Source organism: Caulobacter vibrioides OR37 (assembly GCF_000372645.1).
GTDB lineage: Bacteria > Pseudomonadota > Alphaproteobacteria > Caulobacterales > Caulobacteraceae > Caulobacter > Caulobacter vibrioides_E.
The window spans coordinates 1-56,947 of sequence record NZ_APMP01000008.1 but is presented as its reverse complement, the minus strand read 5'-3'; the positions used below and the strand labels follow the sequence as shown (position 1 = coordinate 56,947).

Below are 56,947 nucleotides of genomic sequence, written 5' to 3'. Positions count from 1 at the left end.
TAACCCGCGAAGGCCCCGGCTCCCGCTGGCGAAAGCAGGCCGGCGAGTTCCCCCTCAGCATGGCCGGTCTCTCGGCCGAGGCGATGGCCGAGCTGTCGCCGCGGGTCGAGGCCATGGCGGGCCTGGGCAACAAGGCCATCGCCCTGAAGCGCGTCAAGCGCGCGCGGATCGAGGGGCTGACGATTTCTCGCGGCGGTCACTTCGCGGTGCTGGCGACGGGCTGCGAAGACCTGATCCTGCGCGACCTCGTGGTCGACACCAACCGCGACGGCCTGGACATTGACGCCTGCCGCGACGTGCTGGTCGCGGGCTGCCGGGTGAACACGCCCAACGACGACGCCATCGTGCTCAAGAGCTCCCTGGCGCTGGGCGAGCCGATCGCGACGGAGAACGTCATCATCGAGCACTGCGAGGTCAGCGGCTTCGATCTCGGCACGATGCTGGACGGGACCTTTGGCCGGACCCAGCAGGTCTCGCCCGACCAGGATCGCGTCACCGGCCGCATCAAGCTGGGCACGGAGTCCAACGGCGGCTTCAAGGACATCACCATCCGCGACTGCCGTTTCGTGCGCTCGCGGGGCCTGGCCCTGGAGGTTGTGGACGGCGGCACGATGGAGAACGTGGTCTGTGAGCGGCTGCATCTGCGGGAGGTGACCACCGCCCCGATCTTCCTGCGCGTCGGCGACCGGCGGCGCGGCCCGGAAGGCACGCCGCTGGGGGCGATGCGCAACATCGTGCTGCGCGACATCGACGCTTTCGACGTCCTGCCCGACTACGCGGCCACGCTGGCGGGTTTGCCGGCCTCGCCGATCCAGGACGTGACGCTCTCCAACATCCGCCTGTCCTATCGCGGCGGCGGCGCCGCGGAATGGAGCGAGCGCCGGCCGGGCGACCTGCCCGACGCCTATCCAGAACCCAGCATGTTCGGCCCCTCCCCGGTCTGCGGCCTGTGGGCGCGGCATGTCGACGGGCTGAGGATCGACAACCTGACCATCGAGACCGCGACGCCCGACCCGCGTCCCGAGCGCCTGTTCGAGAATGTCCGCGAGGTCGCCGCGTGATGCTCGACCGCCGCGCTCTGCTGGCGGGCCTCGCCGGCACGCCGTTCGCGGGCCAGGGCAAGCGCCTCTTCTCGGACGACTTCCGCCACGGCCTGAAGCGCTGGGCGGTCGAGGCCGAGAAACCCGCGATGGTCTCGGCAAGGGACGGCGTTCTGGACATCGTGGCGCCGGCCGGCTTCACGGCCTGGTTCAAGCCGGAACTGGTCGGTCCCATCGCCATCACCTACAAGGCCCAGGCCGTCTCGGCCGGCGGCGCGTTCGACCGGGTCAGCGACCTCAACTGTTTCTGGATGGCCCGCGAGGTCGACGGCGGATCGCCGCTGGACCACCCGCGCTCGGGGGCGTTCGCCGACTACGACACGCTGAAGACCTACTATGTGGGCCAGGGCGGCAACGCCAACACCTCGACGCGCTTTCGCCGCTATGTCGGGCGCGCGGGCGAGCGGCCGCTCCTGCCGCGCCACGACCATTCGGCCGCCGACGAGATGCTGACCCCCAATCGCTGGGCCACGGTGCGTCTGGTCGCCGACGGCGAGCGCATCGAATACTGGAGCGACGGCCGGCGCTTGTTCGAGCACCACGATCCCTCGCCCTATACGCGCGGCTGGTTCGCGCTCCGGACCACGCAGAGCCATCTGCGGATCCGGAACTTCCAAGTTTACGGCCTACTCCCAACCGGGCGGTAGGGCATCCGGCGCGGCGTCGCCGACCAGGGCCAAGAGCTCGAACAGGTTCAGCGCCCACTGCGACGACTGGTTTGTCGAGACATTGGCCATCTCGTCGATCGGCTTGAGCACCATGGGTCCTTCCACCCGACTGATCGGCGCGGGGCTGCCCTCCTGACCGCTCTTGGTCTTGGCCAGGAACTCCTTCCAGGCGCGCTGGGCCAGGGCCGGGTCGTTCAGCTTCTTCGAGGCCCAAGCCGTCAGGCGCGCGTGCCAGACGGGGAACTCGAAAATCCGATCGACCGCCTTGGGCCCCAGCGCCGCCCGCCGCTCGGCCAGAGGCGCGTTATAGAAGACGCAGAAGCGGGTCCAGGCCTTGGTCCAGGCCGGATCGTCGATCAGCCCGTCCAGCTCGAACACCAGCTCGGCCCCGCCCATGATCGTGACCAGGTGATAGCTGGTCGTGAACGCGGTCTTGGGGTCGTAGAGCGTGGCGGTGGCCGGGTCGTAGCCGAACGGCGGCCCCGAGAACATGCCGTTGGACGAGGCGGCGATGGCGTTCAGCCCCCTGACGATCTTGTCGCGCCATTTCGTGTCGCCGGTCCGCTCCCAGGCCGTCAGCCAGTTGCTGGCGAAGGCGAACCAATCCGGACCGGTGCGAGCCTGGGTCGGATAGTCGGTCTTTTCGGCCACCTTGCGGACCGGATTGACCGCCAGCAGCGCGTGGTCGGCGTCGACCAGACTGGCCATCAGGTCGCCGGTCCGCTCATCGGCGGTCAGGTAGTAGTAGTGGCGGCGCAGCAGCGACTGGCTGATCCGCGCCTCCTTGGCCCCGTCGCCCCAGTGGCTGACATTGTGCCGCGAGCCCAGACCCTTGAATGGGCCGAGATGATAGACGTCGACTTCGCCGGTGTGGCGGGTCATGGCCTCGGCCATGCGGAAGATGTCGGCGCGGCCCGTGCGCAGGAACGCGGTCCAGAGCCAGAGGTCGGGCACGAGCTCGCTGTTGTCCCAAGCATAGCCTCCGACGTCGTAGCGCCAGACGTGCCGGTCCTGGTCGTAGGTGTGCATCACGTCGCCGTGGTCCCAGAACCCGTACCAGCGTCGCTGCTCGATCTCATGCTGGTAGAAGCCCAGCAGACGCTCGTGGGCGGCCTCCAGCTTGGCTTTCACCGGGGTGGAGCGATCGATCGGCGCCCAGACGCCGAACACGCCGCAGGTGTGGTAGTAGGCCGGCGCGCCGACCGGCAGGGGCGGCTCGGCGGTGGTTCGCGCCATGCCCGACAGCGCCTCGCGCGTGGGCGTGGCGGCCACCGGCCACAAGAAGACCTGGTTGGTGCGCGCGACGCCCAGCGGCGTCGAATGGCCGGCCTCGACGTCCTCGTACTGGATCTCCAGCCCGTGGGCGAGGTCGCTATAGTGGCGCAGGTCCATGGCCTGGGCCTGGGGCGACCATAGCCAGAGCGTCACGGTGGCGGCGTCGGTCGTGGCGCCCTCGATCTCGAGCCCCGTCGGATGGCGCTGCCAGAAGTGGCGCAAGCCGAAGGCGACCCCGCCCGAGACGCCGCCGACATAGCCGAAGCCAGGCGAACGGCCGCCATGATCGGCGCGCAGCCAGCTGCTCTTGGCGTTCGTGCGCTTGTCGATCGCGAAGGCGTCGGCGTCGCCCTGGAACAGGCGGTAGCCATCCCAGGCGGGCACGGTGGCCAGCTGGTCGCGGGTCTTGGCGTCCATCGACGCCAGGTTAGGCGCGCGTTCGCCGCGTAGCTGGTCCTGGAACTTGCTGGCCAGGGCGAACTTGACCGGCTGCCAGCCAGGGATGTTGCGAACGGCCTCGCCCCACATCCCCTCGCCTTCCCCGGCGAAGCGCACATGCCGGTTGTGGGGCTCGTCGGTCAGCGGGACGTCGAAGCGGATCCCCAGGCCGGCGATGAAGTCCTTGTTCCCGTCGCCGTCGAACACGAAGCTGTGGGTCAGGGTCAGCCGTCCCTCGACGTCGATCGCGACGCGGACGGTGAACGGCAGCCAATCCCGCCCCGCGCCGCGATGCTTGCCCTCGAAACGCACCACCGCCCGCACCGGACCCCGCTGCTCGACGGCGACCGTATCGATCACGCCCTCGAAGACCTGGGTCTCGCGCGGCGCGAGATCGCCCGGCGGCAAGGTCTGGTTCAGGCAGACGAGCCGTCCGCGGCTCAAGGTCTCGCGGCCCGCCAGGCTGACGCTCTCGATCAGATGACCGCCGGCGCGAGCGAAACGGCAGACCAGATCGCCGGCGGCGACCTCGATGCGCTCCGGCGTCTCGCGAACCTGGACGGGTTTGGCGGGCGCGATCGGCTTGCCGGGCTTGACCTGGAAACCTTTAGCCGGCGCGCCCGAGATCGCGTGGCCGGTCCATTTCAGCGACCCGTCGGGCCAGTAGGCCAGCGGCCAGCTTTGCAGCGGCAGCGCCTGTCCATCCGGTCCCGCCGCCGTCAGCGGCGTCTTCGCCTTGACCGTCCCGCGCGGCCAAGGCGTTCCCCAGACGGCCGCGCCCGGCGCCCGGGGCGGGGCGTCGCCCAGCCAGTGCAGGTCGGCCAGGACCGGCGGGGGCTTGGCGGCCCGCGCGGCCTCCGGAGCGACGACCGTGAGCGCGAGGCTCGACACCAGCACGCCGCGACGCGTCGCTCCCTTGATCACGCGAACGCTCCTTAGCACCTCGGGCCGCCCAGCTCGCGCACGCGCCCATTATGAACACAGACACTCTAGTGTCACATGTTGAGAGATCAATGCATTTTATGGGAAGACACCATGTGGGTTTCGTGATGTAACCTTCAGCGATCCTGAGCGGGCTCCGATGCTGGCCCGCCATAGAGAAGCCGAACGGCGCAACCCGGGATCGCTTAGGGCTTTCGAGGGAGGACGCGCTCATGACTCCAACGGCAACAACACTCACGGCCGCCGCCTGCGCGATCGCGCTGCTGGCGACCGGCGCAACCCAGGCCGCCCCGCGCTGGATGGAATCGCTGGATCGCGGCGTGGTCGCCGCGCCCGCCGCGGGCGGTGGCGTCCTGGTCAGTTGGCGGCTGCTGGGCGACGACCCGGCGGGCGCGGCCTTCAACCTCTACAAGGGCGGCAAGAAGCTGAACGCCAAGCTCCTGACGGGCGCCACGAACTTCGTCGACAAGACGTCGGGCGCGGGCGGCTACACCGTGCGCCTGGTCAGCAAGGGTGAGGAAGGCCCAGACAGCAAGCCGGCCCAGGTCTGGACCGACGGCTACCTGACGATCCCGATCGAGCCGCCGCCCGGCGGGGTCACGCCGACGGGACAGGCCTATACCTACACCGCCAACGACGCCAGCGTCGGCGATCTGGACGGCGATGGCCGCTACGAGATCATCCTGAAATGGGACCCGACCAACTCTAAGGACAACGCCTTCGGCGGCTACACCGGCGACGTCTATCTCGACGCCTATACCTTGGAAGGCAAGCGCCTGTGGCGCATCGACCTGGGCCGCAACATCCGGGCCGGGGCGCATTACACCCAGTTCCAGGTCTATGACTACGACGGCGACGGCAAGGCCGAGGTCGCCATGCGCACCAGCGACGGCACGATCGACGGGACCGGCAAGGTGCTGGGCGATCCCAACGCCGACTGGCGCGAGACCGGCGGCGAGCGTCCTCAGGCCGACCGCACCGGCGCCGAGGTCAAGGCCGATGGGACCAAGGTCGCCAAGATCCAGGGCCGGATTCTCAAGGGTCCCGAGTTCCTGACCATCTTCGAAGGCGCGACCGGCAAGGCCCTGGTCAGCGCCCCCTATGCGCCGCCGCGCGATCCGCGCACCGATGCGCCCACCGTGGCGCAGATGACGGAGATCTGGGGCGACGGCTACGGCAACCGCTCCGACCGCTTTCTGGCCGGCACGGCCTATCTCGACGGCCAACGGCCCAGCATCATCATGGCCCGCGGCTACTACGGCCGCTCGACCATCGCCGCCTGGGATTTCCGGGACGGCAAGCTGACCCAGCGCTGGCTGTTCGATAGCGCCGCGCCGGGCAACGAGGCCTATGGCGGCCAGGGCAACCACCAGCTCAGCGTCGCCGATGTCGACGGCGACGGTCGTGACGAGATCATCTACGGCTCGATGGCGATCGACGACAACGGCAAGGGCCTGTGGAGCGCCCGCCTCTTCCACGGTGACGCCATGCATGTCGGCGACCTGGATCCCACCCGCCCGGGCCTGGAGAAGTTCGGCGTCCACGAGGAGATGAAGAACAACGGCGGCATCGGCGCGGCCATGCTGGACGCCCGCACAGGGAAGGTGCTGTGGAGCACGCCGTCGGACCATGACGCCGGGCGAGGCCTGACCGCCGACATCGACCCGCGCTTCCCGGGCGAGGAGGCTTGGGGGGCGAACCAGGACGCGCTCTATACCGCCCAAGGCAAGGTCATCGAGGGCGTCAAGCACCCCCGCCAGACCAACTTCGCCATCTGGTGGGACGGCGACGACCTGCGCGAGCTTCTCGACAAGAACCAGATCAGCAAGTGGGACTGGAAGACCGGCCAGTCCGTGCCTCTGCTGACCGCCGAGGGCGTGCTGTCGAACAACGGCACCAAGGCCACGCCAGCCCTGTCGGCCGACATCCTGGGCGACTGGCGCGAGGAGGTGATCTGGCGGGCCGAGGACAACAAATCCCTGCGGATCTACGAGACGCCCTACCCCACCGAGCGCCGCCTCGTGACCCTGATGCACGATCCGCAGTACCGCGTCTCGATCGCCTGGCAGAACACCGCCTACAACCAACCGCCGCACACCAGCTTCTATCTCGGCCAGGGCATGAACACCCCAACGCCCGCGGCCATCGTCACCCGGAAAGCGTCCCAATGAAATCGTTTCTGATCGGCGGCGCGGCCGCCCTGCTGCTGGCGAGCGTCGCCAGCGCCCCCGCGATCGCGCAAGACATGCAGACGGCCGCCAAGCCCGGCGCGCCCGAAGCGCCCCTGGAGTGGATCGATAAGACGACCGGCCACCGCATCGTGCGCCTGTCGCGCGAGGGCGGCAGCTCCAGCCTCTATTTCAACTACAACGCCTATACGCCCAAGGGCGACCGCCTGGTCTTCTCGTCGCCGACCGGCATCACGGCCATGGACCTGAAGACCCGGGCGTTGACCAAGATCGTCGAGGGCAAGGTCCGGCTGCTGTTCGTGGGTCGCAAGACCGGCGCGGTCTATTACGAGCAGAACCTCACCGCCGACCCGATGGGTCCCAAGGCGGTGATGGCCACCGATCCCTACACCAAGGCCACGCGCCAGGTGGCCAAGATGGATCGCGGCAGCTTGCAGACGATCAATGCCGACGAGACCCTGCTGGCCGGGGTCGCGGTGCGCACCGACGTGCCGATCCCGCCGAACCTGGCCGACGCCCTGCCCAAGAACCCCGACGACGTGAAGAGCGCCGATGGCAAGGAGCTTTCCTACGCCGAGGGGCGCGAGGTGCAGCTGAACGCGCGTCTCGACAGCCGTATCCCGATGGAGATCTTCACGATCAACACCGTGACCGGCGAGCGTAAGGTCGTGCACCAGGCCACGGACTGGCTGAACCACCTGCAGTTCTCTCCAACCGATCCCGGCCTGCTGATGTTCTGCCACGAGGGGCCTTGGCACAAGGTCGACCGCCTGTGGCTGGTCCGGACGGACAAGGCGGGCGACACGCCGGTCAAGATCCACACGCGCACCATGAACATGGAGATCGCCGGCCACGAATGGTTCAGCGCCGACGGCAAGACCGTCTGGTACGACCTGCAGACCCCGCGCGGCGAGGATTTCTGGGTCGCCGGCTACGAGATCGCCACGGGCAAGCGCACCTGGATGCACCTGGAGCGCAATTCGTGGTCCGTCCACTTCAACAGCTCGCCGGACGGCAAGCTGTTCGCCGGCGACGGCGGCGACAGCGAGATGGTCGCCCATGCGCCGGACGGCAAGTGGATCGTGCTGCTGAAGCCGCGCGCCATCCCGGACGTCGCGGGCATCCACGCCCCCGGCGCGGAGGCCCTGATCCATCCGGGGGTTCTGGACGCCGAGCGCCTGGTCGACATGCGAGGCCACGACTATCGGCTGGAGCCGAACGTCAACTTCACGCCGGACGGCAAGTGGCTGGTGTTCCGCTCCAACATGTGGGGCGCGAACCAGGTCTATGCGGTGGAGATCGCCAAGGCGCGGTAACCTAAATCGCCCTTCCCCTTTATGGGGGAAGGGTTGGGATGGGGGTGGCCGCTGAGCCGATCACCTGCCGACGGCGCTCGTCATCTGGCGCGGCTCCCCTCCCCTTAGCCCTCCCCATCAAGGCGGAGGGAATGGTTCAGGGACAGGTCGGTCCGCCCAGCTTGGCCTGGTTGTCCAATGGCGCCGGATGGACGTGGCGCGAGATCGGCAGCTTCAGCTTCGAAAGGCTGGTCGCGACCAAGGCGGCGCCCAAACGCGCGCCTTGCTCGTTGATGTGGGTGTCGTCATGTACGCCCTCGGGATAGCGGGCGATGTGGTCGTAGGGTTCGTATTGCAGATAGAGCTGGCGCGACGCCAACCGCCCCCTCGCCTTGAGCGCCGCCATCATGTCGCCGTCGAGATCGACAAGCGGGACCTTCAGGTCGGCCGCGACCCGGCGGATCGTCGCGGCGTAAGGACCATGCGCGTCCTTGGGCTCGCCGTTCTCCCACACCCAGCGCGCGATCGGGGTGACCAGGACGGGCGTCGCCTGCTTGGCGCGCGCATCGGCCACGAAACGTCGTAGATTGACCTCATAGGCGCCGTTCGGATCCGTGAAGCGGACGATCTTCTTGGTGTCGGCGTCGTTGTGGCCGAACTGGATCAGCACGGTGTCGCCGGGACGCAGCTGGGCGACTAGCTGGTCCCAAAGGCCTTCCTCGATGAAGGTCTTGGTCGAACGGCCGCCGCGCGCCAGGTTCACGACCTCGACGGTCGGATCCAGGGAACACTTCAGCACCATGCCCCAGCCCATCTGCGGATACTGCGACGGGCTATAGTTGGCGGCGGTCGAGTCGCTGGCGATGACGATCCGCGGCGAGGTCGAGGCGATGGCGGCGGCCAGAGCGAGGGCGGCGATCATGACTTCAGCTCCGCGAGGATAGAGCGGTTGACGCCGCGACGTCCTTTCGCGCCCGTTGGCCCGCCGCCTCGCGGCGATCCGTCGTGGACGACGCGATCATGGTCAGCCCGCTACTGCAGGTTCACGAAGGCGCCGCCGTCGACCAGCAAAGCCGCGCCGGTGACGTACTTGGCCAGGTCCGAGGCCAGGAACACGATCGGGCCGGCCAGGTCGTCGGGCTCGCCCAGACGGCCCAGCGGTATGCGGCCGGCCATGTATTCGCGCTTGGCGACATCGGCCAGGTCTTCCTTGTTGATCGCCGTCTCGATGGTGCCAGGCAGCACGGAGTTGCAGCGGATGCCGTATTTGCCGAGCGCGATCGCCGTCGACTGCATCAAGCTGTGCACCCCGGCCTTGGTCGGGGTGTAGTGGGTCTGCATACCGCCGCCGACCAGGGCGCTGATCGACGAGACGGCGATGATCGCGCCGCCATGGCCTTGGCGGACCATCTGATTGGCCGCCGCCTGGACCATGTAGTAGGCGCCGAACAGGTTCACCTTCATCGTCCGCTCCATGACCTCGGGCGGCATGTCGAGGAACGCGTGGAACGGGCAGATGCCGGCGTTGTTGACGAACACGTCGATCTTGCCGAACGCGTCGACGGAGGCTTGAACGAAGGCGCTGGCCGTCTCGACTTGGGCGACGTCGCCCTTCACGGCGATGGCGCGGCGGCCCAGAGCCTCGATCTGGGCGACAGCGTCCGCGGCCCCGGCCTCGTCGGCGTGGTAATTGATGGCCACGTCCGCGCCATGCTGGGCGCAACCGATCGCCGCGGCCTTGCCGATCCCCTGCGAGGCGCCGGTCACCAGCACCACCTTGTCCTTCAGCAGCATCACTAACCCTTTTTGTTACGCATTCAGCGGGCGACCCGCTTTCCGTTCCAGCCGAGATCGCGGCCGATGGCGTTGGCCGTGTCGCGCACGTCGTCGACCAGGGATTTCATCCGGTCGTCGTCCATGTACTGAGCCGCGCCGGAGACGCTGATCGCGCCGACGATCTGGCCCGAGGCGCCGCGGATCGGCGCGGCGACGCAGCGGATGCGGTCCTCGTTCTCTTCCAGGTCGAAGGCGACCCCGCGCTGGGCGTAGTCGCGCATCCAGTCGATCCACTGGGCCTCGTCGGGCGCGCCGGGGGCCGGCGGCCCTTCAGAGCGGTAGAGCGCGCGCCAGCGGTCCTCGACCTCGTCCAGCACCAGCGCCTTGCCCAGACCCGTCGAGCGGATCGGCTGGCGATCGCCCACGCGGGAGCTGATATTGATCCGGCGGCGGCCGGTCAGCTTGTCGAGATAGAGAGCGCGGTCGTTGTCGAGAACACCCAGATGCACGGTGTCCTCGGTGTTCTCCCAAAGCTTTTCCAGATGCGGACGAGCCATCCGTGGCAGATCCATCTGCTGGCTGGCCAGATAGCCCAGTTCGAGGAGCTTTGAGCCCAGGCTATAACCTTCGCGCGGGGCCTGCGACAGGAACCGACGCTCCACCAGGGCCGTGGCCAGACGGTGAGTCGTGCTGCGGGTCAGGCCTAGCTGCTTGGCGAGCGCCGGCAGGGCTATCGTGCCGGACTCGGCCACGACGTCCAGAAGATCCAGACCCCGGAAGAGGGTCTGGCTGCCGCTGGGGGCCTTGGGCGCCGTGTTTTCGTCATCCGCCACCGGCTCCGCTCCCCTTGACGCTGGTTTCATTTTGTAGCACTACCTCTCACATTGTGGAACGCAAGGCAAGCGGAACGACGGCGACTCTTCTTGAGCCAGCCGGCCTCGCGCACCGATAGCGTGTCACAGCTTATGTTGGGGAGGTAGGCGGGGCCTAAAAGCTCTGTCACGGGCTTACCGGAAGGTTCCGGCGGGCGCGACCTTCCTTGTTCCGGGCGGCGCGGCCGCCGAAAGCTTGGAGCCTCGTCGTCCATGGCGTTTCCGAAGATCAAGCACGTCCGCGCGTTCGTGGTCCGCGGCGGCGGCGCCGACTATCACGACCAGGGCGACGGCCACTGGATCGACGACCACATCGCCACGCCGATGTCGCGCTATCCGGAATATCGCCAGAGCCGCCAGAGCTTCGGCATCAACGTGCTGGGCACGCTGGTCGTCGAGATCGAGGCCGCGGACGGCACGATCGGCTTCGCGGTGACCACCGGCGGCGAGCCGGCCGCCTACGTCGTCGAAAAGCACCTCTCGCGCTTCCTCGAAGGCCGCGATCCCAGCGAGGTCGAGAAGATCTGGGACCAGATGTACTTCTCGACCCAGTACTACGGCCGCAAGGGCCTGGTGGTGAACGCCATCTCGGGCGTCGACCTGGCGCTCTACGACCTGCTGGGCAAGCTGCGCCAGGAGCCGGTCTATGCCCTGTTGGGCGGCAAGGTGCGCGACGAGCTGACCTTCTACGCCACCGGCGCGCGCCCGGACCTGGCCAAACAGATGGGCTTCATCGGCGGCAAGATGCCCCTACATCACGGCCCTGCCGAGGGCGAGGAAGGCCTGCGCAAGAACATCGAGGAACTGGCCACGATGCGCGAGCGCTGCGGCGAGGACTTCTGGCTGATGTTCGACTGCTGGATGGCGCTGGACCTCAACTACGCCGTCAAGCTGGCCCACAAGGCGCACGAGTACGGCCTCAAATGGATCGAGGAGGCGCTGAGCCCCGACGACTACTGGGGCTATCGCGACCTGAAGAAGAAGGCCCCCGCCGGCATGCTGGTCACCACCGGCGAGCACGAAGCCACCCGCTGGGGCTTCCGCATGCTGCTGGAGATGGAGTGCTGCGACATCATCCAGCCGGACGTGGGCTGGTGCGGCGGCGTCACCGAACTGATCAAGATCGCCAACCTGGCCGACAGCAAGGGCGTGATGATGATCCCGCACGGCTCGTCCGTGTACAGCTATCACTTCGTCATCACGCGCCATAACAGCCCGTTCGCCGAGTTCCTGATGATGGCTCCCAAGGCCGACGAGGTGGTGCCGATGTTCCACCCGCAGCTGATCGGCGAGCCCGTGCCCGTGAACGGCAAGCTGAAGCTTTCCGACGCCCCGGGCTTTGGCGTCGAACTCAATCGCGAGGTCGGTCTGCACCGGCCTTACGCCCGCTAGTCCTCCCTGAAGGCTCCTCCCCAATGAAACTGCTCCGCTACGGCCCCAAGGGCTCCGAAAAGCCCGGCCTCCTCGACGCCGACGGCAAGATCCGCGACCTGTCGGGCCACGTCGCCGACATCACCGGCGCCCAGCTGTCTCCGGCCAGCCTCAAGGCTCTGGCCGCCATTGATCCGACCACCCTGCCCCTCGTCGAGGGCTCGCCGCGCTACGGCTGCCCCGTCGCCGGCGTCTCGAAGTTCATCGCCGTGGGCCTGAACTTCGCCGACCACGCCGCCGAGTCGAACTTGCCGATCCCGGAAGAGCCGGTGCTGTTCACCAAGGCGGTCAGCTGCCTGCAAGGCCCGAACGACCCGGTGATGATCCCGCGCGGCTCGGTGAAGACCGACTGGGAAGTCGAACTGGGCGTCGTGATCGGTTCGCGCGCCTCATACGTCACCGAGGCCGAGGCCCTCGACCACGTCGCCGGCTACGTCCTGATCAACGACGTCTCGGAACGCGCCTTCCAGATCGAGCGCGGCGGCACCTGGGACAAGGGCAAGGGCTGCGACACCTTCGGTCCGGTCGGACCGTGGATGGTCACGTCCGACGAGGTCGGCGACCCGCAGAACCTCGGCATGTGGCTGGACGTCAATGGCCAGCGCAAGCAGGACGGCTCGTCCAAGACCATGATCTTCCCGATCAGCAAGCTCGTGTCCTACATCAGCGAGTTCATGACCCTCGAGCCGGGCGATCTGATCACGACCGGCACGCCGCCGGGCGTGGGCATGGGCCAGAAGCCCGAGCCCGTCTATCTGAAGGCCGGCGACGAGATCCGCCTGGGCATCGAGAAGCTGGGCGAGCAACGCCAAATCGTCGTGGCCTGGTCGAAGGAAGGCGTCGCGTGAGCACCGTCTACGCCAATCGTTTCGCCGGCCGCGCCGCGGTGATCACCGGCGGCGCCTCGGGCCTGGGCAAGGCCGTGGCCGCCCGCATCGTCGCCGAAGGCGGCCAAGTCGCCCTCTGGGACCTCGACGCCGAGAACCTGAAGGCCGTCGCCGCCGACATCGGCGCCGCCCATACCGTAGCGCTCGACGTCTCGGACGAGGCCGCGGTCCTGGCCGCCGGCAAGTCCACGGCCGAGGCCCTGGGCCGCATCGACATCCTGGTCGCCTCGGCCGGCATCACCGGCGCCACCGCGCCCGTGTACGAGTACCCGACCGACAGCTGGAAGCGCGTGTTCGACATCAACGTCAACGGCGTCTTCTACAGCTGTAAGGCCGTGGTGCCGTTCATGCTGGCGGGCGGCTATGGCCGCATCGTCAACGTCGCCTCGGTGGCGGGCAAGGAAGGCAATCCCAACGCCGGCGCCTATTCGGCGTCGAAGGCGGCGGTGATCGGCCTGACCAAGTCGCTGGGCAAGGAACTGGCCACCAAGGGCGTCATCGTCAACAGCCTGACCCCGGCCACCTTCGAGAGCCCGATCCTGGAGCAGCTGCCGCAAAGCCAGGTCGACTACATGCGCGGCAAGATCCCGATGGGCCGCCTCGGCGACGTCCACGAGAGCGCCGCGATGGTCTGCTTCATGGCGTCGGAAGAGTGCAGCTTCACCACCGCCGCGACCTTCGACACGTCGGGCGGCCGGACCACCTTCTAAGCCACGGAGTGACTGGAGCCATGGCGTACATCGGCCCCATCGTCGATCCCCACATGCATCTGTGGGACCTCGATCGGCACTACTACGCCTGGCTCCAGGACAGGCCGCTGCCGAACAATCCGGCCGGCGACATGTCCCCGATCGCCTACAGGTCCTTTGGACTGGACGACTATCTGGCCGACGCGAAGGGCTGGAACGTCGTCCAGGTCGTGCACATCGAGTGCGGCCTGCCGCCCAAGGACCAGCTTTCGGAGACCGACTGGCTGCAGTCGATCGCCGACCAGCGCGGCGTGATCGGCGGCATCGTCGCGGGGGCCAACCTCGATGATCCGGATGTCGAGCCGCTGCTGGCGGCCCATGCCGCCCGCGAAAACGTTCGCGGCGTCCGCCAGATCATCAACTGGCACAAGGACCCGGCCAAGACCTACGGCCCGACCGACAAGCTTCTCGACGCCCAATGGCGCAAGGGTTTCGCCCTGCTGGCCAAGTACGGCCTGTCGTTCGACCTGCAGCTCTACGCCTCGCAGATGGCGATGGCGGCCGAGCTGGCCGACGCTCATCCGGACATCCCGCTGATCGTCAACCACGCCGGGATGCCGACCGACCGCGACGAGGCGGGCCTGGCCGCCTGGCGCGAGGGGATGGCCGCCCTGGCCAAGCGCCCGAACGTCAGTTGCAAGATCTCGGGCCTGGCGATGGTCGATCGCGCCTGGACCACCGCCACCCTCAAGCCCTTCGTCCTTAGGGTCATCGAAACCTTCGGGATCGAGCGCTGCCTGTTCGCCAGCAACTTCCCGGTCGAGAAGGTGCACGGCACGTTCGGCGCCTTCTACGCGGCCTATGACGCGATCACGGCCGGGTTCAGCGACGAAGAGCGCGAGGCGCTGTTCGCCGGCAACGCCCGGCGCATCTACCGGCTGGCCTAATCAGAACAAGAACGACCGGAGGAAGACGATGACGACCCCGATGGCGCAAAGCCGCCCCCTCGCCTTCCGCATGCAGCTGAAGCCGGGCGTCGCCGCCGAGTACGAGCGCCGCCACGACGAACTGTGGCCCGACCTCGCCGAGGCCCTGCGCGATGCGGGCGTCCACGACTATTCGATCTTCCTGGACGAGGAGACCATGAGCCTCTTCGCCGTGCTGCGCCTGCGCCCCGACCACAAGAAGGACGCCCTGCCGCTACAGCCGGTGATGAAGCGCTGGTGGGACTTCATGGCGGACCTGATGGAAGTCCACCCCGACAACAAACCCGTCGAGTGGCCGCTGAAGCCCGTCTTCTACTTCGAGGGTTGAGTGTGCGCTTCGCGCCCGTTCTAGGCCTGATGGCGACTTTGCTGGCCACGCCCGCCGTGGCCGACCCCGCGCGTCTCGACGCGCGAAGCGCCGTCGCGGCAAAGGCGCCGCGGGCGCACGCGATCACCTGGGACAAATACTCGTTGAAGGTCGACGGCCAGCGGGTGTTCTCGTGGGGCGGCGAGTTCCACCCTTTCCGCGTCCCCAGCCCGGACCTGTGGCGCGACATCCTCCAGAAGATGAAGGCCAGCGGCTACAACACCGTCGCGGTCTATTTCGACTGGGGCTACCACTCGCCCAAGCAAGGCGTTTACGACTTCAGCGGCGTGCGCGACATGGACCGCATGCTGACCATGGCCCAGGAAGAGGGCCTGTACGTGATCACCCGCGCCGGCCCCTACGTGAACGCCGAGTTGACCCGGGGCGGCTTCCCGGGATGGCTGGTCAACCAGCAGGCCCGCGCCCGCACCGACGCGCCGGAATACCTCCAGGCCGCCGATGAGTGGCTGAGCCGGATCAACGCGGTCGTGGCCCGCCATCAGCTGACCACGGGCCAGGGCACGGTCATCGCTCACCAGATTGAGAACGAGCTGGACGTCGTCGGCCCGGCGCAACAGCGCTACATGCGGTGGCTGGCCGACAAGGCCAGGGCGGACGGCATTACCGTTCCGATCTTCCACAACGACAAGGGCCGCAACGGCTACTGGGTCCCGAAGGGCTCGAACGTGCCGGGCACGGTCGAAGGACCGACCGACCTCTACGCCTTCGATGGCTATCCGGGCGGCAACTGCAAGGTCGACTCCACGCCGTCCAGCCCCGGCGTCGCGCCCGACTGGGGTATTTACGGCCCCGGCGGCGCCAAGGGCGGGGCCTCGGCCAGCCCGAACACGCCCGGCTTCCTCGCCGAGTTCGGCGGCGGCTGGTTCGACTACTGGGGCAGCAACGGCGACTACGACTGCACGGCCATCCACCGCGGCGTCGGCTATCAGCGGGTGTTCTACGCGACCAACATCGCCAACGGCATCACGCTGCAGAGCTTCTACATGACCTATGGCGGGACCAGCTGGGGCTGGCTGCCGGCCCCGGTCGTGTTCACCTCCTATGACTACGGCTCGGCGATCGACGAGGCGCGCGGCCTGCGCGACAAGGCGCGGGTGATGAAGCAGATGGGCGAGTTCGTCGCCGCGGTTCCCGATCTCACCCGCATGGACAAGGGCGAGGCCGTCGTCCCATCGAACGACAAGGTCCGCGTCTATCACAACGTCAATACCGAGACGGGCAGCCACCTCTATGTGGTGGTTCACAATCCGAGCAGCGCCACCGGCGACGAGACTTTTACCTTCACCGTGAAGACCCGCGACGGCCAGTACGTCGTGCCCAGCCGGATCAAGGGTCAGGACAGCAAGATGCTGATGGCCAGCTACGATCTGGGCGGCCAGCGGCTGGTCTATTCGACGTCCGAGATTCAAACGCACCTGAAATGGAACGACGGCGATCTGGCCCTGCTGTACGGCCGCACCGGCGAGGCGGGTGAGACGGTGCTGCGCTACGCCAGCCCGCCGAAGGTCGAGGTCATCGAGGGCGACGTCCAATCCGCCTTCGACGCGGCCAGGGGCGACCTGAAGCTGACCTACGCGCACAAGGGCCTGGCCCGGGTTCGCATCACCGGCGGCGGCCGTTCGCCGCTCACCCTGCTGCTCGCCGACGCCGAGACGGGCCAGACCTTCTGGCGGCGCGACGACGTGCTGGTCCGGGGGCCAGGCCTCGTGCGCGGCGAAGCGGCCAAGGGCGGCGTCCTCTCCCTGACCGGCGACACCGAAACCGACAGCCCGCTGGAGGTCTTCGCCCCCAAGGCCGTGACGGCGATCCGCTGGAACGGCGCCAAGGTCGCCACCAAGCCCACCGCCTCGGGCAGCCTGCTGGCCGAAAGGCCGCTACCCGGCCCGGCGGCGATCACCCTGCCCGACCTCGCCAAGCTGGACTGGAAGACCGCGCCCGGCTCGCCCGAGGCGGATCCGAAGTTCGACGACAGCGCCTGGATGAGGACGGAAGGCCGCCGGGGCGGCTCGACCGTGCGCGGCCCCACCGGTCAGCCGACGCTGGACATGAGCGCCTACGGCTTCCACAACGGCGACGTCTGGTACCGAGGCCGCTATCACGGCCGCGCCGATATCGACACCCTGACCCTGCACTACGGCGGCGGCGGCGCGGGGATGCTGCAGGTCTGGCTGGACGGCCGCTTTCTGGGTCAGCACGAATTGGACGGCGGCCTGCCCCGCCCGATCACCACCGGCGTGGCGACCTTCAAGCTGCCCGAGGATCTGCGCGGAACCGGCGAGCACGTGCTGTCGGTCATGGTTCGCGACAACGGCCACAATTGGGACCTCGACGCCGACGACTTCCACAAGGAGGCCCGCGGCCTGGTCTCGGCCTCGCTGTCCGGTCCGGGGACCTACAGCTTCGCCGCGCCGATCGCCTGGAAGATCCAGGGAAACAAGGGCGGCGAGGACATCCAGGATCCGGTGCGCGGCGACGCCAACAATGGCGGCCAGTATGGCGAGCGCGAAGGCTGGCACCTGCCCGGCTTCCCCGACGCGGCCTGGGCCAAGGCCGACATGGCCGACACCAAGCCGTATGCCGGCACGACCTGGTACCGCGCCAGCTTCGACCTGGCCCTGTCCAAGGACCAGGACACCACGCTGGGCCTCTCGATCGGCGATCCGGCCCTGCCCCGCTCGCCCAACAAGCGCTATCGCGTGCTGATCTTCGTCAATGGCTGGAACATGGGCCAGTTCATCGCCAACGTCGGCCCCCAGCGAACCTTCGTGCTGCCCAGCGGGATCGTCGATCCGCACGGCAAGAACACCCTGGCCCTGGCCGTGACCAGCGACGGCGCTCCCGGCGACGCGCTGGAGGCCGTCAAGCTCGTCAATCTGCGGACCGTGCGCGGCGGCATCCCCGTGGCCCGCGTCCCCGCCCCCGACTTCAAACCCTGATACCCGACTTCTGGAGACCACCCGTGCCCAATCTCGCCCATGGCCTCGACGCCAAGGACATCAAGGCCAAGATCGCCGCCCTGATCAGCAACCTCGTCGACATCACCGACGAGACCGGCGAGTTCCTGCTGCGCCTGGACGACGGCCGCGTCATCGACACCAAGGGCTGGAACGACTGGGAATGGACCCACGGCGTCGGTCTCTACGGCCTGTGGAAGCAGTACGAGATGCATGGCGACGAGCGCGCCTTCGACATCATGGTCAAGTGGTTCGCCGATCGCTTCGAGGCCGGCACCCCGACCAAGAACATCAACACCGTCTCGCCGTTCCTGACCCTGGCCTATCTCTACGAGGCCACCGGCGACCACACCTACATCCCCTATCTCGAGACCTGGGCCGACTACGTCATGTACGAAGGTCCGCGCACAGAGGAAGGCGGCTTCCAGCACATCGTCTTCAACAGCGAGAACCCGCAGCAGCTGTGGGACGATACGCTGATGATGAGCGTGCTGCCGCTGGCCAAGATCGGCCTGCTGCTCGACCGCCCCGACTTCGTCGAGGAGGCCAAGCGCCAGTTCATGGTCCACATCAAGTATCTGGCCGACCGCAAGACCGGCCTGTGGTTCCACGGCTGGACGTTCCTGGGCCGTCACAACTTCGCCGACGCGCTGTGGGCGCGCGGGAATTGCTGGGTGACGATCGCGATCCCGGAGTTCATCGAGCTTCTGGACCTCAAGCCGGGTGATGGCCTGCGCGCCTTCCTGATCGACGCGCTCGAAGCCCAGATCAAGGCGTTGATGCGGTTCCAGGACGCCGAGACCGGCCTCTGGCATACGATCATCAACGACAAGACCTCGTACCTGGAAGCCTCGGCCACGGCTGGCTTCGCCTACGGCATCCTGAAGGCCGTGCGCAAACGCTATATCGGCAAGGAATACGAGGCCGTCGCCATCCGCGCCATCAAGGGCGTCCTGGCCAATATCGATGAGGCGGGCGAGCTGCAGCAGGTCTCGTTCGGCACGCCGGTGTTCGACACGATCCAGGGCTACAAGGACATCCCGCTGACCTCGATGCCCTATGGCCAGTCGCTGGCCATGCTGGCCCTGGGCGAGTTCCAGCGGGCCTTCATCTAACCACCATCACATCAACCGGTCCGGCTAGGCCGGACCGGCCAAAGGGGCGTGAAGACCCCGCTTCCAAGGGACAAGAGACCAACATGGCCATGCCGGACACCCGCAAACCCACGTGGGCCGCCTATTGGGGCTGGGGCTCCGGCGACATGCTGGGGGCCGGCGCGCAAGCCGTGATCACCGGCTGGCTGGCCTTCTTCTTCATCAATTTCTGCGGCCTCTCGCCGGTCGAGACGGGCCTGATCCTGGGTCTGCCGCGTCTCTTGGAGGCGATCACCTGCCCGTTGATCGGCTACGTCTCCGACAACCTGCGCCACACCTGGATCGGCCGGAAGGTCGGGCGGCGGAAGATCTTCCTTATACTGACCATCCCGCTGCTGCCGGCCTTCGCCCTGATCTTCGTCGCGGGCCAGACCTTCGTCTACTACCTGGCGACCTTCGTCTTCTTCGAGTTCGTCTACACGATGTTCCTGATCCCGTGGGAAACCCTCGCGGCGGAAATGACCAAGGATTACAAGGAGAAGGCCAAGTTCGCCGGCGTGCGGATGCTGATCGCCCAGAGCTCGGCGATCCTGGCCTCGTACCTGCCGACCCTGATCATCAGCCACTTCGGCGGCAAGGACTCGCCGTCGACCTTCCTGATCATGGCCGCGATCTTCGGCGGGCTGTTCAGCCTGGTGGTGACCATCGTCGTGCTGACGACCTGGGAGCGCCCCTACACCGAGGCCGAGAAGCTGATCCAGCCCGAGCCCATGGACTGGGGCAAGGCGGCGATGATCCCGGTGAACATGTTCCGCGACCTGTTCTCGACCCTGCGCCTGAAGGCCTTCCGCCAGCACCTGTCGCTGTATCTGGGCGGCTATATCAGCCAGGACGTCTTCAACACCGCCTTCCCGCTGTTCGTCACCACGGTGATGCTGGGCTCGACCCTGCTGATCTCCCAGCTCATGACGACCATGTACGTGGCCCAGCTGATCTCGGTGATGATCGCCATCAACGTCATCATCCGCACCGGCCCGGTGGTCGCCTATCGCTGGGCCATCGCCAGCGTCAGCGCGGCGCTGCTGCTGTTCCTGGCCTTCTATCTGATCCGGCCGGCCGGCTTCGCGGCGGGCGTCGAGCGGCTCGACGGCAATATCTTCAGCGCCCTGCTGCCCGGCGGTTTCAACGCGACGGTCGTGTTCTGGCTGTTCGTTCCCATCATCCTGGCGGGCCTGGGCCGCGGGACCCTGAACTTCGTGCCGTGGGGCGTCTACAACTACCTGCCCGACGTCGACGAGGCGGTCACCGGTCAACGCCGCGAGGGCATCTTCGCCGGGGTCATGACCCTGACCCGCAAGGTCGCCCAGTCCGGCGCGATCGTGCTGACCACCAGCCTGATCGGCATGGGCGGCTTCGTGGCGGCCGACAAGAACCACCCGGGCGCCGTGACCCAGACGCCGCACGCGATCCAGGTGGTGACCCTGGTCATGGTCGGCCTGCCGATCCTGGTCATGCTGGCCGGCATGGTCATCTCTTGGTCGTTCCGCCTGAACGCCAGGACGCACGCGGTGCTGGTCCACGAGGTCGAGCGCCTGCGCGCCGGCGCGACCGAGGCCGAGACGCCGGAGTCCAAGCGGATCGTCGAGGACCTGACCGGTTGGAAGTGGGAGCGGCTCTGGGGGCGCTAATCCCCCAAATCAAGCCGTTCGAACGCGCGACGCGCCCGAACCTCGGAGGCGCGCGTGGAAGCGCCAAATACCCGCACGCCCCTCATGCACGCGGCAAGAGGACCTGACCCTCGCCATCGGCGCGGATCTCAATTCGTGTCCCGAACCGCGTCGAGCGGGCGGCTAGGCGACGCAGGATCGTTCCGCCTCGCTTAGGGCCGGCGAAGGTTGGCGCGCCCCGCGTGGTCATGTCCGAGGGCCCTCCAAGCCCGATCTCGTTCAAGACGATGGGGAGCAGCCTGACCGAGACACACCGCCCGCCGTCGAAGGCGCATTCCGCGACTACGCTTTCCCAAGCCTCGGCGGGATAGGCGCCTTGTGGCTTCTCCGTCTGGAAGATGAAATTGCCAAGGCCGAAGAACAGCGGAGCCGCGCGATGAACCTCGAGGCCCTGCGCCACCGGCGCTCCATGTCCTACGAACGCCGCCGCCCCCGCCTCCACGCACCGATGGGCGAAGGTCCGCTGCCAGTCGGGAACGTCGGCCATGTCCGGTTCCCAGTCGTGGTTGTGGTGATAGACCACCACGACTCGGGCCCGGCGGCGGGCGACAGCGATAGCCTCCAGGATCCGCGCGGCGTCCGCCTCGACCACCTGACCGGCGGCGTCGCGGCGCAGCTCGTTGACGCCCGGACGCCCCATGGCGGCGGCCCCGCCTTCGCGGATCTTGCCCGTGGCGAAGGCGACGAGGCCCACCGCCCCGACCGGCGTCGCGCGCCAGGCCGGCTCCGATGCGCTCGCGAGGTCAAGGCCGTTCCCGCCGAGGGCAGACCCGCGGCCCGGATCGCGTCGAGCGTATCGACAACGCCCCCCGAACCCAGGTCGAACGCGTGGTTGCCGGCCGTGGCCAGCAGGTTGACGTGCACGCCCTTCAATGTCTCCAACACACCCGCGTCGCCGGCGTGCAAGGTCAGACGCTCGCGCGTGGGGGCGCCCGCGCGCGACCCCTGGATCACCGTCTCGAGGTTGGTGAAGCAGACGTCCGCCCGGGCCAAACGGGCGGCGATCGCCGCGCGGCCCGGCCAATGGGCCGGCGAAAGCTCATGCTCGATCAGCGACTGTCCCAGCAGCGTCAGGCGCAGGTCTCTCCGACCGCTCGCCCGGGCCGCGACCGACGCCGTTAAGGCCGAGGCGAATCCCGCGGCGAGAAGTCGTCTGCGATCCATGGAGCCTTTCCACCCGCCGAAGCCGTAAGGGCGTAGGGTTAGGACCGTGACGCGCGGTCCAGCTAGATCATGCGCCCAGCGCATGACGTGATGTCTCACGGCGCGCGGGCGTCACGTCAAACCTTCGCGGCATGTATGAGTTCGGGGCAGAAAATCGGGGAGACCATACCCTGACGACATGGCCCGATCAGCAAATCCAATAACATTGCGCGCCGAAACCGTCGAAACCTAGGCTTTGACCGTCGGCAGGGGAGCTTACGCGCGGTCGGCGCGGAGCGTGGCTGACGGACAGGGGATCAGTTGATGCAAGCTTCGACCTTGCGCGCCTTGTGCGCCGGAACCGCCCATGTGGCCTTGCTGGCCGCGGGCCTCGCCGCGCCCGCCCACGCTCAGACGAACGCCGCCCCGCCCCGGGCGGACGAGGCCGTGGCGATCGACACCATTATCGTCACCGGTTCGCGGATCCAGCGGCGCGACGCCGACGCCGTTGGAGTGGTCACGACCCTGACCGAGCAGGACATCAAGAATTCCGGCGCCAACTCGGTGGGCGAGCTGCTGCAGAAGCTGCCGTCGGCCGGCGTCAGCCTCAGCAGCAACGGCACCCAGGGCACGTCCTACGGCGCGAGTTCTATCAACCTGCGCTATCTCGGCGGCGCCGAGGGCAGCGGCAACCGGGTTCTGGTCTTGGTCGACGGTCACCGCTGGGTCGACGGCGTGGGCCAACGGGGCTTTCGCGACTTCGTCGATCTCAACACCATGCCGCTGGGCATGATCGAGGGCGCCGAGGTTCTCAAGGACGGCGCCTCGGCGATCTACGGCGCGGACGCCATCGCCGGCGTGGTCAACCTGAAGACCCTGCGCGACTTCGACGGCGTGAAGGTCCAGGCCAAGTACGGCGTCAGTTCGCATGGCGACGGCGCCTCCTATTCGGGCGTCGCCAATTTCGGCAAGCGCTTCGACAAGAGCGCGCTGATCGTGTCGCTGAGCTACGTCAAGGACAAGCCGATCCTCACGGCCGACCGCGACCTGACCCGGGTGACCCTGGTCCCGACGACCTCGGTCGGCACCAGCCCCAACGGTCTCTATATTCTTCCGGGCCTGTCGAATAACACCTATTTCGGCACGCCTGCGGGCTTCGCCGCCTCGGCCACGCCCGCGGCCCTCACGGCGGGTTCGACCATCGGTTCCGGCAGCGCGGCCGACGATGCTTTCCATACCGCCAGCCTGCCGGGCGACTATTACAACACCCAGGCTCAAGGCATCTATTCGACAGGTCCCAGCGAGCGCTACGGGATCTATGGCCGGTTCACCAGCGACCTCACCGATAAGATCAGGCTGAAGGTCGAGGGCCTGTTCAACGAACGCAAGTCCGACCAGCTCTTCTCGCCGGTCCTGCTGGATATCGGCGGTTCCGCCGGCACGATCCGCGGGTTCGCCATCTCCAGCAAGCAAGCCTACAACCCGTTCGGGGTCGCCAACGGCGTGCCCGCCGCCAACGCCCTCGGCTTCGCCGCCAACCAGGCCTGGCGCATCCGCAAGGTGATGAACGAGGTCGGCAACCGCGACAACGTCCAGGACGTGAAGACCTATCGCATCGCCGGCGGATTGGACGGCGAGTTCAGCCTGCTGGGTCGGGACTGGAAGTGGGACGTCTATGGCCTCTATTCCAAGAACAAGATCCAGACCCAGGCCCTCAATAGCGTCAACTACGACAACCTGGCCTTGGGCCTGAGCGACGCCTGCGCGACCGCGGCCGGCTGCACGCCGATCAACCTGTTCGGGACCATGACCTCCGCCCAGGCCGCTTACATTCGCTATACCGCGCGGGAGTCCAACCAGACCGAGATCTACGACGTCACCGCCAACGTCACGGGCGAGCTCTTCCAACTGCCCGCCGGACCGCTATCGATCGCCGCCGGTTACGAGCACCGCACGAACAAGGCCCTCGACACGCCCGACGCCTTCGTCAACGCCCTGCCCACCTACATCCCGACTCCGGCGGCGGGCGCCGCCTACGCCAGCAACACCACCACCACGGTCCAGACCCGCAGCCCCACCAAGGGTCAATACAGCCTGGACGAAGTCTATGTCGAAGCCGCCGTGCCGCTGCTGAAGGACGCCGCTCTGGCCAAGAGCCTCGATGTCAGTCTGGCGGCGCGCTACTCCGACTACGACACCGTGGGCGGCGACAGCACCTTCAAGGTCGGCGTGGGCTGGAAGCCGATCAATGACATCCTGGTGCGCGGAACCTATTCGCAGGGCTTCCGCGCGCCCTCGATCCTCGAACTCTACCAGGGCGGCCGCCAGACCAGCTTCCAGGGCGCGGACCCGTGCAACGGCGGCGCCTCGGCCAATCCCAAGCTGCCCGGCTGCGTGGGCGTTCCCACCGGCTACAACCAAGCCAACTACAATCTGAACGGCCTGATCCCCGGCACCATTTCGGGCAACACCAAGCTCAAGGCCGAGACCGCCGACACCTACAGCGCCGGGCTGGCCCTCAAGCCGCGCTTCCTGCCAGGCCTGACCGCCACCATCGACTGGTACGAGATCACCGTCCACGACGCGATCGCCAGCCAATCGGCCACCCAGATCCTCAGCCTTTGCGCCCAGCAGGGCGGCGTATTCTGCGGTCTGGTCACCCGCGACGCCTCGACCGGCGCCATCACCAATCTGGTGCAGGGCGTTCAGAACCTGTCGCAGATCAAGACCTCGGGGATCGACAGCACGATCCGATACGAGTTCAGCACAGATCTGGGCCGCTTCGCCGCCGTGCTCGACACCTCGTACCTGGAGAGCTTCAAGACCACGAGCCCCAATCCGGCGGGCGGAGCCCCCATCGTCGACGAGCGGGCCGGCAAGGGCGACCAGCCCCGGGCGACCTATCCTCACTGGAAGGGACAGACCTCGCTCGGCTGGAACAAGGGGTCGTGGAACGCCCTCTGGCGCGGCCGCTACATCGGCGGGAGCACGGACGTGACCAACCCCGTCAAGGACGCCCACACCAAGGCGATCTTCTACAACGATCTGGAGGGCGGCTATCAGTTCGACAAGTACGACACCGCCGTCAGCGTCGGGGTGAGCAACCTGTTCGACAAGGCGCCGCCGGCTTCCTACGCCAACGCCCCCATCAACTACGATATCTACACCTACGACGCGCGCGGCCGGTATGCCTATGTGCGCGTCTCGGCCAAGTTCTAGGCTGGTCGCCGGAGCGGTCCGCCAAGGCCGCTCCACCGCCTTCCTCCACGCCGGCTTTTCCGAGGATCATGCGATGAGCTCCCCTTCCGAAGCTCCACAGGGAGCGCCCGCCGACGCGTCGGCGCATGGGCGCGCCCATCCCACGGGATCGCGGCTGCATCCCATACTGGTGATGTTGGCGATGATGCTTTTGGCCGTCGCGGCCACCCACCTCCTGCCCGCCGGCAAGTTCCAGCGCCACGGCAAGCTTGTGGAGCCGGGCAGCTACAAGGTCGTGCCCAAGATCGCGGGACCGACCGCCCTGTTCGCCCCGGTTCCCCCGGACGCCAAGGACAAGCCGGCCCGCGCGGCGAGCCTGGTGTCGCTGGCCACCACCATTCCCGGCGGGATGATCAAGGCCGTCGCCCTGATCTTCATGGTGATGTTCGTGGGCGGGATGTTCGCGGTCATGCGGGCCACCGGCGCGATCGACGCGGGGGTCGACCGGCTGCTGCACCTGACCGCCGGCAATCTTTACGTCCTGGTCCCGATCCTGATGATCGTGCTGGCCCTGGGCAGTACGTTCCTAGGCTTCATCTCGGAATATCTGGTGATCATCCCGATCGTGGCGGTGATCGGCCAGCGGATGGGCCTTCCCAATCTCTTCTCGATGGCCGTCGTCGCCGTCGCGGCCAAGATCGGCTACGCCGCCTCGGTCACCAATCCCGTCGCGCTGGCCATCGCCCAGCCCTTGGCCGGCGTGCCGGTGTTCAGCGGCATGTTGGTCCGGTTCGGCGTCTTCGTCCTTTTCCTGAGCCTGGGCATTGGCTTCGTGCTCCTCTACGTGCGCAAGGTCGCGCCCAGCCCTGGCGATCGGATCGTCGCGGCGTTAAGCGCGCCGCGCCTGAGCCCGCGCCAGATCGGCGTGCTGCTGACCCTGCTGGCGGGCAGCGTCGGCCTGATCGTCGGCGCTCGACTCTGGGATTGGGGCAATCCCGAACTCGCGGCCTTCTACGTGGCCATCAGCGCGGCCATCGCCCTGGTGGGCGGTCTGAGGGCTGGGCAGGCTGCGGACGTCTTCGTCGAAGGCATGAAGTCGATGATGCTGGCCTGCCTGCTGGTCGGGCTTGCCGCGTCGGTGGAGATCATCCTGCGCGACAGCCAGGTGCTGGACACCATCATCGCCGGCGCGACCCAACTGGCGCGAGGACACGGCCCGCCGGTCGTGGCCAACGCCCTGATGGCCATCGAGATGGGTCTGGACGTCGTGATCCCCAGCGTCTCGGGCAAGGCCACGCTCAGCATTCCGATCCTAGCGCCGATCGCCCACGCCTCGGGCGTCGGCGGACAGACCTTGGTCGTCGCCTTCCTGCTGGGCAGCGGCCTGATGAACATGGTCACCCCGACCTCCGGGATGCTTTTGGCCTATCTGGCCACAGCCAAGGTCGACTACCTGCAATGGCTGAGGTTCATCGCCCCGCTGATGGCGGTGCTGGTGATATTGGCGATGGTCATCCTGGCTCTGGCGGCGGTGCGGCTGTGAGCGACACCGGCGACGAGGCTTCCGCGCCCTTCCTTGCACCCGACGACGTGCATGTGACGCGCGACGTCATGATCACCATGCGCGATGGCGTCCGATTGGCCACCGACATCTATCGGCCGGCGATCGACGGGCGGCCGATCGATACGCCCTTGCCGGTGCTGCTAGAGCGCACGCCCTACGACAAGCTTGGAACCAATCACGGCGACCGCACCCGCGATGACCCCACCCCACGCTCGAAGCCGGAACTGGCGGTGGACTTCGCGCGCGGCGGCTATGTGGTCGCGCTTCAGGACTGCCGAGGCCGATACGGTTCGGAAGGCGTGTTCGAAAAGTACCTGAACGAAGGTCCGGATGGCGTCGACACCATCGCCTGGCTGGCGAAGCAGCCCTGGTGCGACGGCCGGGTGGCGACCTTGGGTCTTTCCTATGGCGCGCACGTCCAAAGCGCCCTGGCCTGCCTCGCCCCCCCGGCCCTGGCGGCGATGTTCCTCGACTCGGGGGGCTTCTCCAGCGCCTTTCACTCCGGCATCCGCCAGGGCGGGGCCTTCGAGCTGAAGCAGGCGACCTGGGCCTACAAGCACGCCCTGCTGAGCCCCGCCACCAAGGCCGACCCGGCCCGCCGGGCCGCCTTGAAGGCCGAGGACTTGAGGGCCTGGTTCAAGCGGATGCCGTGGTCGGAAGGCCATTCGCCGTTGGCGGCCGCGCCGGAATACGAGAAATACCTTCTGGATCAATGGCGAAGCGGCCTATTCGGCCCTTACTGGGAACAGAACGGCCTCTACGCGGCTGGCGCCTACGACGCCTATGCCGACGTGCCGATGGTTCATATGAGCAGTTGGTATGATCCCTACGCCCTGACCGCGACGCAGAACTATGTCGGCCTCGCCGCGCGCAAGCGCGGTCCCGTCAAGCTGATCCTGGGGCCCTGGACCCATGGACAGAGATCGGTCACGTACGCCGGCGAAGTCGACTTCGGCGCCGAGGCGGCCCTGGACGGCGCGCTGGCCGCCGACTTCGTGACCTTGCGCCTGGCCTGGTTCGACGCCTGGCTAAAGGACGGCGCCGGTCCCGATCCCCTGCCGCCGGTCAAACTGTTCGTCATGGGCGGCGGCACGGGCCGAAAGACGCCCGAGGGCCGGCTGGATCACGGCGGGCGGTGGCTGGACGCCGACGCCTGGCCGCCGACCACCTCGGCGATCACCGACTACTTCCTGCGTATCGACGGCGGGCTGGACCGCGCCGCGCCGCCGGAGGCCGAAGCCTTCCGGGATTATGTCCATGATCCGGCGCGGCCGGCGCCCACCATCGGCGGGGCGACCGCCTCGGGCGCGCCGGTCATGCAGGCCGGCGCCTTCGACCAGCGCGAGCGTCCGGACATGTTTGGCTGCGAAGCGCCCTATCGCCCGCTGGCCGAACGCGACGACGTGCTGGTGTTCCAGACCCCGCCGCTGGCGGAGGCCGTCGAGGTGATCGGCCCGATCCGCGCCGAGCTCTTCATCGGCTCGGATCAACCGGACACCGATTTCCACATCAAGCTGATCGACGTGCACCCGCCCTCGCCCGACTATCCGGAGGGTTTCGCGATGAATCTGACCACCGGGGTGCTGCGCGCGCGCTATCGCGAGGGCTTCGATCACGAAACCCGCTTGGAGCCCGACCAGGTCTATCGGATCACGGTCGAGGCCTTCCCGACCGCCAACCTCTTCGCGACCGGTCACCGCATCCGACTGGACGTGTCGTCCAGCAACTTCCCCCATTTCGACGTCAATCCCAATTCGGGGGAACCCGAAGGCCACGGAACCTCTCCCCGTCCGGCGCGAAATCGGATCTATGTCGATGCGGCGCGGCCGTCACGCCTGCTGCTGCCGATCACACGGCGATAACAGCGTCGAGCCAGGACCCTCCATGAAGCTGAACCTGCGCAGCCTGGAAGCCTTTCGGGAAACCATGCTGAGCGGCTCGGCCACCGCCGCGGCCGCGCGCATGGGCCTGACCCAGCCGGCCGTCAGCCGACTGATCGCCCAGCTGGAGCAGGACGCCGGCTTCGAACTGTTCTACCGGGAGAAGGGACGCCTCAATCCCACGCCCGAGGCCCTGATGATCTATGAGGAGGTCGACCTGGCCTTTGGCGGGTTGGAGCGCGTCGATACGCTGGTTCGCGACATCGCGCAGTTTAACACCGGCCTCTTGAAGATCGTCGCGCCGCCCAGCCTATCGGAAGGGGTGCTTTCGACGATCATGGCGCGCTTCATGGATCGGTTTCCCAAGGTCCGCGTGACCATCGACTCGCGCAGCACCGAGACGGCGCGCACCATGGTCGCCAATCGTACCGCTGATTGTGGCTTCGTGAAGCTGCCCCTGGATCGCGCCGATATCTCCACCGTGGTCCTGTCGACCAGCGAAACCGTCTGCGTCCTGCCTTCCGATCATCCATTGGCCGCCGAGGACGTGTTGACGCCCGAACGGCTGCGGGACGTCCCCCTGGTGCTTCTGGGCTATGGCACCTGGACGCGACGGCAGATCGACGACGCCTTTCGCGAGCGCAACATCCGACCTGAGGTCAAGCTCGAAACGCACACGGTGGGCTCGGCCTGCGCTTTCGCAGCTCAGGGCGTCGGCGTGGCCATCGTCAACGCCCTGATGGCCGATAACTTCGTGCGCGCGGGCATGACGACGCGGGTTTTCCGCCCCCGGATCCTTCACGAATATGCGTTCATGACCTCGGCTCTGGCGCCGATGAACCGCCTGGCCGCCGCGCTGCTGGAAGAGGCCCAGACCTATTTCGGCGCCCAGGCTCATTCCGCGGCCGGCGCTTCAAATGATTCCATTTGAACCGGACAGGCGCTAAATCAAATGTTTAGAGCGTGATAACCGCCTAAACCGCTTACACTTTCGGCTATCACGCTCTAGGTCAGATAGCCGTGGACGATCTTCACCAGGTCCTCGGCGGCTTGTCGGCGCGCGTCATCGGCCGGCGCGTCGGGGTCGACCATGTGCTCGCGGATGTGGTCTTCGATCACCTCGGCGATGAAGCCGTCCAGCGCGCCCCGGCAGGCCGTGGCCTGCTGCAGAACCCTGACGCATTCGGTGTCGCTCTCCACCGCCCGCTCGATGGCCTCAAGCTGGCCGCGCAGCCGCTTGAGCCTGTTCAGAAGCTTGGTCTTCTCCCGCGCGATATGGGTCATTTTTTTCGACTCTCGGACCTTGAACTATACTCCCTAGGGGTATATCGGCGCTCCCACGGACGTCGACCCCAAAAGGTCGTCCGCCGTGGCTGACGCCAATGTCGTCGGTCGTTCGCCAACCAGACCAAGGGATTCCATGAACCCGCGATCTAGCAGCCCGTCCAACGAGGGCGACAGTCCGCGCATCGCGCTGACCGCCGCTATTTCGTTCGGCCGGTTCGCCGCCCGGAATCGAGGCCTGGTCGTCCGTCACGGCGCGCCCCCGCGCCGATAGCCGGCGGCCGACCTCCCGGGCTTGAGCACACCGCAAAAGCCAAGAGGAGGTCGCCATGACCGCCTGCGTCTTCAAATTCGTCGACTTCGCCCACCTCGGCGAAGATATCCTCGCCTTCTTTCCTCACCTGGTCGCGAACGACTCGCCGCCCGCCGATCACGGTCCGCTGACCGCGACCTGGTCCGTTGGCGCCGATGGACGGCCGCGCCGCGCCTGGCGCGTGACGCCCCCCATGGCCCCGCGCTGATCCGCCAAAACGCCAGGAGCCGAGCTTCCGCCGCCCCAACAAGGCGGCGGAGGACGTTTCACGCTGGCGCCGCTGACACCGAGTAACACTGGCCCGACCACGGTCGCCGTGGCCGCGCCTTCGCATGAAAGACCCAAGACCATGATGATCGACACGACCCCGCCGATCCTGGCCGCCCTCGCCATCGTGCTCGCCGCCTCCGCCCCGGCCTTCGCCGAGGACGCGCCGCCGCCGGCCGAGCAAACCCCGGCCGAACAGACGATGGCCGTGCATGGCCAGGCGACGCTGGTCGTCCAGGGGCATGACCGATTCACCTCGCCCTATGCCGGACGCAACAGCCTGTCGGCCAAGGCCATGGGGCGCGAGACCTTCGACATGACGCTCTATCTGGGCGTCCGCCCGTGGAAAGGCGCCGAGATCTGGATCAATCCCGAGATCGACCAGGGCTTTGGCCTCAGCAACACCCTAGGCGTGGCGGGCTTCCCGAGCGGCGAGGCCTACAAGGTCGGCAAGAGCAAGCCCTATCCGAAGCTGCCGCGCGCCTTCATCCGTCAAACCGTCGATCTGGGCGGCGAGCATCAGGCCGTCGAGGCCGATCAAAACCAGCTGGCCGGATCGCAGGCGGCCGATCGCCTGGTGCTGACCGTCGGCAAGTTCAGCGTCGTCGACGTCTTCGACACCAACGCCTACGCCCACGATCCGCGCCGCGACTTCCTGAACTGGGCGATGATCGACGCGGGCGTGTTCGACTACGCCGCCAACGCCTGGGGCTATACCTATGGCGCGGCCGCCGAGCTCTATCAGGGCCGATGGACGCTGCGGGCCGGGGCCTTCGACCTTTCCAGCGAGCCCAACAGCGCCACTCTGGATAAAAAGTTCGACCAGTTCCAGCTGGTCGGCGAAGTCGAGGAGCGTCACAGCTGGCATGGACAGCCCGGCAAGCTGAAGGTCACGACCTTCGTGACGCGGGGCCGCATGGGCCGGTTCGACGACGCTGTCCGCCAAGCCGCCATTACGGGGACGCCGGCCGATATCGAGGCCGTGCGCCGCTACGCCAGCCGCTCGGGTGTCAGCGTCAATCTCGAGCAGCAGGTCGCGACCGGCGTCGGCGTCTTCGCCAAGGGCGGCGTCGCCGGCGGCGCGATCGAGCCCTACGAGTTCGCCGACATCGACCGCACCCTGGCCGCCGGCGTCTCGGTCAACGGCGCGCGCTGGAAGCGGCCCGACGACACCATCGGCCTGGGCGGGGTGGTCAACGCCATCTCCAGCGCTCACCAGCGCTATCTGGACGCCGGCGGAACCGGCATCCTCGTCGGCGACGGCCGCCTGCCCCATCCGGGCGCCGAGCGCATCGTCGAGGCCTATTACGACTGGGCCCTGACTAAGGCCGTGCACGTCAGCCTCGACTACCAGTACGTCCAGAACCCCGCCTATAACCGCGATCGCGGGCCGGCCTCCATCGGCGCCGCCCGCATCCACGCGCAGTTTTAGGCAAGCGCAGTTGTAAGCGAAGCATGGATCGGCCCGCATTCGGGGTCGACCCGGCTTTCTAGTGGGCCCGCGGCCCGCCCAGCAGCCCGGCGTCGTCTGGCGAGGCATGGCCCACCAGACCGACGCTGTCGGCGGGGTGCTCGGGGGTCACGGTCATGCCGACCTTGAAGCTGGCGACCGTCGCCGCGCCGCCGCCCAGGAGGATGAAGACGTCTTCCTTGCCGTCGCCGTCCAGATCGAAGCCGACCCGCGCGCCGGCCACCGGGCCGGTGACGTCGGTGACCTGGTTGGCCGTCGATTCGCCCAGCGTCGCGCCCTGAACCGCCAGAACATCAGGCACGAAGGCGGTATTGACCACGGTCAGGTGACCCTGTCCCAGCGCGGCCAGGTGATCGCCCTTGGCGGCCGAATAGTCCAGGACCACGCCCAGCAGCGTGTCGGCCTTGGTGGTCGGCGCGTTGGCCGAGACCAGGAAGGTGTCGGCGCCGGTCCCGCCCGTCGCCACGACGCGGGCGTTCATGACGATGGTGTCGTTGCCCGGGCCGCCGTCGAGACGGTCGATCTGGCCGGCCTTGGCGCCGCGGCCATCGATATAGTCGTCGCCGGCGCCGCCATGGATGGTCTCGCCCTCGGGCGTCCCGATCAGCACGTCATTGGCCGGCGTGCCGGTCTTGGTCGTGCGCGTGGCGAGGAAGCCCTGGGCGCCGACGCCGTGGGTCGCGGCGAGGAGCTCGGCGTGCGCGACTGGCGGCGGGGCCTCGGCCGGCGCGCCGCCCGCGTGCGCCGGGGCGCTCTTGGTCACCGTCAGCCCCACGCTTTGAGGCGCGGGGGCCTCGATGGCGATGGCGTGAAGCGCCTGCGGCTTGACCGGCGCGGCGGGAACCTCGGCCGGAGCGACGCTCGGCGCGGCCGCGTGGGTCTGGCCGCGCTCGGCCTCGAGATTGAGCGCCGCGACCAGCTTGGCCGCCACGGCCTGCATCATCGGATCGTCGGCGCGCGGCAGATTGTCGAAGTTCAGCCGGCCCGCCCCGCCCACATCGACGCCGCGCATTTCCAGATAGAGGCCGACCGCGACGACCAGCGACAGGAACGACTGAGCCTCGCGGCTGGTGGGATTGAACGAGACCACCACCGCGTTCGGGTCGCTGGGCGCGCCGCCGGACATTACCTGACGCAGCGCGCTCCACAGGCTGCCGACCTGGTGGAACATGTCCAGCGCCGCGTCGTGCACCACGAACTGCCCGTCGATGCGGGCGATGTGGACCAGAACGTCCTGGTTGGCGTCGGTGACGACGTACCAGGGATCGCCAGAGTCGGTCTGGCCAAAGACGCCGTCGACCTCGCCATAGCTGGCCGACAGCTGCTGGGTGAGCAGCATCAGCAGGCCCCGCTCGTTGGGGCTCCAGTCGCCGGCGGGCGACCGGGGGGCGAAGGCTAGGACCCCTCCCATGACGGCGTCAGGCCTGGGCCGCCAGCGGCGCGTCGCCCGCGTCGACGCCGTCCTCGAACAGCAGGCGGTGGAGTTCGGGCTCGTAATAGCGCAGCAAGGTGCGGGCGAAGGGGCCCGGGTCCAGGCCCAGGGTCCGCGCCCAGATCGCCTGGGTCTCGATCGGCACGCGGCCCAGGCCGTTCTCCACCTGCGAGACGAAGGTGTAGTAGCGGAGCCCCATGCGCTCGGCCAGTTCGGCCTGGGTCAGGCCCGCCGCCTCGCGCGCGCTCTTCAGCCACCGCCCCGCCTCGCGGCGAAGGGACTTGGTGAGCGCGGCCTTGGCCGGGTTCATCGCCGTTCGTGACATCGGTAAGCCAGACTCCGCGCCCCGCGTGGGCGCCCGCTAGTTGTTACACATTACATTAAAACGCAACAATCGGTTCTTGAGGTTGAAAGGCCTCTTGCGAACGGAGAAGGACGCAAATACAGTTTTTATGAAACTACCTTTAACGCAGCAACCGGCAAAGCCGGCGCGGCGCGGCCGAGGACCCAGAGCATGTACGTCTCGATCGATCCCGCCCATGCCCTCGCCGCGGCCCCGGACCTGCGCGCCCCGCGCCTGTCGCTGATCATGGTGGTCTACATGACCGGCCCGGCGCTGATGGAAAGCGTCCGCCACGTCCTGGCCGAGCCCGCCGTGGACGAGTTCATCATCGTCGACAACGGTTCGACTCCCGTCGACGCCGCCTGGCTGCGCGAGCTTTCGCGTCGCGAGCCTCGCGTGCGCCTGCTGCGCGGCCTGGGCAATGTCGGCTTCGCCCGCGCCGCCAATCTGGGCGCCGCGGCCGCCAAGGGCGAGGACCTGGTGTTCCTCAATCCCGACGCCTTTCTGACCCCCGGCGCGGTCGCGGCCCTGGTCGACGCCGCCCGCGATCGTCCCTCCCCCTGCGTGGTCGGGGCGCGGGTCTTCAATCTCGACGGAACAGAACAGCGGGGCGCGCGACGGGGCGAGATCACGCCCGTCACGACCCTGCTCAGCCTCTCGAAGCTTAGCGCCACCCTGCCCCCGCTGCGCCGCTTCGAGATCCACCGGGAGGACGAGCCCCCGCCGTCCTACCCGGTGGACACCCCCACGATCTCGGGCGCCTGCTTCTACATGACGGCGCGCGACTTTCATTTGCTGGGCGGCTTCGACGAGGGCTTCTTCCTGCACGTCGAGGACATCGACCTGTGCTGGCGGGCCCGGAAGCATGGCGGAAGCGTGCTGTTCCAGCCCAACGCCCGCATCGTCCATGTCGGCTCGACCAGCCGCGAGAACCCGCTGGTCATCGAGTGGCACAAGGGCAAGGGCCTGGTGCGCTATTTCCTCAAGCGCGCCGACAGCAAGCGGCGCAAGGCCCTGGCCCTGCTGCTGGCGCCGTTGATCCTGGCCGCGGCGATCGCCAGGCCACTGCTGCGCCAGGCCCTGAAGGGACGGATGCGCGCCCGCCCGGCGCCCATCCCCGGCTAGGACACCGCTCAGCGGCGATCTTGACGCTTGCGCCAAATTCGAACAGTCGTAAGAGTTCCCCACGGGTAAAGGGGAATACTAAGTGAGTCCGACCACCGACGCCGCCGCCTCGCACGAAGTAGAAGCGGCCGAAACCGAGGCCGCCACCAAGAATCTGGTCTTCGTCGCCGCCGAGCGCCTGTTCGCGCTGCACGGCTTTCAGAACGTCTCGGTGCGCGACATCACCGCCGCGGCGGGCGTCAACCTGGCCTCGGTGAACTATCATTTCGGCTCCAAGGACGCCCTGCTGTTCGAGATCTTCAAGCGGCGGACGGCCGAGCTCAATCGCGAGCGGGCCAAGATGCTGCACGAGGCCAACGACCGTAACGCCGGCGATCCGCCGCTGCGCGAGATCCTGGCCGCCCTGCTGACCCCGCCCCTGCGCTGGCTGGCGCCGGACCACGAGCGCCGCATCTCGCTGCAGTTCCTGATCCGCGCCCGCAGCGAGGGCACCGACGAGATCCGCAACGTGCTGAAGACCGACGTCTCGCACCTGCGCCGCTTCTCCGACGCCCTGCTCAAGGCCCGCCCGGACCTGTCGCCGGAAGACGTCTACTGGCGGCTGCACTTCACGCTGGGCATGTTGCACAACAACCGCTTCGCCGAGTTCGACCGCCTGAACGTGCTGTCGGAAGGCCAGACCAGCGAGTCGGACGTGATGGCGCTGCTGGGCCGGATGCTGGAATTCGCCGAGGCCGGCTTCCTAGCCTAGGGAAACAGGAACCGCCCCTGGCCGGAGGCGTTCTGGCTTCGGCATGGGACGGCTGCGCATTTTTCACGAGACGCGGTACTATTACGAGCGCCCGGTGCGGTTCGGCCCGCAGCGGCTGCTGATCCGGCCGCGCGACAGTCACGCCCTGCGGATCGTCGAGGCCAGCTTGCGCCTGTTTCCGCCCGGCCAGACCCGCTGGAGCTACGACGCCAACGGCAACTGCGTCTGCCTGTTTCAGCCGACGGGCCAGGCCGACGCCATGCGGGTGGCCAGCGAACTGGTCATCGACCGCTACCCCGCCCCTCTGGCCCCGCAGCGGGTCGAGAACCCAGACACCCTGACCCCGATCGTCTATTCGCGCGAGGACCGCGCGACGCTCGAGCCGTTCATCGCGCCGGTCACCGACGATCCGGACGCGGTGCTGCTGCGCTGGCTGCGCGGCCTGCACGCGCATCGCGACGAGCCGGCCCTGACCTTCCTGCTTCGCGTCAACACGCTGATCCACCAGCAGTTCGAATACCAAGCGCGCGAGGAAGAAGGGGTAAGGAGCCCCGTCGAGACCTTGCAGGCGCGCGGCGGCGCCTGTCGCGACCTGGCCTGGTTGATGGTCGAGGGCCTGCGCCGCCTGGGCTACGCGGCCCTGTTCGCCACCGGCTACATCCACTCGCCCGGCGCGGCGATCCGGGGGGCGGGCGCCACCCATGCCTGGTGCGAGGTGTTCCTGCCCGACCTGGGCTGGCTGGAGTTCGATCCGACGAACGGCCTGGCCGAGTCCTCCGACCTCATTCGGGTCGCCGCCACGCGCACACCCGCCCAGGCCCAGCCGGTGTCGGGCGCGATCCTGGGCGACCCCGGCTCCTCGCGCCTTCACGTCTCCGTGGATGTGCGATTGATCAACGAAACCAGCCCGGCGGCGTGATAAATTAAGGTTAATAGCGTGCGGGAGGAAAAGCCATGACCAGCGGCTTTCAGAACCAGGACCCTATGCGGAACGTCTGCTTTCCCAAGTGCGAGCCCAAGCCTCAGCACGGCCGAAAGCCCGATGAGGCGTGCGTCAAACTGAAGGAAAAGCGCTCCTTCGAACCCAAACCGGGTCACTGAAACCCCTTCGACGCGAAATGATTTCCCCTTGCGCGCAAGGGCTGTCACGCGGGATGTCTATACAGGGTGTGTGGACGTCATTAACCTCGACGTCAGGGGAATGGGGAGCTGGACGAGATGCGACGCGTCGCGCTCGGATGTCTGCTGGCGGGGGCCGGCCTCGCGATCGCGGGGACGACGGCGACGGCCCTGTCGACCCATGCGCCCGAAGAATTCAACCAGACCCTGACCCTGGCCGGCGGTCCCTCCGCATCCGCCCCCGCCGACGATCCCGATGCGCCGATCGCCACCGCCCGCTACGGCGGCGAGCGAACGCGCGCGCCCGAAACCGCCGTGGCCATGGCCGCCCCCGCCCCCGCCCAAACGGCCGCAACGGTCGCCTTGGCCGGCTCGCCCCCCAGCGAGGTCGAGCTGGCCGGCGCGCCCAAGGCGGTCGCGACCATGGCCCTGGCCGACGCCGCCCCACCGAAACCCGAGCCCGCCCGCCGGGTCGCCGCCCCCGTCGCAAGCCGTGTCCTGGCCGAGGCCGCCCCGAGCCCCGCGCCGCGCCCCGTGCTGAGCTTCACGCGCGGCGCCCCGCGTCCCATCCACGGCAAGCCGCTGAAGCTGGAGGTCAGCGACCAGCCCCTGCCCTTCACGCCGATGGGCCTGCGATCGGGCGCCGTCAAACGCCTGACCCTGAGCGCCTCGAACTTCATGTCCAAGGCGGTGACCTCGGCCGAGGACCTGCGCCGGGGTCGCTGGATGCTGTTCGCGGCCAGTTCGGGCAAGGCCTACGGGCTCAGTCTGATCCGCGACACCTTCGGGGGCTGGCGCAACGCCGGCGTCAGCGAGGAAAAGCTGGCCAGCTTCGGCAGCCGCCAGATCGGCGTGGGCTATCGCAAGAACAGCAGCCAGATCTCGCTCAGCGCCACCCAGCGCAAGTTCCGCGGCCTCGACTATTCCGACAAGGACACGGTCGTCGGCGTCTCGGTGTCGGTGCGCGGACGGTAGGGCGGCTCCTGATCCGATCAATCCAATCAGATCGGAAAAAGTTTTTAAATCAAGATCTTAGAGAATTTTTCGACACCACAACCGTTTCGCGCCTGTCGGAAAATGATCTAGGCGAAAGCAGCCCGGAAAACCCGCTCCCCGGGCGCGATGACCTCGACACATCCGGGGACGCCGTCGAGGCGTATCGGAAGGTGTCAACGGGTTTTGACCGAAGCGGGGGCTGGAATGGTGATCACCTACTACGCCGGGGCCTTAGGCCTGCTGTTCCTTGTGCTGTCCGTGCGCGTGATTTTCGCGCGACGCCGCCTTGGCGTCGGCTTCGGCGCCGTTCAAGACAGCGATCTCGAACGCCGCGTCCGCGTCCACGCCAATTTCGCCGAATATGTTCCCCTAACCCTGCTGCTCATCGCCTTGGCGGAGTTTCGCGGCGCGCCGCCAGTCGTCATCCACGTGCTGGGCGGACTGCTTCTGGCGGGCCGGCTGTGTCACGCGGTGGGCGTGTCGCGCCCCGCCACCGATAACCTCGGCCGCATCGTGGGCATGGCCGGAACCCAGACCGCCCTGCTGGGCGCCGCGGTTTTATGCTTGACGCCCAAGCTGGCCTGAGCGGAGAGCCTCATATGATCGGAGAGCTTCTGCTTCGTGTCGCCTACGGCGCCAATGTCGTCATCCTGGCGCCGGTGCTGGCGGGCCTTCTGCTGGCCCGAAATGGCCCGGGCGTGCCGGCCTTGGGCGGCGAGATCGCCGAGTCGCGGGGATTGCGGCTGCTGCTGGTGTCCCTGTGGAGCGCGATCCTGGCGCTGTCGCTGGCGGGTCTCGTCGCGCCCCGCCTCTTCTGGTCGATCCTGCTGCTGCAGATCATCTACAAGAGCCTCTGGCTCGCGCTCTATGTCGCGCCGCTGTGGCGCGCCAAGGGTCCGCGCGCCGCGCCCTGGGGGCCCGCCATCGTTTTCGCCGCGATCGTGGTTCTCTGGCCCGTGGCGCTGGCCATCGCGGCGCGGGACGGCGCGCTCAGCCTTTAGGGCCGGTCTCCGCGACGGCCGGGAACTCCAGCGCGCCGACATAGCCCAGACGCCGGACCCGCGCCTCGAGATCGTCCAGGCGCGGCTTGGACGGTGGCGATCGCGTGTAGAGAAACACTTTCTTGAGCTCGGGATCGGCGGCGATGAACCATTGCCCCTCCGGATCGCGATCCATGACCACGTAGCGCCAGACGATGAACGGCGCGTAGGCGACCCGAAGCCGGCGATTGACGCCGGGGTCCTCGATCCGCCCGCGCCCGGAGATCGCCCGCCGCTTGCCGTCGACGCCGCCCTGACGGCAATCGTCGACCACGTCGACATGGGTCGGTTCCTTCAGCACATAGCGGGTCGTTCCGGCCACGCAGTCCTTGGTCAGCCGCATCGGCGTGCGCCCCACCTCCAACCAGACGCCCGAATAGTGCGAGGCCGGGTCGATCGGCGCGGCTTGCCGGGCCTGGGCGCCCGACGCCAACGCCAGGGCCGAAAATGCGATCAAGAGGCTAGCGCGCATGGTTTCCATCCTTTTTGGACGATACGCTCCTGGGGCGCCGACGGATGTGCGCTTCGCATCACGCGCCTGGACCCCGGCGGCCCGCGGGCGTAAAGCCCGGGCGTGCCCGAGCCTTCGCCAGAGTCTTCCGCCGCCTCGCCGCTCTCGACCCGCCTGGTTTCGGTGGCGGTCGCCAGCGCGCTCTTGATGGAGTTCATCGACTCCACCGCCCTGTCGACGGCCCTGCCGACCCTGGCCCACGCTTTTTCCGTCGATCCTATCCATCTGAAGCTGGCCCTGACCTCCTACATCATGGCCCTGGCGGTCTTCACGCCGGCCAGCGGCTGGGCGGCCGAGCGCTATGGCGCGCGACGGGTGTTCCTGAGCGCCATGGTCGTCTTCCTGCTGGGCTCTGCCCTGTGCGGCCTGTCGCGCGGGCTGGAGGCGCTGGTCGCCTCGCGGATCATCCAGGGGATCGGCGGGGCGATGATGACCCCGGTGGCGCGGCTGATCGTGGTCGGCGCCTCGCCCAAGGAGCGGCTGCTGACCGCCATGGGCTGGTTCACCATGCCCGCCCTGGTCGGCCCGCTGATCGGCCCGCCGATCGCCGGCCTGGTGCTCAGCGTCGCCGACTGGCCCTGGATCTTCTACATCAACCTGCCCGTCGGCGTTCTGGGCATGATCGCCGTCCTGCGCTTCGTGCCCAAAAGCCAGCCCCGACCCGACATCGGCCCCTTCGACACGGCCGGCTTCATCCTGTCGGCCCTGGCGGTCAGCGGCCTGGTCGTGGTCGCCGAGACGGCGGGCGTCAATCTGCTGCCGCCCGCCGCGCAAGCCCTGCTGCTCGCGGTCTCCCTGGCCTGCGGCTGGGCCTATCTGCGGATCTGCGCGCGCACCGGCCGCCCGATCCTGGACCTCACCCTGCTGCGCTACCCGACCTATCGCGCCAGCCTGCTGGGCGGAACGCTGGTGCGCCTAGGCATCGGCGCCACGCCCTTCCTGATGCCGCTGCTGCTGCAGGTCGCCCTGGGCTGGAGTCCCCTGCGGGCCAGTTTCGTCACCATCGCCACCGGCGTCGGGATCCTGATCGCCCGGCCGTTCGGCACGGCGCTGCTAAGGCGCGTGGGCTTCCGCGCCTCGCTGTCGCTGTTCGTGGTCCTGACCGCGATCCTGACCACCGCTCCCGCCTTCTTCCGAAACAGCACGCCGGTCTGGCTGATGATGGCGATCCTGGTGCTGACCGGCTTCTGCCGCTCCAACCAGTTCATCGCCGCCAACACCATCGCCTATGCCGACGTGCCGGAAACCTCGACGGCGGCGGCCTCGACCCTGGCGGCGGTCTCGCAGCAGGTGGGCTTGGCCCTGGGGGTCAGTTTCGGCGGCATGATGCTGCACCTGGCGCGCGGCGCGGGCGGCGCGCTGACGCCGGACCGGTTCGTCATGCCCTTCACGGCGATCGGCCTGGTGACCCTGCTGGCCCTGCCCGTCTATCTGGCCCTGGACAAGGACGCCGGCGCGGCGATCAGCGGGCGGCCCAAGAGGGCCTGAGCCCTCCCCGCCGCCGCCAGGGGATGTCTCGAGCGTGAGGCTGAAAGTGGAAACCGGTTTCAGCTTATCTCACGCTCTAAACATTTGATTTAGAGCCTTTTTGACCCCTGAAATCGATTCCGATTTCAGACTAAGGGCTCTAGGCGCGCGCCGCCGCGATGCGGGCGCGGGCGATCTCGTCGGCGACCAGATTGGCCGGACGCTTCTCGGCGATCGACTGGTCGATGACCTCCGCCAGGGTCTGGGCCAGGCGGTCCAGCTTGGTCGCGACCCAATCGCCGTCGAAGGCGCCGCCCGCTTCCAGCCCGCGGATCTCGGCGGCCACGTTGATGATGCCGCCGCCGTTGATCACGTAGTCGGGGGCGTAGAGCACGCCGCGCTCGAACACCGCCTGGCCGATCGTGGCGTCGGCCAGCTGGTTGTTGGCGGCGCCGGCGATGATCCTGGCCTTCAGGCGCGGCAGGGTCGCGGCCGAGATCGCCCCGCCCAGGGCGCAGGGCGCGAAGACGTCGGCCTCGACGTCGAAGATGGCGTCGGTCGGCACGATCGTCGCCCCGGTCTTGGCCGCGACCGCGTTCAGGGCCGGCTGGTTGACGTCGGCGATGGTCAGGATCGCGCCGGCGGCGTGCAGCTTCTCGGCGAGGTAGCCGCCGACGTGGCCGACGCCCTGGATGGCGACATGGACGCCCTTGAGGTCGCGGCCCAGCGCGCGCTCGACGCACAGGCGCACGCCCCGGAACACGCCCTCGGCGGTGACTGGCGACGGGTCGCCCGAGGCGGCCGCGTGGCCCTCGAGCCCGGCGACGAAGCGGGTGGTCTTGCGGGTGCTTTCCAGGTCGGCCGGCGAGACGCCGACGTCCTCGGCCGTCCAGTACCGACCGCCCAGGCTGTCGACGGCGCGGCCGAAAGCCTCGAACAGCGCCGGCGTCTTCTGGCTGCGGCTATCGCCGATGATCACCGCCTTGCCGCCGCCCAGGTCCAGCTCGGCCATGGCGTTCTTGTACGACATGCCACGCGACAGGCGCAGAGCGTCGGTCAGGGCCGCGCCGGCGCTGGAATAGTCCCACATGCGACAGCCGCCGGCGGCCGGGCCGCGCGCGGTCGAGTGGATCGCGATAATCGACTTCAGACCGGTTTTTTCGTCATAGAACGAATGAACGCCTTCGTGTCCCTCGAAATCGGGGGAATCGAACAAGGTCATGCTGCCGGTCTCGCCTTAGGCCGAATGAATGCGGCGGGGTGTACGCCCCCTTTCACCGCCTCACAAGCCCGAAGCCCGCCGCCGCGACACCGAGGTTTTGGCCGGCTTGGGCGGATCCAGCGCCGCCATGGCCTTGACGCTGGTCGGGATGGCCGGCGCGGCCGAGGGCGGCCAGGGTCCGGGCGCGTCGCGCAGGAAGGCCGCCGCGTCGTTCCAGACATTGCGCGCCTGCTTGTCGATCAGCAGCAGATGGTAACCGTCGGCGTAATAGGCGGTGCGCGCGCCAGGCTTCAGGCGGGCGATCGCCTCGACCGTCGGCGCGCGCGGGATCACCTGGTCGCGCGCGCCATAGAACCAGGCCGTCGGGACCTTGATCGCGCCCGTCGCGCGCCAGGCCCGCTCCATCAGCCCGACCAGGCCGTAGATCGTGTCGGACCGCGCGCCCCAGATCATCAGCGGGTCGCGGCCCATCCGGCGCAGCTCGTCGATATTGTCGGACGCGGTGATGTTGCGGATCAGCCAGTCCGGCGGCTTGACCACCCATTGGCCGACGGTGTGGGCCGTGACCCATAGGCTCAAGCGATTGGGCAGCGGCTGGTTCGACCAGCCCCAGACGGCCGGTGCGAACAGCAGCAGCTTGTCGACGGCCGGCGGGTTGTCCGAGGCCATGGCGGCGATGGCCAGGGCGCCGCCCATGCTGATCCCGGCCAGGGCGATCCGGGCGCTCGGATGGCGCTGGCGGACGGCGCCGACCAGGGCGCGGACGTCGTCGAGCACCAGCTCGGTCGGCGCCCAGATCCCGCGCTCGGGCGAGCGTCCGAAGCCTCGAATGTCCAGGGCGTAGGTCGCGATCCCCTGCGCCGCCCACGCTTCCGCCGCCAGGTGGAAGGCGTTGGCGTAGTCGTTCATGCCGTGCAGGCCCACGATCACCCAATCGGGCGCCTGGGCCGGCAGCCACCGCATCAGGCCCAGCCGCGCGCCGTCGAAGCTGAGGAAGCCGTCGTCGGTCAGGCGCGGGCCGGTGAAGCCCGGTCCCGCCAGATCCGGCTTCTGGCGCAGCGGCGCGCAGGCGGCCAGGGCGGCGGCCGAGGCGGTCAGGATCAGGGCGCGGCGGTTCATGACGCCAGAATGTCCGCGACCCGTTGGCGAAGATAGGGCGCGACCTCGGCCTCGAACCATGGATTGCGCTTCAGCCAGGCGGTGTTGCGCCACGACGGATGCGGCAGCGGCAGAACCTTGGGGCCGAAGTCGCGCCAGGCGGCGATGGTGTCGGTCATGGTCTTGCCCGTCCGGCCGGGCAGCGCCCAGGCCTGGGCGTAGCCGCCGACCAGCAGGGTCAACTCCACGTTCGGCAGCGCGGCGAGCAGACGGGGCCGCCACAGCGCCGCGCAGCGCGGCGGCGGCGGATAGTCTCCGCCTTTCGGATTGGTCCCCGGAAAGCAGAAGGCCATGGCCGCCACGCCGATCTCGGGCCGGCCGTAGAAGGTCTCGCGATCGATCCCCATCCACTGGCGCAGGCGGTCGCCCGAGCGGTCGTTGAACGGCAGGCCGGTCTCGTGCACCACGCGTCCCGGCGCCTGGCCGGCGATCAGGAGGCGGGTTTCGCTTCGCACGCGCACCACCGGCCGGGGCGTGTGCGGCAGGTACGGCGCGCAGGCCCGGCAGGCGGCGATGTCGGCCAGGATCTCATCAAGGGGCATGATCGCCACTTAGAGCGTGAGGCCGCGAACGCAAGCTTGGCTCAGGTCTTCACCAGCGCCAGGACCTCGGCCAGGCGATAGCCGGCCTGGGCCACCCGGGCGTCGGCGATCGCGCGCATCCGGGGCGCGTAGCCGGCCGGCAGCACCGGCGCGGCGGCACGGTCCGGAGAGGTCGCCAGCTGGCCGTCGCGATAGGCCGCCGTCTTGGCCAGGGTCCAGCTCTCGCGCTCCCAGGCGGCGAACGCGGCCGAGGGGTCGGGGCCCAGATCGTCGCGCGCCGGACGCGGATGGACCGCCTCGACGGCGGCGGCGACGAGGTCGGCGCCGGCTTCGCGGTTCGGAGCGGGACGGTCGGGCGCGCTGTCCCACAGCTCGTGCATGTCGACCGGCGGCGCGCCGGCCTGGCGGCGCACGAAGGCGATGCTGCCGGCGCGGTCGGTCTTGGGATAGGTCCACGACATCCAGTGGCCGGCGTGCAGCGGCTGATGCTGGTCGCCGACCAGGTGCATGATCCAGCACAGCGCGATGGCCCGCTGGGCGCGCGGCGCCTTGGGGTCGCGGGCGATGGCCAGCTGCTCGCGGAACGCCACCTCGGCCTTGCCGACCGTGAACGGGAACACGAACCGCCACGGCGAGACGACCTTGAGCGCGTAGTGCCAGTCGGGCCGGTCGTTGGGGCTCTTGCGCGTGTCGTCGGGCCAGACGGCCATCAGGGCGAACAGCCGACGGTCGCGGGCCGGACCGGTCAGGCCCGCCAGGCGCTTGTCGAACAGCGCGTGGTCGGGGTGATCGCGCATGATCGCCACGATGGCGGCCGCGGCTTCCGGATGGCGGGCCGTCAGCGCGTCATAGGCGATGTCGCCGGTCGCCATATGGCCCTGGTCGTCCCAGGCCCTGGCCGGCGCGGGCGCCAGGGCGCCCAGGGTCGCGGCGGCCGCCACGGCCAAGGTGATCGCGAGCTTGCGCATGATGGTCCCCCTCCTCGGTCCGAAGCGGAGGAACACAGGCGCGCGCGCCAGGGTCAAGTCCCCCGCTGGCCCTAGGAGCCGAGTGCTAGGCGTCGTCCTCGACCGACACGTCGAACTGGGTCGGATCGCCCTCCATCCGCAGGCGGATGCGATAGACGCCGCGAAACTTCTCCGGATTGGTCGGCTTGTTGTGGCGCAGGATCACCACCTTGCCCTCGCGGGCCAGCTCGATGGCGTTGGTGCGCACGTGGCCCAGGATCTGCTGCCAGCGCTCGGGCTGGATGGCCTTGGCGACGTTCATCGGGTCGATCGACTTGCCCGCCGGCAGCGCCGCCAGCTGAGACAGGATCGTGTCTTGGATCGGGGAGGTCATGGGCCTCCCATGCCATGGATTGTCGCGGGAGGCGAGGCCGGCGGCTTGCGCGCCCCGCCGCGTCCCTCTAACTGAACGGCGATAAGAACAGGGCAAGGGAAGAGGCTCATGGACGGAGGCGCGGACGCCTGGAGCGGACCTCGACTGATCGAGGACGGCGAGTGGGCCGGTTGGCGCGCCTGGCATGGCCTGGATCCGTTCGAGGATCAGTCCGGTCCCTTCTACTTCAAGGACGACGACCAAGGCCGCGTGACCGCCGCCTTCCGCGCCGAGAAGAAGCACATGAACGGCGGCGGCTTCATGCACGGCGGCTGCATGATGACCTTCGCCGACTACTCGCTGTTCGCGATCGCCTGGAAGGAGCTGGCCGACAGCCGCGCGGTGACGGTCAGCCTGAACGGCGAGTTCATCGGCCCAGCCAAGCCCGGCGACCTGGTCACCTCGACCGGCGAGGTCATCCGGGCTGGCGGCTCTCTGCTGTTCATCCGCGGCCTGATCTCGACCGGAAGCGGACCGATGCTGAACTTCTCGGGCGTCGTAAAGAAGATCCGGCCGCGCTGACGAGGTTGCTCCCCCGCGACGCGGGGGAGACGCCGCGGAGCGCCCGAGGTGCGAGCGCGGCAGGCGTCCAGCTAGCCCCCTCCGGCCCTCTGGGCCACCTCCCCCGCATCGCGGGGGAGGATCTAAACCCCCGCCTTGGCGGCCGGGCGCTCCATCATGGCCGTCAGCCAACGGTTCACGTGGGTGAGTTCCGCGTCGGGGCGGAAGCGGACCATGCGGGCGAAGTCCAGGCCGGTGACGGCCAGGATGTCGGCGATGGTCAGGCGGTCGGCGGCGATGAACTCGCTCTCGCCCAGCCGCCGGTCGAAGACCTTCAGCGCCCGTTCGGCCGCCTTGCGGTTGGTCTCCGCGACCTCGGGAATCTGGGTCTCGATCGCCGCCAGCGCCGGGTGGGCGTGGCGGACGGCCATCATCAGCGGCGTCGACAGCAGCATCTCGGCCCGCCGGGTCCACATCTCGATCACCGCCGTCTCCAGCGGGTCGCGGCCGAACAGGTTCGGTTCGGGATAGAGGCTCTCCAGATACCGGCAAATGGCGACCGACTCGGTGATCGTGGTCGCGTTGTCGATCTCGAGGGCCGGCACGTTGGGCAGCCCCGCCTTGGCCAGATAGTCGGGCTGGCGATGCTGGCCGCCGAAGATATCGATGTCGACGATCTCGACGTCCTCGATCCCCTTCTCGGCCATGAACCAGCGAACCCGACGCGGATTGGGCGCGCGACGGCTGTCGTAGAGCTTCATGCGGTTCCTCCCTTTTCCACATTAAAAAGCCCTTCCCCTTGATGGGGAAGGGTCGGGATGGGGTGATCGCTGAATCTCCGCAGCGACACGCTCGGCGCTTGGCGGCGGATGTGAAGATCGAGCGCGCGGAGGGTCTTCCAGAGGGCCTTTTCGCTGACCGTCATGGTCTTGCGGAGACGACGGGCGCGTTTGACGGCGCCGGGTGCGTGCCGAAGTCTCGGCGTTTTCTCGGACAGGCTGTCACCCCATCCCCGCCCCTTCCCCATCAAAGGGGAAGGGAGAGGGGCAAGCAACCTTTAGTTGCTCAAAGCCCGAACAGGCTTCGCGGCATCAGCCCGACCAGCGAGCCGGTCAGGCAGGTGGCCAGGAAGCCGGCCATCATGGCCTTCCAGACCAGGCCCAGCACTTCCTGGCGGCGCTGGGGCACCAGGACCGAGAAGCCGGCCACGTTCATGCCGACCGAGCCGATATTGGCGAAGCCGCACAGGGCGTAGGTCAGGATCATCCGGGTGCGCGGGTCCAGCGACGTCGCGCCGGCCAGCTTGATGAAGGCGGTGAACTCGGTGAGGATCAGCTTGACGCCCAGCAGGCCGCCAGCCGTGCCGGCCTCCTTCCACGGCACGCCCATCGACCAGGCCAGCGGCGAGAAGATCACGCCCAGGCCGCGCGCGATGCTCAGCGGCTGACCGCCGACCGGGGGCATGGCGCCCAGGATCTTGTCGACCATGGTGGCCAGGGCCACGAAGACGATCAGGGTGGCGCCGACGTTCAGGGCGATCTGCAGACCGTCGGTCGTGCCCTTCATCACCGCGTCGATCGCGCTGCCATAGGTCTTGTCCTCGGCCGAGAGATCCAGGTCCCCGCCCTTCTCCATCGGATCGGACGGCACGATGACGCGGGCCAGCAGCACGCCGGCGGGCGCGGAGATGATCGAGGCCGTCAGCACGTGGGCGGCGGCGTTGGGCAGCACGTCGTGCAGGATGGTGGCGTAGGCGACCATGGTGGAGCCCGAGACGCAGGCCATGCCGACCGCGATCAGCATGAAGAGTTCCGAGCGCGACAGCTTGTCGAGATAGGCGCGGATAAAGATCGGGCCTTCGATCTGGCCCATGAAGATGGTGGCGGCGGTGGCCAGGGCCGGCGGGCCGCGCAGGCCCAGCGTCTTCTGGAACACGAAGCCGAAGCCCTGGGCCAGCCACTTGAGGATCTTCCAGTGCCACAGCAGCGCCGACAGGGCGCAGACCACCAGGATCACCGGCATGACTCGGAAGGCGAAGATGAAGCCCGCGCCCGGATTGCTGACCGGATAGGGCTGCTGGCCGCCGGCCAGGAAGCCGAACACGAAGGCCGTGCCGGCCTGGGTCGAGCTGCCCAGCCCTTCGACCGCGCCGTTCACGCCACGCATCAGCTGCTGAGCCTGCGGCAGGCCGAACAGCACCAGAACCAGCAGAACTTGGACGATGAGGGCGGCGATCGCCAGAACCCAGGGGAATCGCTTGCGATTCTCGGAGACGAGCCAGCAGAGGCCCAAAGTGAGCGCCAGACCCGCCAGGGCCTGAACGTTCTCGGGACGGAGCATCAAGACGAAGACCTTACGATGAAGCGACGCCCCCGCGACGCCGACCAAGAGGCGAAGAATGACACCAACTACGGCCTCGCGCGCAAGCGCCTTGCGTTAGGAAGCGTTAACGAAGGGCGCGGCGCCGTCCGAACGCGCTTCCGACGCGCCGGGCGTCCCGCGCGCGGAACCCACCCCCTCGGCCCTTTCGTCCGAACCTTGGGTTCCGCGCGCGAACGCCGATCGTCAGGCCGTCGTGTTGACGCCCGTCGCGCTGGACGCGCCGGTCGTGGTCGACGAGGCCGTGGTCGTGGTCATGGCCGCGTCGAGCTGGGCCAACAGCTTCTGCATCATGCCGGCCGCGCTGTTGCTCCCGCCCGCCATCAGTCCGGCGATGGTGGTCGGGTCCGAGGCGTCCTTGCCCTGCTTCAGCATCCGGTCGAACTCGCTCTGGCTCAGCGAGCCGTCGCCGTTCTTGTCGACCGCCTTGATCAAGTTGGCGGCGGTCGAGGACGCGCTGGAGTCGCTGGAATTGGCCGCGGCCAGTTCCGCGGCCGAGATCGAGCCGTCGCCGTTGGTGTCAAGGCTGCTGAACACCTTGGCCTCGGCCGCCTTGTCCGCGCTCTCGACGCCGCCCTTGTGGTGATGGTGGTGATGGCCGTGATGCGCCTTGACCGTCCCATCGGCGGCCGAGGCCGTGGTCGAACTGGCGCCGGAGGTCGCCGCGCCCTCGACGTCCTTTTGGGCGTTGGTGATCGCCGTCTGGATTTCGCTGGCCGACAGGCTGCCGTCGCCATTGGTGTCGAGCGCCGAGATGATGTCCTTGGCCATCTGGTCGGCGCCGCCGCTCAGCACGCCCGAGGGCGCGTTGCTGGACAGGGCCGACGAGATCTCGCTGGCCGAAAGCTGGCCGTCGTTATTGGCGTCGCCGCCCTTCATCACCGAGTTGGTCAGGTCGCTCGCCGATTGAGTGGACAACAGGGCCGTCAGCATCTCGGCGCCGAAACGCGCGCCGAAGCCGCCATCCCCTTGCGGCGGCGGCGGCGCGCCATTGGCGCCGCCCTGCACTTTTTGCCCGATAGATTCGAACTCGCTCAGCGACAGAGCGCCGTCGCCGTTCGTGTCCGCGCCTTGGAACGCGGACTGCTGAATCTGGCGCCAATAGTCCAGATTCTGCGAAGAACCGACGTTTGAAACCGTCATGTCTCGCTCCTTTCCGATGCTAGCCGCCGGCGCTAGCGCGGCGACCGTGGGCGCCGAACAGCCGACGCCCTTCGGAGGGGAGCCAGAAACGTTCCACATTTCAGCGCGTTACAGCGATGAAATGTGTCAGGGTCCAGATAGCCGTTCCCACTCGTCGTAGGGATGAGTCCGGGGGCTATCGCCCCATCAATTCGTCGGCCAAGCCAGCGCGGCCATAGACCTTCGAGAGGGCCTCGCCGATGGCCGCCGTCGTCAGAGCGACCGCCCGGTTGGCCGTCGCGTCGTAGCCATAGGCGCCGCCGATCGCGTGGCTATTGCCGTCGAAGATCGCGCCCATCACCCGCCCCCGCCGGTCCAGCACCGGCGAACCCGAATTGCCGCCGACGATGTCGTTGGTGGTGACGAAGTCGAAAGGGGTGTCGGGCGCCAGGGCCTTGCGCGCCTCCAGCCAGCGCGGCGGGGCCACGAACGGCGGGGCGCCGCTCGCCCGGGCGTAAAAGCCGGCGAAGGTGGTGAAGGGCTCGACCGCTCGACCGCGCTCGCGCCAGCCCGCCACGCGGCCGTAGGACAGCCGCAGGGTGAAGGTGGCGTCCGGATAGATCTGGTCGCCCAGCAGAGCCAGGCGCGCGCCGGCGATGGCCTCGGCGGCGGCGTCCACGGGTCCGGAGACCTTGGCCTCGTAGGCGGCGCGGGCCGCGCGCGCCATGCCGTCGATCCGCAGCACGAAGGCGACCAGCGGGTCATCGGAAGCCTCGACCGCCGCGCGACCGCCAGCCCACAGTTCGGCGCGGAAGGCCGGATCGACCAGTCGGGTCTCCGCGAGCGCGCGCGCCAGGTTTTCGGGACTGTCGCCGCCCAGCAGCGCCTTGACGCGGGGGTCGTCGACGCCCAGCGCCTCGCGGGTCTTCAGCAGCCAGTGCTCCAGATAGATCCGTTCGAGGGCGAGATCGCGCGGCGGGGCGTCCAGCAGCCGGCGCTCTATCCGCGGCAGGCGAGCGTCGCCGTATTCGGGCAGGCGCTCGGCATCGGGCTTGTCGCGCTCCAGCGCTGCCCGGACCAGAAGCCGCGCGTCGTAGAACAGGTCCGAGCCGCCGGGGCCGTTTTCCAACTGCCGATAGGCCGGATAGAGATCGCGCGCCGCGTCCTGCGCGTCGGCGATGCGGTCCCAGGCCACGCCCGCCGTGGCCGCCAGGGCCGGATCGGCGGCGACCCTGGCCTTGAGGGCGTCCTCCTCGGCGCGCTTGCCGGCCATGAAGGCGCGGTCGTTCAGCAGCGCCATCCGCCCCCGGCCGATCTTCACGCCGTTCTCGACCCAGGCCAGGGCCTGGGCGGCGCCGCGCGCGCGGTCCGGATCGTCGGCCCGAAACTGCAAGAGCCGGCCGCGCAGCTCCAGCCGCTGGGCCTGGGCGAGAGGCTGGACGAGATCGCGCTGGGTCTCCAGCTGGGCGACCGTCAGCTGGCGCTCGGTCGAACCGGGATTGCCGACGACGAAGCTGGCCTCGCCCTCGGCCGGCGGGGTCGAGCGCCAGGGCAGGAAGACCGGCGTCGCGGCCGGCGCCTCGTCGACATAGAGCCGCAGGAACGCGACGTCGAAGGCGAAGCGCGGGAAGTTGAAATTGTCCGGGTCGCCGCCGAAGGCCGCCACCGCCGCCTCGGGCGCGAACACCAGCCGCACGTCGTTGTAGCGGCGGTACTTGTAGACCTTGTATTGCCCGCCCCGGAAGAAGCTCACGGCCTGGCAGCGCAGCGTCCGGTCCTGGCCGCAAGCCGCCAGCTCGGCCAGGGCCAGCGCCCCTTCGCGCGCCCGGACATAGGCCTCGCCGTCCTTGCCTTGGACGCTGGCCCGCACCTGGTCGGTGACGTCGGTGATGGTCAGAAGCGCCTCGGCTTGCAGACCCGCGCACCGCTCCTCCCGATCGCGCGCGTCGGTCAGATAGGCGTCCTCGCCGCCGCCGGAGAGGGTCTGGACGCAGTCGGCCACGCAGTGGGCGTTGGTCATCACCAGGCCCTGGCCGCTGACGATCCCGCCCGAGCATCCGTTGGTCAGCCGCACGGCCGAGGCGCGGGCCGCGTCCAGCCAGGCCGCGTCGAGCCGCGCGCCGGTCGCCGCCGCGATCCGGTCGATCGGCGGGGCGTCGAAGGTCCACATGCCCTCGTCGGCCCGCGCCTCGCCACGCGCGGCCAACAGCAGGGCCGCGCCGAACGCGGCAAGAGACGAGAAGGATCGCTGCACGACCAAGCCGCTTAGCGTCCGGATCGAGACCGAACCAGCCCTCGTTCGCGCCCGGGCGCGAATATTTCATCGCGGAAACGTCTGTTACCCCGATTTAACTTGGCCGCTGGACGATCGGCGTTCATTCCTCAACCGTCGATTGGGGGAGCGGGAGTCCGCATGTCGTTGGCCTTGGCCACTCTGCTGTACGAGTGGCGTCGTTACATGGCGGCCGTGGTCGCCCTGGCCTTCTCGGGCCTGCTGGTGCTGGCCCAGGTCGGCATCTTCGTCGGCATCGGCAAGGGCTTCACGGCCCAGATCGACCGCGCCAGCGCGGACATCATGGTGCTGGCGCCGGGCGCCAAGGCGTTGTTCAGCGGTCCGCAAGGCTTGCCGCGCCGCTTCATCCCACTGGTCTACAGCCACCCGGAAGTGACCCAGGTCGCGCCGCTCGACTTCTCCGGCGGCCGCTTCCAGAACATCCTGACGCCCGAACAGCAGGTCAAGGCCCAGGCGGCCGCCAAGAAGGGCGGCAAGGGCGGCGGCCCCGGCGGCGGGACCCGCAAGAGCGAGTTCGTCAACCTGACGGTCATCGACGCCATCCCCGGCTACGTCACCGTGCCGACGGATTATAGCCCGTCGATGATCGAGGCCCTGCGCCGGCCCTTCGCCGTCGCGGTGGACGACACGGCCTTGAAGCGCCTGGGCGTCAAGAAGGGCGACAAGGCCCTCTACAACGGCAAGACCGTCTATGTCGCCGTCGTCACCCACGGCTATCCCAACATCATCCAGCCGATGCTGGTCGTCTCGCGCGACACCCTGCGGATGCTGGGCGAGGCCGACACCGGCCAGCGCGTCGGCCCGCTGATGGTCAAGATCAGCGACCCGTCGCGCGCCGAGATCGTGGCGGCCCAGCTGAACAAGAAGGGCGAAGGCAAGTTCCGCGCCTGGACCCGCCAGGAACTGGCCGACGCCAACGCCAGCTCGATGCTGGACGACCAGATCATCGGCATCATCCTGGGCTTCTCGGCCTTCCTGGGCCTCCTGATCGGCGTGATCATCACCTGGCAGACCCTGCGCGGGGCGATCATGGCCAACATCAAGGAGTTCGCTTCCTTGCGCGCCCTGGGCGTCTCGATGGGCGACCTGCGCAACATCGTGCTGGAGCTGTCGTTCTGGGTCGGCATCGTCGGCGTGCTCGCCGCGGGCCTCTTGACCTGGGTGGTGTCGCTGGTCGCCGCCGCCGGCGGGGTGCCGATGGCCTTCCCGCCCCTGCTGATCGTCGTCGTCGCGATCTTCCTGATCGTCATCGCCATGCTGTCGGGCTTCCTGTCGCTCGGCGTCCTCAAGAACAGCCAACCGGCGGACCTGCTGCGATGAGCTCTGGCGACAACGCCCACAAGCGCGGCGAGACCGCCCTCAAGGCCACCCATCTGGTCAAGCGCTTCAAGACCGGCCGCAGCTATATCGAGGTGCTCAAGGGCGTCGACTTCGACGCCAAGCACGGCGACGTGACCATGGTCATGGGCCCCTCGGGCTCGGGCAAGTCGACCCTGGTGGCCGCGCTCTCGGGCCTGCTCAAGCCCGACGAGGGCAAGGTCTCGGCGCTGGAGGCCAGCGACCTGTGGAGCCTGTCGAACGGCAAGATCGACAAGTTCCGCCTCGACCACTGCGGCTTCATCTTCCAGGGCTTCAACCTGTTCCCGGCGCTGAGCGCCAAGCAGCAGGTAATGACCGCGCTGAAGTACCAGGGCGTCGGCAAGGGCGAGCAGGCCCGTCGCGCCCAGGCGGCGCTGGAGTCGGTGGGCCTGGGCGCCCGCGTCAACCAGCGCCCCTCGGAACTGTCGGGCGGCGAGAAGCAGCGCGTGGCCATCGCCCGCGCCCTGGCCAAGAACCCGAACCTGATCTTCGCCGACGAGCCGACCTCGGCCCTCGACGGCGAGAACGGCCAGATCGTCATCCGCCTGCTGCGCGAGGCCGCCTCGGTGCGCGGGGCGGCGGTGATCTGCGTGACCCACGACCCGCGGCTCGAGGCCTATGCCGACCGCGTCATCCACATCGAGGACGGACGGATCCTGGACGACGTGCGCCGCACGCCCGACGCCGATCCCGCGCCGTTCAGCCACTGATTTCCTGGGGAACCCGACCTATGCCCGGCTTTCTGCGCCGACCCGCCTTCTGGATCGCCATCGTCGTCATCGCCCTGATCGGCGGCGGCTTCTTCTACATGAAGGGCCAGGCGGCCACGAAGAAGAAGCAGCTCGAAACCGCCGCCGCCCAGGAGGAGCCCTCCCCCTACGCCGCCATCGCCCAGGGCAAGGCCGACGTCGAGGGCGGCGTGATCCAGGTGGCCGCCCGCCGCCAGGGCATCGTCCGCGAGGTCTATGTCCAGGAAGGCGACATGGTGAAGGCCGGCCAGCCGCTGGCCAAGCAGGAGGACGACGACGTCCGCCTGGCCGCCCAGACCGCCTCGGCCGCGCTGGAAAACGCCCGCGCCCAGCTGGCGCTCTATCAGGTGCAGCTGCGCACCGCCCAGCGCGAGCAGAAGCGCCTGCAGGCCCTGGCCGCCTCGAACTTCGTCGCCGCCCAGCGGCTGGACAACGCCGCCGACCAGATCGCGCAGGCCAACGCCAATATCGGCGCCCAGCAGGCCGCGATCAGCGTCGCCAACGCCCAGCTGGCCCAGGCCCGCTACAACCAGGAACTGACCGTCATCCGCGCCCCGGCCGACGGCCGCATCGCCCGCCGCTACGCCAATCCCGGCGCCGGCGCCTCGACCCTGAACGTCACGGCGATGTTCGACCTCGAGCCCAACACCAACCGCATCGTCCGCGCCGAGATCGTCGAGGCCGACCTGCCCAATATCAGCGTGGGCCAGGAGATCGAGATCCAGCCCGAAAGCAGCCCCGACAAGGCCTATGTCGGCAAGGTCCTGCGCCGCGCCGCCGTCTTCGGCGCCCGCAAGCTGGCCTCCGACGACCCCAGCCAACGCAGCGACGAACGCGTCGTCGAGGTCGTGGTCAGCGCCGACGGCGCCCCGCTGCTGGTCGGCCAGCGCGTGCTGGTCAAGTTCATGAAGCCCGGCCAGAAGGCGGGCGTGAAGCGGGACAAGCCGACCGCGCCGGTGGCTGGGGGGATGACGAAGAAGAAGGTTTAGGGGGGCGTGGCCTGGCGCGTCTCAACCTATTGAGTTCTTCAGGCGTCGCCGGCTCCGCTATGCCTCCGCGCGAAGTCGATGAACGCCTTGAATGCGGCAGTCGGATTGCGCCGATTCGGATAGTAGAGGCTCAAGGGCGCCAGGATGGGCGTCCAATCCTCGAGCACGCACACGAGACGGCCGGCCTTGATGTCGTCTCGCACGTCGGACTCCATCGCTAAAGCGAGACCGACGGACGCGAGGGCCGCCGTGCGGGCCAGGCTCGCTTCATCGAGGGTGACGGCGCCCTCGACGTCGATGTGGACCGACTCTCCATCCTTCTCGAACGGCCAGCGGTGGATAGCGCCATTGGGAAGCCGCACGCGGAAACAGGAATGCCCTGCGAGGTCCTGGGGGATCATCGGCGTCCCGTGCGCTTTCAGATAGCTTGGTGAGCCAACCACGACATTGCGCCGCGCGCGCCCCAATGGGAGGGCGATCATGTCGCCCGGCACGAGGTCCGCGCTCCGGACGCCCAGATCGAAGCCGCCCGCGACAATGTCCACCAGGCGGCCCTCCGTAACGATGTCGATATGAACGTTAGGGTGCGCGCGCAGGAACGGCAGGACGAGCCAGGAGAAGATCTCCCGCGCAGCTGTCGGGAAGGCGTTGATGCGCAGCGTACCTGAAGGGGTGGCCTGTTGGGAGCGTGCGACGTCCATCGCCTCATGGATGTCGCGCACGGCGGGCGCGATCTGAGCGACGAACTGCTGGCCCGCCTCCGTCAGCGAGACGCTTCGCGTCGTCCGGTTGAAGAGCCGGACGCCGAGCGAGCGCTCCAGCTTTCCGACCGCATTGCTGAGCGCGGTGGTCGAAACCCCTAGCTCGAGCGCGGCCGTGCGGAACTTTCCCCGCCGCGCGACCATCAGGACGGCGTCCAATTCCGCTAGGCTATTTAACGCCATTGTCCCGGATTTCGTGATGAAACGTTCCACATTGTCCCGATTATCACGCGATATGTCCATCGCTACCTTGCTGACGTCGCACGTCTAGCCGCCCCGGCCGCGCGTGCAGCCAGCAGGACAGAAGCTATGTCTCTCGACCTTCCATCCCCGATCGCCGCCTATGTGGCCGCCAATGCCCGCCTGGACGCTGAGGGAATGCTCGAACCCTTCGCGGCCGACGCTATCGTTCGCGATAACGGCGCCGTTCTGCGCGGCCGCGCCGAAATCGGCGCCTTGTTCGAAGAGGCCGTGATCCCCGTGAAGGCGATCTTTACGCCCGACACCGCTCGTCACGAGGACGGCCAGGTCGTCGTCGAAGGCCCCGCCCATGGCGATTTTACGGGCAGCCCGATCCGCTTCACCTACCGCTTCACGCTCGTGAACGACGCCATCACCGCTCTGGAGATTACGGCGTGACCCTCAAGGCTGATCCGATCGAATTCGCCGGCAAGCGCGTGCTCGTCAGCGGCGGCACCAAGGGCGCCGGCCGCGCCATCGTCGACCGCTTCCTGGCCGGCGGCGCCCGCGTGATCACCGCCGCCCGCGGCGCCTCGGAGCCCATCGACGGCGTCGAGTTCGTCCAGGCAGACCTGACGACGACCGAGGGCGGGGAAAGCTTGGCAAAGGCGGCGCTCGAACGTCTGGGGGGCGTCGACATCCTGGCCCACGTGATCGGCGGCTCGTCCTCGCCGGGCGGCGGCTTTGTCGCCCTGAGCGATGATCACTGGCTCGCCGAATTGAACCTGAACCTGCTGGCCACCGTCCGCCTGGATCGCCTCCTGGTTCCACAGATGATCGAGCGAGGCGCTGGCGCGGTGGTGCATGTCACCTCCATCCAGTCGGTCCTGCCGCTCCCCGAGGCGACCACGGCCTACGCCGCCGCCAAGGCCGCGCTTCGGACCTACAGCAAGTCGCTCTCAAAGGAGCTGGGTCCGAAGGGCGTGCGGGTCAACGTCGTCTCGCCCGGCTGGATCATGACCGAGGCGTCCGAGCACCTCCTGAAGCGTCTGCAGGCCGCCAATGGCGGCACGATCGAAGAGGCGCGGCAACTCGTCCTCGACAGCCTGGGCGGCATCCCGATCGGGCGTCCGGCCGCCCCCCATGAGGTCGCCGACCTCATCGCCTACTTGGCCTCCGACCGCGCCGCCGCGATCCACGGCGCGGAATTCGTCATCGATGGCGGGACCATTCCGACCGTCTGATAGGTTCGATGTTCCACGCCCCGCAGTCTAGCTGGGCGTGGAACGATGAATATGGACGTCCATCTCTGAATGACGTGTTCCTGAAGGCGGTCCAATGTCTGGTGTTGGCGCATCAAAGCCTTAGGCCGCCCCTACAACCGCCGCCCCCATGGCCTACATCCGTTTCCTCACGGGGATTGAGCCTCGCTCATCCTCGGAATTCGCGACATGAAAATCAATCCGATCAACACCTTGTCGATTTTACACCCCCGCCAATCCTCGGCGTTCGGCGCCGCGCCATAATCCTAGCCATCCCCGTCGCGGGGGAGGGCGTTTGGATCCGGCCCAAAACGGCGGCGGGGATAGGCTGAGCGGGGCCGCGTGGTCTCGAAGCGGTTTCGACCGGGGTCTGTTCGTTGGATAGATCCGGGATCTCGGAAGAGGCCGTGGACAGGCGAGCGCGGAGCGACAGGA

At 68.3% G+C, this 56,947-nt stretch carries 50 protein-coding genes and 1 pseudogene (1 of these 51 cut by a window edge); 31 read left to right on the top strand and 20 right to left on the bottom strand.

All coding sequences use genetic code 11. From position 1 onward, the window contains the following. Nucleotides 1-1,061, top strand: the 3' portion of a protein-coding gene (locus OR37_RS08930; RefSeq protein WP_004618406.1) for a rhamnogalacturonidase. It extends 322 nt beyond the left edge of the window; 1,061 of the gene's 1,383 nt are visible here — the last part of the coding sequence; its start codon lies beyond the left edge, outside the window; its stop codon occupies nt 1,059-1,061. Further along, complete coding sequence (locus OR37_RS08925) at nt 1,061-1,747, top strand: DUF6250 domain-containing protein (protein WP_004618403.1); 687 nt, start codon at nt 1,061-1,063, stop codon at nt 1,745-1,747. The genes OR37_RS08930 and OR37_RS08925 overlap by 1 nt, the downstream gene beginning before the upstream one ends. Here the strand turns inward: OR37_RS08925 and OR37_RS08920 are convergent. Continuing rightward, the gene (locus OR37_RS08920) at nt 1,727-4,405 is read right to left on the bottom strand and encodes an exo-rhamnogalacturonan lyase family protein (protein WP_004618401.1); all 2,679 of its coding nucleotides are present in this window, start codon (nt 4,403-4,405) and stop codon (nt 1,727-1,729) included. The two genes, OR37_RS08925 and OR37_RS08920, sit on opposite strands and share 21 nt — an antisense overlap. 230 nt (nt 4,406-4,635) lie before the next feature. On the opposite strand from OR37_RS08920, the gene OR37_RS08915 reads away from it, so the two are divergent. Next, entirely contained in the window at nt 4,636-6,594 is a 1,959-nt protein-coding gene (locus OR37_RS08915; protein WP_004618398.1) for a rhamnogalacturonan lyase, read from the top strand. Further along, complete coding sequence (locus OR37_RS08910; protein WP_004618396.1) at nt 6,591-7,928, top strand: oligogalacturonate lyase family protein; 1,338 nt, start codon at nt 6,591-6,593, stop codon at nt 7,926-7,928. Before OR37_RS08915 ends, OR37_RS08910 begins: the two co-directional genes overlap by 4 nt. Nucleotides 7,929-8,064: 136 nt before the next feature. Here OR37_RS08910 and OR37_RS08905 read toward each other — a convergent pair whose 3' ends face one another. From OR37_RS08905 to OR37_RS08895, 3 genes are all read right to left on the bottom strand, one after another. After that, on the bottom strand, nt 8,065-8,829 hold the full coding sequence (locus tag OR37_RS08905) for a rhamnogalacturonan acetylesterase (RefSeq protein ID WP_004618394.1): 765 nt from the start codon (nt 8,827-8,829) through the stop codon (nt 8,065-8,067). A 110-nt stretch (nt 8,830-8,939) separates the two neighbouring features. Then, nucleotides 8,940-9,701, bottom strand: a complete 762-nt coding sequence (locus OR37_RS08900; RefSeq protein ID WP_004618392.1) for an SDR family NAD(P)-dependent oxidoreductase — start codon at nt 9,699-9,701, stop codon at nt 8,940-8,942. 23 nt (nt 9,702-9,724) lie between these two features. Continuing rightward, nucleotides 9,725-10,546 carry an IclR family transcriptional regulator gene (locus tag OR37_RS08895; protein ID WP_054508533.1) on the bottom strand — a complete coding sequence of 274 codons (822 nt, stop codon included), beginning with the start codon at nt 10,544-10,546 and terminating at the stop codon, nt 9,725-9,727. 222 nt (nt 10,547-10,768) lie between these two features. Here OR37_RS08895 and rhmD point away from each other — a divergent pair, with 222 nt between their 5' ends. The 8 genes from rhmD (at nt 10,769) to OR37_RS08855 (ending at nt 20,672) form a co-directional block, all read left to right on the top strand. After that, on the top strand, nt 10,769-11,947 hold the full coding sequence (gene rhmD / locus OR37_RS08890; RefSeq protein ID WP_004618388.1) for an L-rhamnonate dehydratase: 1,179 nt from the start codon (nt 10,769-10,771) through the stop codon (nt 11,945-11,947). A gap of 23 nt (nt 11,948-11,970) precedes the next feature. Beyond that, nucleotides 11,971-12,834 (top strand): fumarylacetoacetate hydrolase family protein, encoded by an 864-nt coding sequence (locus OR37_RS08885; protein ID WP_004618386.1) that lies wholly within the window; start codon nt 11,971-11,973, stop codon nt 12,832-12,834. Next, nucleotides 12,831-13,583 (top strand): SDR family NAD(P)-dependent oxidoreductase, encoded by a 753-nt coding sequence (locus OR37_RS08880; RefSeq protein ID WP_004618384.1) that lies wholly within the window; start codon nt 12,831-12,833, stop codon nt 13,581-13,583. Before OR37_RS08885 ends, OR37_RS08880 begins: the two co-directional genes overlap by 4 nt. Nucleotides 13,584-13,603: 20 nt before the next feature. Further along, nucleotides 13,604-14,509: an amidohydrolase family protein gene (locus OR37_RS08875; protein ID WP_004618382.1), complete on the top strand. Its 906-nt coding sequence runs from the start codon at nt 13,604-13,606 to the stop codon at nt 14,507-14,509. Between the two features lie 28 nt (nt 14,510-14,537). Continuing rightward, nucleotides 14,538-14,876, top strand: a complete 339-nt coding sequence (gene rhaM / locus OR37_RS08870) for an L-rhamnose mutarotase (protein WP_004618379.1) — start codon at nt 14,538-14,540, stop codon at nt 14,874-14,876. 2 nt (nt 14,877-14,878) lie between these two features. Continuing rightward, complete coding sequence (locus tag OR37_RS08865; RefSeq protein ID WP_004618376.1) at nt 14,879-17,872, top strand: glycoside hydrolase family 35 protein; 2,994 nt, start codon at nt 14,879-14,881, stop codon at nt 17,870-17,872. Nucleotides 17,873-17,895: 23 nt separating this feature from the next. After that, complete coding sequence (gene bglB / locus OR37_RS08860) at nt 17,896-19,005, top strand: beta-galactosidase BglB (RefSeq protein ID WP_004618374.1); 1,110 nt, start codon at nt 17,896-17,898, stop codon at nt 19,003-19,005. Between the two features lie 83 nt (nt 19,006-19,088). After that, nucleotides 19,089-20,672 (top strand): MFS transporter, encoded by a 1,584-nt coding sequence (locus OR37_RS08855; protein ID WP_004618372.1) that lies wholly within the window; start codon nt 19,089-19,091, stop codon nt 20,670-20,672. 82 nt (nt 20,673-20,754) lie between these two features. Here the strand turns inward: OR37_RS08855 and OR37_RS21000 are convergent. Beyond that, nucleotides 20,755-21,875 (bottom strand): annotated as a pseudogene (locus OR37_RS21000) (CapA family protein). A gap of 303 nt (nt 21,876-22,178) precedes the next feature. Between OR37_RS21000 and OR37_RS08845 the strand changes: the two are divergent. The 4 genes from OR37_RS08845 to OR37_RS08830 all read left to right on the top strand — a co-directional run bounded on the left by OR37_RS08845 (nt 22,179) and on the right by OR37_RS08830 (nt 29,427). Continuing rightward, nucleotides 22,179-25,073: a TonB-dependent receptor gene (locus OR37_RS08845; protein WP_004618367.1), complete on the top strand. Its 2,895-nt coding sequence runs from the start codon at nt 22,179-22,181 to the stop codon at nt 25,071-25,073. 73 nt (nt 25,074-25,146) lie between these two features. Further along, nucleotides 25,147-26,595, top strand: coding sequence for a YfcC family protein (locus OR37_RS08840; protein WP_004618365.1), 1,449 nt, complete (start codon nt 25,147-25,149; stop codon nt 26,593-26,595). Continuing rightward, nucleotides 26,592-28,478, top strand: coding sequence for a CocE/NonD family hydrolase (locus OR37_RS08835; RefSeq protein WP_004618363.1), 1,887 nt, complete (start codon nt 26,592-26,594; stop codon nt 28,476-28,478). The genes OR37_RS08840 and OR37_RS08835 overlap by 4 nt, the downstream gene beginning before the upstream one ends. A 22-nt stretch (nt 28,479-28,500) precedes the next feature. Further along, nucleotides 28,501-29,427, top strand: coding sequence for a LysR family transcriptional regulator (locus OR37_RS08830; protein WP_004618361.1), 927 nt, complete (start codon nt 28,501-28,503; stop codon nt 29,425-29,427). A 74-nt stretch (nt 29,428-29,501) separates the two neighbouring features. Here the strand turns inward: OR37_RS08830 and OR37_RS08825 are convergent, their stop codons facing one another. Beyond that, nucleotides 29,502-29,780, bottom strand: a complete 279-nt coding sequence (locus tag OR37_RS08825; RefSeq protein ID WP_004618359.1) for a metal/formaldehyde-sensitive transcriptional repressor — start codon at nt 29,778-29,780, stop codon at nt 29,502-29,504. A 329-nt stretch (nt 29,781-30,109) separates the two neighbouring features. Here OR37_RS08825 and OR37_RS08820 point away from each other — a divergent pair, with 329 nt between their 5' ends. Both OR37_RS08820 and OR37_RS08815 read left to right on the top strand, forming a co-directional pair. Next, complete coding sequence (locus tag OR37_RS08820) at nt 30,110-30,301, top strand: hypothetical protein (protein WP_004618357.1); 192 nt, start codon at nt 30,110-30,112, stop codon at nt 30,299-30,301. Nucleotides 30,302-30,442: 141 nt separating this feature from the next. Continuing rightward, nucleotides 30,443-31,792 (top strand): carbohydrate porin, encoded by a 1,350-nt coding sequence (locus OR37_RS08815; protein WP_004618355.1) that lies wholly within the window; start codon nt 30,443-30,445, stop codon nt 31,790-31,792. A gap of 58 nt (nt 31,793-31,850) precedes the next feature. On the opposite strand, the gene OR37_RS08810 is transcribed toward OR37_RS08815, so the two are convergent. After that, nucleotides 31,851-33,242, bottom strand: coding sequence for a calcium-binding protein (locus tag OR37_RS08810; RefSeq protein ID WP_004618353.1), 1,392 nt, complete (start codon nt 33,240-33,242; stop codon nt 31,851-31,853). A gap of 7 nt (nt 33,243-33,249) precedes the next feature. After that, nucleotides 33,250-33,588 (bottom strand): helix-turn-helix domain-containing protein, encoded by a 339-nt coding sequence (locus OR37_RS08805; protein WP_004618351.1) that lies wholly within the window; start codon nt 33,586-33,588, stop codon nt 33,250-33,252. 189 nt (nt 33,589-33,777) lie between these two features. Between OR37_RS08805 and OR37_RS08800 the strand changes: the two genes are divergently transcribed. From OR37_RS08800 to OR37_RS08775, 6 genes are all read left to right on the top strand, one after another. Then, complete coding sequence (locus OR37_RS08800) at nt 33,778-34,731, top strand: glycosyltransferase family 2 protein (RefSeq protein WP_004618350.1); 954 nt, start codon at nt 33,778-33,780, stop codon at nt 34,729-34,731. Nucleotides 34,732-34,813: 82 nt separating this feature from the next. Then, complete coding sequence (locus tag OR37_RS08795; RefSeq protein WP_004618348.1) at nt 34,814-35,482, top strand: TetR/AcrR family transcriptional regulator; 669 nt, start codon at nt 34,814-34,816, stop codon at nt 35,480-35,482. Nucleotides 35,483-35,525: 43 nt separating this feature from the next. Next, complete coding sequence (locus tag OR37_RS08790) at nt 35,526-36,401, top strand: transglutaminase family protein (protein WP_004618346.1); 876 nt, start codon at nt 35,526-35,528, stop codon at nt 36,399-36,401. 299 nt (nt 36,402-36,700) lie between these two features. Then, a complete protein-coding gene (locus OR37_RS08785; protein ID WP_004618342.1) occupies nt 36,701-37,576 on the top strand; it encodes a hypothetical protein in 876 nt (291 codons plus the stop codon). A gap of 225 nt (nt 37,577-37,801) precedes the next feature. After that, nucleotides 37,802-38,182, top strand: coding sequence for an MAPEG family protein (locus OR37_RS08780; RefSeq protein WP_004618340.1), 381 nt, complete (start codon nt 37,802-37,804; stop codon nt 38,180-38,182). Between the two features lie 14 nt (nt 38,183-38,196). Continuing rightward, a complete protein-coding gene (locus OR37_RS08775; RefSeq protein WP_004618338.1) occupies nt 38,197-38,598 on the top strand; it encodes a hypothetical protein in 402 nt (133 codons plus the stop codon). Here the strand turns inward: OR37_RS08775 and OR37_RS08770 are convergent. After that, on the bottom strand, nt 38,588-39,109 hold the full coding sequence (locus OR37_RS08770) for a lipocalin family protein (protein ID WP_004618336.1): 522 nt from the start codon (nt 39,107-39,109) through the stop codon (nt 38,588-38,590). The genes OR37_RS08775 and OR37_RS08770 overlap by 11 nt on opposite strands. Nucleotides 39,110-39,211: 102 nt before the next feature. Here OR37_RS08770 and OR37_RS08765 point away from each other — a divergent pair, with 102 nt between their 5' ends. Continuing rightward, entirely contained in the window at nt 39,212-40,636 is a 1,425-nt protein-coding gene (locus tag OR37_RS08765; protein ID WP_035017125.1) for an MFS transporter, read from the top strand. A gap of 139 nt (nt 40,637-40,775) precedes the next feature. Here OR37_RS08765 and OR37_RS08760 read toward each other — a convergent pair whose 3' ends face one another. The 5 genes from OR37_RS08760 to OR37_RS20995 form a co-directional block, all read right to left on the bottom strand. After that, nucleotides 40,776-41,837: a Leu/Phe/Val dehydrogenase gene (locus OR37_RS08760; protein ID WP_004618332.1), complete on the bottom strand. Its 1,062-nt coding sequence runs from the start codon at nt 41,835-41,837 to the stop codon at nt 40,776-40,778. A 60-nt stretch (nt 41,838-41,897) separates the two neighbouring features. After that, on the bottom strand, nt 41,898-42,956 hold the full coding sequence (locus OR37_RS08755) for an alpha/beta hydrolase (RefSeq protein ID WP_004618330.1): 1,059 nt from the start codon (nt 42,954-42,956) through the stop codon (nt 41,898-41,900). After that, entirely contained in the window at nt 42,953-43,537 is a 585-nt protein-coding gene (locus OR37_RS08750; RefSeq protein WP_004618328.1) for a uracil-DNA glycosylase family protein, read from the bottom strand. Before OR37_RS08750 ends, OR37_RS08755 begins: the two co-directional genes overlap by 4 nt. 41 nt (nt 43,538-43,578) lie before the next feature. Continuing rightward, complete coding sequence (locus tag OR37_RS08745) at nt 43,579-44,505, bottom strand: S1/P1 nuclease (RefSeq protein ID WP_004618326.1); 927 nt, start codon at nt 44,503-44,505, stop codon at nt 43,579-43,581. Nucleotides 44,506-44,590: 85 nt separating this feature from the next. Next, complete coding sequence (locus OR37_RS20995) at nt 44,591-44,878, bottom strand: DUF3253 domain-containing protein (protein WP_004618325.1); 288 nt, start codon at nt 44,876-44,878, stop codon at nt 44,591-44,593. A gap of 108 nt (nt 44,879-44,986) precedes the next feature. Between OR37_RS20995 and OR37_RS08735 the strand changes: the two genes are divergently transcribed. Further along, complete coding sequence (locus tag OR37_RS08735) at nt 44,987-45,439, top strand: PaaI family thioesterase (protein ID WP_004618324.1); 453 nt, start codon at nt 44,987-44,989, stop codon at nt 45,437-45,439. Nucleotides 45,440-45,561: 122 nt separating this feature from the next. Here OR37_RS08735 and OR37_RS08730 read toward each other — a convergent pair whose 3' ends face one another. From OR37_RS08730 to OR37_RS08715, 5 genes are all read right to left on the bottom strand, one after another. Further along, nucleotides 45,562-46,179, bottom strand: coding sequence for a glutathione S-transferase family protein (locus OR37_RS08730; RefSeq protein ID WP_004618322.1), 618 nt, complete (start codon nt 46,177-46,179; stop codon nt 45,562-45,564). Then, the gene (locus OR37_RS22405; protein ID WP_365873972.1) at nt 46,176-46,445 is read right to left on the bottom strand and encodes a DUF559 domain-containing protein; all 270 of its coding nucleotides are present in this window, start codon (nt 46,443-46,445) and stop codon (nt 46,176-46,178) included. The genes OR37_RS08730 and OR37_RS22405 overlap by 4 nt, the downstream gene beginning before the upstream one ends. A 38-nt stretch (nt 46,446-46,483) precedes the next feature. After that, entirely contained in the window at nt 46,484-47,758 is a 1,275-nt protein-coding gene (locus tag OR37_RS08725; RefSeq protein WP_004618320.1) for a NupC/NupG family nucleoside CNT transporter, read from the bottom strand. A gap of 225 nt (nt 47,759-47,983) precedes the next feature. Further along, the gene (locus OR37_RS08720) at nt 47,984-48,940 is read right to left on the bottom strand and encodes an EF-hand domain-containing protein (protein WP_004618318.1); all 957 of its coding nucleotides are present in this window, start codon (nt 48,938-48,940) and stop codon (nt 47,984-47,986) included. 175 nt (nt 48,941-49,115) lie between these two features. Further along, entirely contained in the window at nt 49,116-51,173 is a 2,058-nt protein-coding gene (locus tag OR37_RS08715) for a S46 family peptidase (protein ID WP_235046558.1), read from the bottom strand. 159 nt (nt 51,174-51,332) lie between these two features. Here OR37_RS08715 and OR37_RS08710 point away from each other — a divergent pair, with 159 nt between their 5' ends. Genes OR37_RS08710 through OR37_RS08700 form a run of 3 tightly spaced genes read left to right on the top strand, consistent with a single transcriptional unit; the run spans nt 51,333 to nt 54,309 of the window. Beyond that, nucleotides 51,333-52,532: an ABC transporter permease gene (locus OR37_RS08710; RefSeq protein WP_004618314.1), complete on the top strand. Its 1,200-nt coding sequence runs from the start codon at nt 51,333-51,335 to the stop codon at nt 52,530-52,532. After that, complete coding sequence (locus tag OR37_RS08705) at nt 52,529-53,281, top strand: ABC transporter ATP-binding protein (protein ID WP_004618312.1); 753 nt, start codon at nt 52,529-52,531, stop codon at nt 53,279-53,281. The genes OR37_RS08710 and OR37_RS08705 overlap by 4 nt, the downstream gene beginning before the upstream one ends. A gap of 20 nt (nt 53,282-53,301) precedes the next feature. Beyond that, entirely contained in the window at nt 53,302-54,309 is a 1,008-nt protein-coding gene (locus OR37_RS08700) for an HlyD family secretion protein (RefSeq protein WP_004618310.1), read from the top strand. A gap of 38 nt (nt 54,310-54,347) precedes the next feature. Here OR37_RS08700 and OR37_RS08695 read toward each other — a convergent pair whose 3' ends face one another. After that, nucleotides 54,348-55,229 (bottom strand): LysR family transcriptional regulator, encoded by an 882-nt coding sequence (locus OR37_RS08695; RefSeq protein ID WP_235046557.1) that lies wholly within the window; start codon nt 55,227-55,229, stop codon nt 54,348-54,350. A gap of 150 nt (nt 55,230-55,379) precedes the next feature. Between OR37_RS08695 and OR37_RS08690 the strand changes: the two genes are divergently transcribed. Continuing rightward, on the top strand, nt 55,380-55,709 hold the full coding sequence (locus tag OR37_RS08690) for a nuclear transport factor 2 family protein (RefSeq protein WP_004618307.1): 330 nt from the start codon (nt 55,380-55,382) through the stop codon (nt 55,707-55,709). Beyond that, the gene (locus tag OR37_RS08685; protein WP_004618305.1) at nt 55,706-56,494 is read left to right on the top strand and encodes an SDR family oxidoreductase; all 789 of its coding nucleotides are present in this window, start codon (nt 55,706-55,708) and stop codon (nt 56,492-56,494) included. The genes OR37_RS08690 and OR37_RS08685 overlap by 4 nt, the downstream gene beginning before the upstream one ends. Nucleotides 56,495-56,947 lie beyond the last annotated feature (453 nt).

Coding starts and splice junctions, on each gene's coding strand:
- OR37_RS08925 (WP_004618403.1), top strand. CDS start 1,061: ATGCTCGACCGCCGCGCTCTGCTGGCGGGCCTCGCCGGCACGCCGTTC.
- OR37_RS08915 (WP_004618398.1), top strand. CDS start 4,636: ATGACTCCAACGGCAACAACACTCACGGCCGCCGCCTGCGCGATCGCG.
- OR37_RS08910 (WP_004618396.1), top strand. CDS start 6,591: ATGAAATCGTTTCTGATCGGCGGCGCGGCCGCCCTGCTGCTGGCGAGC.
- OR37_RS08905 (WP_004618394.1), bottom strand. CDS start 8,829: ATGATCGCCGCCCTCGCTCTGGCCGCCGCCATCGCCTCGACCTCGCCG.
- OR37_RS08900 (WP_004618392.1), bottom strand. CDS start 9,701: ATGCTGCTGAAGGACAAGGTGGTGCTGGTGACCGGCGCCTCGCAGGGG.
- OR37_RS08895 (WP_054508533.1), bottom strand. CDS start 10,546: ATGAAACCAGCGTCAAGGGGAGCGGAGCCGGTGGCGGATGACGAAAAC.
- rhmD (WP_004618388.1), top strand. CDS start 10,769: ATGGCGTTTCCGAAGATCAAGCACGTCCGCGCGTTCGTGGTCCGCGGC.
- OR37_RS08885 (WP_004618386.1), top strand. CDS start 11,971: ATGAAACTGCTCCGCTACGGCCCCAAGGGCTCCGAAAAGCCCGGCCTC.
- OR37_RS08875 (WP_004618382.1), top strand. CDS start 13,604: ATGGCGTACATCGGCCCCATCGTCGATCCCCACATGCATCTGTGGGAC.
- rhaM (WP_004618379.1), top strand. CDS start 14,538: ATGACGACCCCGATGGCGCAAAGCCGCCCCCTCGCCTTCCGCATGCAG.
- OR37_RS08855 (WP_004618372.1), top strand. CDS start 19,089: ATGGCCATGCCGGACACCCGCAAACCCACGTGGGCCGCCTATTGGGGC.
- OR37_RS08845 (WP_004618367.1), top strand. CDS start 22,179: ATGCAAGCTTCGACCTTGCGCGCCTTGTGCGCCGGAACCGCCCATGTG.
- OR37_RS08840 (WP_004618365.1), top strand. CDS start 25,147: ATGAGCTCCCCTTCCGAAGCTCCACAGGGAGCGCCCGCCGACGCGTCG.
- OR37_RS08830 (WP_004618361.1), top strand. CDS start 28,501: ATGAAGCTGAACCTGCGCAGCCTGGAAGCCTTTCGGGAAACCATGCTG.
- OR37_RS08825 (WP_004618359.1), bottom strand. CDS start 29,780: ATGACCCATATCGCGCGGGAGAAGACCAAGCTTCTGAACAGGCTCAAG.
- OR37_RS08820 (WP_004618357.1), top strand. CDS start 30,110: ATGACCGCCTGCGTCTTCAAATTCGTCGACTTCGCCCACCTCGGCGAA.
- OR37_RS08815 (WP_004618355.1), top strand. CDS start 30,443: ATGATGATCGACACGACCCCGCCGATCCTGGCCGCCCTCGCCATCGTG.
- OR37_RS08810 (WP_004618353.1), bottom strand. CDS start 33,242: ATGGGAGGGGTCCTAGCCTTCGCCCCCCGGTCGCCCGCCGGCGACTGG.
- OR37_RS08805 (WP_004618351.1), bottom strand. CDS start 33,588: ATGTCACGAACGGCGATGAACCCGGCCAAGGCCGCGCTCACCAAGTCC.
- OR37_RS08800 (WP_004618350.1), top strand. CDS start 33,778: ATGTACGTCTCGATCGATCCCGCCCATGCCCTCGCCGCGGCCCCGGAC.
- OR37_RS08790 (WP_004618346.1), top strand. CDS start 35,526: ATGGGACGGCTGCGCATTTTTCACGAGACGCGGTACTATTACGAGCGC.
- OR37_RS08785 (WP_004618342.1), top strand. CDS start 36,701: ATGCGACGCGTCGCGCTCGGATGTCTGCTGGCGGGGGCCGGCCTCGCG.
- OR37_RS08780 (WP_004618340.1), top strand. CDS start 37,802: ATGGTGATCACCTACTACGCCGGGGCCTTAGGCCTGCTGTTCCTTGTG.
- OR37_RS08775 (WP_004618338.1), top strand. CDS start 38,197: ATGATCGGAGAGCTTCTGCTTCGTGTCGCCTACGGCGCCAATGTCGTC.
- OR37_RS08770 (WP_004618336.1), bottom strand. CDS start 39,109: ATGCGCGCTAGCCTCTTGATCGCATTTTCGGCCCTGGCGTTGGCGTCG.
- OR37_RS08760 (WP_004618332.1), bottom strand. CDS start 41,837: ATGACCTTGTTCGATTCCCCCGATTTCGAGGGACACGAAGGCGTTCAT.
- OR37_RS08755 (WP_004618330.1), bottom strand. CDS start 42,956: ATGAACCGCCGCGCCCTGATCCTGACCGCCTCGGCCGCCGCCCTGGCC.
- OR37_RS08750 (WP_004618328.1), bottom strand. CDS start 43,537: ATGCCCCTTGATGAGATCCTGGCCGACATCGCCGCCTGCCGGGCCTGC.
- OR37_RS08745 (WP_004618326.1), bottom strand. CDS start 44,505: ATGCGCAAGCTCGCGATCACCTTGGCCGTGGCGGCCGCCGCGACCCTG.
- OR37_RS20995 (WP_004618325.1), bottom strand. CDS start 44,878: ATGACCTCCCCGATCCAAGACACGATCCTGTCTCAGCTGGCGGCGCTG.
- OR37_RS08735 (WP_004618324.1), top strand. CDS start 44,987: ATGGACGGAGGCGCGGACGCCTGGAGCGGACCTCGACTGATCGAGGAC.
- OR37_RS08730 (WP_004618322.1), bottom strand. CDS start 46,179: ATGAAGCTCTACGACAGCCGTCGCGCGCCCAATCCGCGTCGGGTTCGC.
- OR37_RS22405 (WP_365873972.1), bottom strand. CDS start 46,445: ATGGGGAAGGGGCGGGGATGGGGTGACAGCCTGTCCGAGAAAACGCCG.
- OR37_RS08725 (WP_004618320.1), bottom strand. CDS start 47,758: ATGCTCCGTCCCGAGAACGTTCAGGCCCTGGCGGGTCTGGCGCTCACT.
- OR37_RS08720 (WP_004618318.1), bottom strand. CDS start 48,940: ATGACGGTTTCAAACGTCGGTTCTTCGCAGAATCTGGACTATTGGCGC.
- OR37_RS08710 (WP_004618314.1), top strand. CDS start 51,333: ATGTCGTTGGCCTTGGCCACTCTGCTGTACGAGTGGCGTCGTTACATG.
- OR37_RS08705 (WP_004618312.1), top strand. CDS start 52,529: ATGAGCTCTGGCGACAACGCCCACAAGCGCGGCGAGACCGCCCTCAAG.
- OR37_RS08700 (WP_004618310.1), top strand. CDS start 53,302: ATGCCCGGCTTTCTGCGCCGACCCGCCTTCTGGATCGCCATCGTCGTC.
- OR37_RS08690 (WP_004618307.1), top strand. CDS start 55,380: ATGTCTCTCGACCTTCCATCCCCGATCGCCGCCTATGTGGCCGCCAAT.